At 62.0% G+C, this 53,562-nt stretch carries 58 protein-coding genes, 1 other RNA gene and 2 pseudogenes (2 of these 61 running past the window's edge); 46 read left to right on the top strand and 15 right to left on the bottom strand.

Features of this window, described 5'->3' with window-relative positions; all coding sequences use genetic code 11:
- From ACTYOL_RS23595 to ACTYOL_RS23455, 29 genes are all read left to right on the top strand, one after another.
- Positions 1 to 153, top strand: partial view of a hypothetical protein gene (locus ACTYOL_RS23595; protein WP_444757150.1) — the final stretch only. 177 nt of this gene lie to the left of the window's left edge; only the last 153 of its 330 coding nucleotides appear in the window; its start codon lies beyond the left edge, outside the window; it ends in the stop codon at positions 151 to 153.
- Positions 150 to 347: a hypothetical protein gene (locus ACTYOL_RS23590; protein ID WP_444757149.1), complete on the top strand. Its 198-nt coding sequence runs from the start codon at positions 150 to 152 to the stop codon at positions 345 to 347. The genes ACTYOL_RS23595 and ACTYOL_RS23590 overlap by 4 nt, the downstream gene beginning before the upstream one ends.
- Before the next feature lie 3 nt (positions 348 to 350).
- A complete protein-coding gene (locus ACTYOL_RS23585; RefSeq protein ID WP_444757148.1) occupies positions 351 to 596 on the top strand; it encodes a hypothetical protein in 246 nt (81 codons plus the stop codon).
- Between the two features lie 50 nt (positions 597 to 646).
- Complete coding sequence (locus ACTYOL_RS23580; protein WP_444757147.1) at positions 647 to 826, top strand: hypothetical protein; 180 nt, start codon at positions 647 to 649, stop codon at positions 824 to 826.
- Positions 817 to 1,197 carry an HNH endonuclease gene (locus ACTYOL_RS23575; protein ID WP_444757146.1) on the top strand — a complete coding sequence of 127 codons (381 nt, stop codon included), beginning with the start codon at positions 817 to 819 and terminating at the stop codon, positions 1,195 to 1,197. The genes ACTYOL_RS23580 and ACTYOL_RS23575 overlap by 10 nt, the downstream gene beginning before the upstream one ends.
- Positions 1,198 to 1,344: 147 nt before the next feature.
- Complete coding sequence (locus ACTYOL_RS23570) at positions 1,345 to 1,821, top strand: phage terminase small subunit P27 family (RefSeq protein WP_444757145.1); 477 nt, start codon at positions 1,345 to 1,347, stop codon at positions 1,819 to 1,821.
- A 3-nt stretch (positions 1,822 to 1,824) separates the two neighbouring features.
- Positions 1,825 to 3,546, top strand: coding sequence for a terminase large subunit (locus tag ACTYOL_RS23565; protein WP_444757144.1), 1,722 nt, complete (start codon positions 1,825 to 1,827; stop codon positions 3,544 to 3,546).
- Positions 3,546 to 4,817: a phage portal protein gene (locus ACTYOL_RS23560; RefSeq protein ID WP_444757143.1), complete on the top strand. Its 1,272-nt coding sequence runs from the start codon at positions 3,546 to 3,548 to the stop codon at positions 4,815 to 4,817. Before ACTYOL_RS23565 ends, ACTYOL_RS23560 begins: the two co-directional genes overlap by 1 nt.
- 18 nt (positions 4,818 to 4,835) lie before the next feature.
- Positions 4,836 to 5,495: an HK97 family phage prohead protease gene (locus tag ACTYOL_RS23555; protein ID WP_444757142.1), complete on the top strand. Its 660-nt coding sequence runs from the start codon at positions 4,836 to 4,838 to the stop codon at positions 5,493 to 5,495.
- A gap of 15 nt (positions 5,496 to 5,510) precedes the next feature.
- A complete protein-coding gene (locus tag ACTYOL_RS23550; RefSeq protein WP_444757141.1) occupies positions 5,511 to 6,677 on the top strand; it encodes a phage major capsid protein in 1,167 nt (388 codons plus the stop codon).
- A 41-nt stretch (positions 6,678 to 6,718) separates the two neighbouring features.
- Positions 6,719 to 6,907, top strand: coding sequence for a hypothetical protein (locus ACTYOL_RS23545; protein WP_444757140.1), 189 nt, complete (start codon positions 6,719 to 6,721; stop codon positions 6,905 to 6,907).
- Entirely contained in the window at positions 6,904 to 7,233 is a 330-nt protein-coding gene (locus ACTYOL_RS23540) for a head-tail connector protein (RefSeq protein WP_444757139.1), read from the top strand. The genes ACTYOL_RS23545 and ACTYOL_RS23540 overlap by 4 nt, the downstream gene beginning before the upstream one ends.
- Positions 7,230 to 7,568, top strand: a complete 339-nt coding sequence (locus tag ACTYOL_RS23535) for a phage head closure protein (protein ID WP_444757138.1) — start codon at positions 7,230 to 7,232, stop codon at positions 7,566 to 7,568. The genes ACTYOL_RS23540 and ACTYOL_RS23535 overlap by 4 nt, the downstream gene beginning before the upstream one ends.
- On the top strand, positions 7,561 to 8,046 hold the full coding sequence (locus ACTYOL_RS23530) for an HK97-gp10 family putative phage morphogenesis protein (RefSeq protein WP_065862419.1): 486 nt from the start codon (positions 7,561 to 7,563) through the stop codon (positions 8,044 to 8,046). The genes ACTYOL_RS23535 and ACTYOL_RS23530 overlap by 8 nt, the downstream gene beginning before the upstream one ends.
- Positions 8,043 to 8,411: a DUF3168 domain-containing protein gene (locus ACTYOL_RS23525; protein WP_444757137.1), complete on the top strand. Its 369-nt coding sequence runs from the start codon at positions 8,043 to 8,045 to the stop codon at positions 8,409 to 8,411. Before ACTYOL_RS23530 ends, ACTYOL_RS23525 begins: the two co-directional genes overlap by 4 nt.
- A gap of 64 nt (positions 8,412 to 8,475) precedes the next feature.
- Entirely contained in the window at positions 8,476 to 9,201 is a 726-nt protein-coding gene (locus ACTYOL_RS23520; protein ID WP_444757136.1) for a phage tail tube protein, read from the top strand.
- A gap of 2 nt (positions 9,202 to 9,203) precedes the next feature.
- Positions 9,204 to 9,548: a phage tail assembly chaperone family protein, TAC gene (locus tag ACTYOL_RS23515; protein ID WP_054892274.1), complete on the top strand. Its 345-nt coding sequence runs from the start codon at positions 9,204 to 9,206 to the stop codon at positions 9,546 to 9,548.
- Positions 9,549 to 9,580: 32 nt separating this feature from the next.
- Positions 9,581 to 9,844 carry a phage tail assembly protein T gene (locus tag ACTYOL_RS23510; RefSeq protein ID WP_054892273.1) on the top strand — a complete coding sequence of 88 codons (264 nt, stop codon included), beginning with the start codon at positions 9,581 to 9,583 and terminating at the stop codon, positions 9,842 to 9,844.
- Positions 9,845 to 10,396: 552 nt separating this feature from the next.
- Complete coding sequence (locus ACTYOL_RS23505) at positions 10,397 to 13,456, top strand: phage tail tape measure protein (protein ID WP_444757135.1); 3,060 nt, start codon at positions 10,397 to 10,399, stop codon at positions 13,454 to 13,456.
- A gap of 21 nt (positions 13,457 to 13,477) precedes the next feature.
- Complete coding sequence (locus ACTYOL_RS23500; RefSeq protein ID WP_444757134.1) at positions 13,478 to 14,062, top strand: hypothetical protein; 585 nt, start codon at positions 13,478 to 13,480, stop codon at positions 14,060 to 14,062.
- Positions 14,062 to 14,661: a hypothetical protein gene (locus ACTYOL_RS23495; RefSeq protein WP_444757133.1), complete on the top strand. Its 600-nt coding sequence runs from the start codon at positions 14,062 to 14,064 to the stop codon at positions 14,659 to 14,661. The genes ACTYOL_RS23500 and ACTYOL_RS23495 overlap by 1 nt, the downstream gene beginning before the upstream one ends.
- A gap of 3 nt (positions 14,662 to 14,664) precedes the next feature.
- Complete coding sequence (locus ACTYOL_RS23490; protein WP_444757132.1) at positions 14,665 to 15,063, top strand: DUF6950 family protein; 399 nt, start codon at positions 14,665 to 14,667, stop codon at positions 15,061 to 15,063.
- Positions 15,060 to 18,161, top strand: a complete 3,102-nt coding sequence (locus ACTYOL_RS23485; RefSeq protein ID WP_444757131.1) for a phage tail tip fiber protein — start codon at positions 15,060 to 15,062, stop codon at positions 18,159 to 18,161. Before ACTYOL_RS23490 ends, ACTYOL_RS23485 begins: the two co-directional genes overlap by 4 nt.
- On the top strand, positions 18,161 to 19,231 hold the full coding sequence (locus ACTYOL_RS23480; protein WP_444757130.1) for a hypothetical protein: 1,071 nt from the start codon (positions 18,161 to 18,163) through the stop codon (positions 19,229 to 19,231). The genes ACTYOL_RS23485 and ACTYOL_RS23480 overlap by 1 nt, the downstream gene beginning before the upstream one ends.
- An 11-nt stretch (positions 19,232 to 19,242) precedes the next feature.
- On the top strand, positions 19,243 to 20,151 hold the full coding sequence (locus tag ACTYOL_RS23475; RefSeq protein ID WP_444757129.1) for a phage tail fiber protein: 909 nt from the start codon (positions 19,243 to 19,245) through the stop codon (positions 20,149 to 20,151).
- Between the two features lie 58 nt (positions 20,152 to 20,209).
- Positions 20,210 to 20,836: a glycoside hydrolase family 19 protein gene (locus ACTYOL_RS23470; protein WP_444757128.1), complete on the top strand. Its 627-nt coding sequence runs from the start codon at positions 20,210 to 20,212 to the stop codon at positions 20,834 to 20,836.
- Positions 20,833 to 21,339: a DUF2514 domain-containing protein gene (locus tag ACTYOL_RS23465; RefSeq protein WP_444757127.1), complete on the top strand. Its 507-nt coding sequence runs from the start codon at positions 20,833 to 20,835 to the stop codon at positions 21,337 to 21,339. Before ACTYOL_RS23470 ends, ACTYOL_RS23465 begins: the two co-directional genes overlap by 4 nt.
- Positions 21,340 to 21,343: 4 nt before the next feature.
- Positions 21,344 to 21,553, top strand: coding sequence for a hypothetical protein (locus tag ACTYOL_RS23460; protein WP_444757126.1), 210 nt, complete (start codon positions 21,344 to 21,346; stop codon positions 21,551 to 21,553).
- 17 nt (positions 21,554 to 21,570) lie between these two features.
- Complete coding sequence (locus ACTYOL_RS23455) at positions 21,571 to 21,777, top strand: hypothetical protein (protein WP_200603313.1); 207 nt, start codon at positions 21,571 to 21,573, stop codon at positions 21,775 to 21,777.
- A gap of 171 nt (positions 21,778 to 21,948) precedes the next feature.
- Here ACTYOL_RS23455 and ACTYOL_RS23450 read toward each other — a convergent pair whose 3' ends face one another.
- On the bottom strand, positions 21,949 to 22,143 hold the full coding sequence (locus ACTYOL_RS23450; protein WP_444757125.1) for a helix-turn-helix transcriptional regulator: 195 nt from the start codon (positions 22,141 to 22,143) through the stop codon (positions 21,949 to 21,951).
- Between the two features lie 239 nt (positions 22,144 to 22,382).
- Between ACTYOL_RS23450 and ACTYOL_RS23445 the strand changes: the two genes are divergently transcribed.
- On the top strand, positions 22,383 to 22,682 hold the full coding sequence (locus ACTYOL_RS23445) for a helix-turn-helix domain-containing protein (RefSeq protein ID WP_444757124.1): 300 nt from the start codon (positions 22,383 to 22,385) through the stop codon (positions 22,680 to 22,682).
- A gap of 350 nt (positions 22,683 to 23,032) precedes the next feature.
- Positions 23,033 to 23,137: pseudogene (locus tag ACTYOL_RS23440) on the top strand (hypothetical protein); the annotation flags it as partial.
- A 10-nt stretch (positions 23,138 to 23,147) separates the two neighbouring features.
- Here the strand turns inward: ACTYOL_RS23440 and ACTYOL_RS23435 are convergent.
- The 4 genes from ACTYOL_RS23435 to ACTYOL_RS23420 all read right to left on the bottom strand — a co-directional run bounded on the left by ACTYOL_RS23435 (position 23,148) and on the right by ACTYOL_RS23420 (position 25,062).
- Positions 23,148 to 23,552, bottom strand: a complete 405-nt coding sequence (locus ACTYOL_RS23435) for a hypothetical protein (RefSeq protein WP_444757123.1) — start codon at positions 23,550 to 23,552, stop codon at positions 23,148 to 23,150.
- Complete coding sequence (locus tag ACTYOL_RS23430; RefSeq protein ID WP_444758175.1) at positions 23,515 to 23,934, bottom strand: Panacea domain-containing protein; 420 nt, start codon at positions 23,932 to 23,934, stop codon at positions 23,515 to 23,517. The genes ACTYOL_RS23435 and ACTYOL_RS23430 overlap by 38 nt, the downstream gene beginning before the upstream one ends.
- Before the next feature lie 337 nt (positions 23,935 to 24,271).
- Positions 24,272 to 24,663, bottom strand: a transfer-messenger RNA (tmRNA) gene (gene ssrA / locus ACTYOL_RS23425).
- 105 nt (positions 24,664 to 24,768) lie between these two features.
- A complete protein-coding gene (locus ACTYOL_RS23420) occupies positions 24,769 to 25,062 on the bottom strand; it encodes a hypothetical protein (RefSeq protein WP_444757122.1) in 294 nt (97 codons plus the stop codon).
- A 352-nt stretch (positions 25,063 to 25,414) separates the two neighbouring features.
- Between ACTYOL_RS23420 and ACTYOL_RS23415 the strand changes: the two genes are divergently transcribed.
- From ACTYOL_RS23415 to ACTYOL_RS23405, 3 genes are read left to right on the top strand one after another with little or no spacing between them, the layout of a single operon-like run.
- The gene (locus ACTYOL_RS23415; protein ID WP_372822045.1) at positions 25,415 to 26,854 is read left to right on the top strand and encodes a cytochrome ubiquinol oxidase subunit I; all 1,440 of its coding nucleotides are present in this window, start codon (positions 25,415 to 25,417) and stop codon (positions 26,852 to 26,854) included.
- Between the two features lie 3 nt (positions 26,855 to 26,857).
- Positions 26,858 to 27,865: a cytochrome d ubiquinol oxidase subunit II gene (gene cydB / locus ACTYOL_RS23410; RefSeq protein WP_054894034.1), complete on the top strand. Its 1,008-nt coding sequence runs from the start codon at positions 26,858 to 26,860 to the stop codon at positions 27,863 to 27,865.
- A 13-nt stretch (positions 27,866 to 27,878) separates the two neighbouring features.
- Positions 27,879 to 28,019, top strand: coding sequence for a DUF2474 domain-containing protein (locus tag ACTYOL_RS23405; protein WP_063546145.1), 141 nt, complete (start codon positions 27,879 to 27,881; stop codon positions 28,017 to 28,019).
- A 168-nt stretch (positions 28,020 to 28,187) separates the two neighbouring features.
- On the opposite strand, the gene ACTYOL_RS23400 is transcribed toward ACTYOL_RS23405, so the two are convergent.
- The 3 genes from ACTYOL_RS23400 to ACTYOL_RS23390 all read right to left on the bottom strand — a co-directional run bounded on the left by ACTYOL_RS23400 (position 28,188) and on the right by ACTYOL_RS23390 (position 30,949).
- Positions 28,188 to 28,433 (bottom strand): DUF3077 domain-containing protein, encoded by a 246-nt coding sequence (locus tag ACTYOL_RS23400; RefSeq protein WP_444757121.1) that lies wholly within the window; start codon positions 28,431 to 28,433, stop codon positions 28,188 to 28,190.
- Positions 28,434 to 29,019: 586 nt separating this feature from the next.
- On the bottom strand, positions 29,020 to 30,144 hold the full coding sequence (locus ACTYOL_RS23395; RefSeq protein WP_200603034.1) for a methyltransferase: 1,125 nt from the start codon (positions 30,142 to 30,144) through the stop codon (positions 29,020 to 29,022).
- 91 nt (positions 30,145 to 30,235) lie between these two features.
- A complete protein-coding gene (locus ACTYOL_RS23390) occupies positions 30,236 to 30,949 on the bottom strand; it encodes an autoinducer binding domain-containing protein (RefSeq protein ID WP_444757120.1) in 714 nt (237 codons plus the stop codon).
- A 203-nt stretch (positions 30,950 to 31,152) separates the two neighbouring features.
- On the opposite strand from ACTYOL_RS23390, the gene ACTYOL_RS23385 reads away from it, so the two are divergent.
- Positions 31,153 to 31,929 carry a ferredoxin--NADP reductase gene (locus tag ACTYOL_RS23385; protein WP_444757119.1) on the top strand — a complete coding sequence of 259 codons (777 nt, stop codon included), beginning with the start codon at positions 31,153 to 31,155 and terminating at the stop codon, positions 31,927 to 31,929.
- Positions 31,930 to 31,971: 42 nt separating this feature from the next.
- Here ACTYOL_RS23385 and mscL read toward each other — a convergent pair whose 3' ends face one another.
- The gene (gene mscL, locus ACTYOL_RS23380; RefSeq protein WP_112899179.1) at positions 31,972 to 32,385 is read right to left on the bottom strand and encodes a large-conductance mechanosensitive channel protein MscL; all 414 of its coding nucleotides are present in this window, start codon (positions 32,383 to 32,385) and stop codon (positions 31,972 to 31,974) included.
- Between the two features lie 179 nt (positions 32,386 to 32,564).
- Between mscL and radA the strand changes: the two genes are divergently transcribed.
- The 8 genes from radA (at position 32,565) to ACTYOL_RS23340 (ending at position 43,889) form a co-directional block, all read left to right on the top strand.
- Complete coding sequence (gene radA / locus ACTYOL_RS23375; protein ID WP_054894041.1) at positions 32,565 to 33,932, top strand: DNA repair protein RadA; 1,368 nt, start codon at positions 32,565 to 32,567, stop codon at positions 33,930 to 33,932.
- Positions 33,933 to 34,004: 72 nt separating this feature from the next.
- A complete protein-coding gene (locus tag ACTYOL_RS23370) occupies positions 34,005 to 34,508 on the top strand; it encodes an RNA polymerase sigma factor (RefSeq protein ID WP_197893252.1) in 504 nt (167 codons plus the stop codon).
- A gap of 68 nt (positions 34,509 to 34,576) precedes the next feature.
- Entirely contained in the window at positions 34,577 to 35,566 is a 990-nt protein-coding gene (locus tag ACTYOL_RS23365) for a FecR family protein (protein WP_444757118.1), read from the top strand.
- Positions 35,567 to 35,900: 334 nt separating this feature from the next.
- Entirely contained in the window at positions 35,901 to 38,570 is a 2,670-nt protein-coding gene (locus ACTYOL_RS23360; RefSeq protein ID WP_444758174.1) for a TonB-dependent hemoglobin/transferrin/lactoferrin family receptor, read from the top strand.
- A 78-nt stretch (positions 38,571 to 38,648) separates the two neighbouring features.
- Positions 38,649 to 39,266: a heme acquisition protein HasA gene (locus tag ACTYOL_RS23355; protein WP_153774738.1), complete on the top strand. Its 618-nt coding sequence runs from the start codon at positions 38,649 to 38,651 to the stop codon at positions 39,264 to 39,266.
- 162 nt (positions 39,267 to 39,428) lie between these two features.
- Positions 39,429 to 41,195, top strand: coding sequence for a type I secretion system permease/ATPase (locus tag ACTYOL_RS23350; RefSeq protein WP_197893254.1), 1,767 nt, complete (start codon positions 39,429 to 39,431; stop codon positions 41,193 to 41,195).
- 2 nt (positions 41,196 to 41,197) lie between these two features.
- Positions 41,198 to 42,544, top strand: a complete 1,347-nt coding sequence (locus ACTYOL_RS23345) for an HlyD family type I secretion periplasmic adaptor subunit (protein ID WP_444757117.1) — start codon at positions 41,198 to 41,200, stop codon at positions 42,542 to 42,544.
- 4 nt (positions 42,545 to 42,548) lie between these two features.
- On the top strand, positions 42,549 to 43,889 hold the full coding sequence (locus ACTYOL_RS23340) for a TolC family outer membrane protein (RefSeq protein ID WP_197893256.1): 1,341 nt from the start codon (positions 42,549 to 42,551) through the stop codon (positions 43,887 to 43,889).
- 50 nt (positions 43,890 to 43,939) lie between these two features.
- Here the strand turns inward: ACTYOL_RS23340 and ACTYOL_RS23335 are convergent, their stop codons facing one another.
- From ACTYOL_RS23335 to ACTYOL_RS23325, 3 genes are all read right to left on the bottom strand, one after another.
- Positions 43,940 to 45,457 (bottom strand): nucleobase:cation symporter-2 family protein, encoded by a 1,518-nt coding sequence (locus ACTYOL_RS23335; protein WP_063546135.1) that lies wholly within the window; start codon positions 45,455 to 45,457, stop codon positions 43,940 to 43,942.
- A 260-nt stretch (positions 45,458 to 45,717) separates the two neighbouring features.
- Positions 45,718 to 46,092 carry a PilZ domain-containing protein gene (locus tag ACTYOL_RS23330; protein ID WP_125931417.1) on the bottom strand — a complete coding sequence of 125 codons (375 nt, stop codon included), beginning with the start codon at positions 46,090 to 46,092 and terminating at the stop codon, positions 45,718 to 45,720.
- An 86-nt stretch (positions 46,093 to 46,178) separates the two neighbouring features.
- The gene (locus ACTYOL_RS23325; protein WP_153774733.1) at positions 46,179 to 46,319 is read right to left on the bottom strand and encodes a hypothetical protein; all 141 of its coding nucleotides are present in this window, start codon (positions 46,317 to 46,319) and stop codon (positions 46,179 to 46,181) included.
- A 208-nt stretch (positions 46,320 to 46,527) separates the two neighbouring features.
- Between ACTYOL_RS23325 and ACTYOL_RS23320 the strand changes: the two genes are divergently transcribed.
- The 3 genes from ACTYOL_RS23320 to yjiA all read left to right on the top strand — a co-directional run bounded on the left by ACTYOL_RS23320 (position 46,528) and on the right by yjiA (position 49,869).
- Positions 46,528 to 48,594, top strand: a complete 2,067-nt coding sequence (locus tag ACTYOL_RS23320; RefSeq protein ID WP_063546133.1) for a carbon starvation CstA family protein — start codon at positions 46,528 to 46,530, stop codon at positions 48,592 to 48,594.
- A gap of 13 nt (positions 48,595 to 48,607) precedes the next feature.
- Positions 48,608 to 48,805: a YbdD/YjiX family protein gene (locus tag ACTYOL_RS23315; protein ID WP_054894051.1), complete on the top strand. Its 198-nt coding sequence runs from the start codon at positions 48,608 to 48,610 to the stop codon at positions 48,803 to 48,805.
- Between the two features lie 80 nt (positions 48,806 to 48,885).
- A complete protein-coding gene (gene yjiA / locus ACTYOL_RS23310) occupies positions 48,886 to 49,869 on the top strand; it encodes a GTPase (RefSeq protein ID WP_444757116.1) in 984 nt (327 codons plus the stop codon).
- 38 nt (positions 49,870 to 49,907) lie between these two features.
- Here the strand turns inward: yjiA and ACTYOL_RS23305 are convergent, their stop codons facing one another.
- From ACTYOL_RS23305 to ACTYOL_RS23295, 3 genes and pseudogenes are all read right to left on the bottom strand, one after another.
- Positions 49,908 to 50,501, bottom strand: coding sequence for a hypothetical protein (locus ACTYOL_RS23305; RefSeq protein WP_153774731.1), 594 nt, complete (start codon positions 50,499 to 50,501; stop codon positions 49,908 to 49,910).
- Positions 50,502 to 50,670: 169 nt separating this feature from the next.
- A complete protein-coding gene (glyA, locus tag ACTYOL_RS23300; RefSeq protein ID WP_444757115.1) occupies positions 50,671 to 51,924 on the bottom strand; it encodes a serine hydroxymethyltransferase in 1,254 nt (417 codons plus the stop codon).
- Positions 51,925 to 52,237: 313 nt separating this feature from the next.
- A pseudogene (locus ACTYOL_RS23295) lies at positions 52,238 to 53,562 on the bottom strand (sensor domain-containing protein) (its annotated part continues 1,660 nt past the right edge of the window); the annotation flags it as partial.

The raw sequence follows: 53,562 nt of genomic DNA, 5'->3' as shown, positions 1-53,562 counted from the left end.
GCGACCAAGCAGAGGGATCAGCGCTTGGACGAACTGACACGTCGCACAGACAGTGCCGCGGCCAAGGCTTCCAAGGCAGCCACGACGGCGACCCAGGCGGCAGACAAGGCCGACGAGGCCCTCAACAAAGCGCAGGCGGAGAGCCAACAATGATCAACCTGACTGACAACAAAGGGCGCGATCACTTCGTAGCGCCCAGCGCCATCGCTCGCGTGCAGGAGGCTGGCACCAGCTCCCAGTGGCACGGCGTCTGCGCCATTGTCCATACGTTCGACGGCCAGATGCTGGAGGTGCGTGAGCGTGCTGCCGATATCGCCCGCCAAGTCGGCATGCGCCGAGAGGATTGAGTGATGGATCTGATATTGAAACGGTTGGCCCCCGACCTTGAGGTTACCAGCCTTGCCGACAGCTGCCGCCAGTATGTGCCTGGCTATCGGGACTTGAAGTCGCCTTTCGCACTGCACACAGAGGATGGTCGGGTTCTGCCGAACCAGGTGAGCACCACCTTGCACAGCGAGCCAGGCCAGCCCGTGCGTTTGACTGTGGTCTTCACAGTAGATGGCGACCAATTGAAAGTTGAAGGCGATGGCGTGTAGTGGATGCGCCGCCCGGCGCGAATGGATCAACAAGTGGATGAGGGTAGCCCGTGAGCGAGCAAGCAATCTCTTTGCTCCAGCAGATTCTGGAGCAGGAACAGAAACAGACCGGTCTGCTGGAGACGATCGCAAGCCAGAACCTGGCGCTGATCGAAGCCCTGGCCGACGGTGATGACGCAGACCCTGATGCCCAGCCATTGACCTACCTGGACGGCTCGCCATGCCGTTGAGGCCGCAGCGTCCGTGTCGAGCCCAGGGATGCAGGGCGCTGCACAGGAACGCCAACGGCTACTGCGATGCTCACGCCGAACAGGTGAAGAGCCACGTTCGAGAGAAGCCGCGCGAGAGCTCCACGTCACGGGGATATGGGTACAAGTGGCAGCAGGCCCGCGCTGGATACCTGGCCAAGCATCCGCTGTGTATTCGTTGTCAGGCTCGAGGCCTTGTAGTCGCGGCCACCGATGTAGACCACATCGTGCCGCACAAGGGCGACATGAAGGTGTTCTGGGATCGGTCGAACTGGCAGGCCCTGTGTGCCCCGTGCCACTCAGCCAAGACGGCCGGTGAGGACGGTGGGTTCGGCAACGCTCGCCAGAAATGATCAAAAATCGATCAAATTTGCCGTTGATGAGATTGATTCTCGCGAATGGGGAGGGGGAGGGTCGAAAGTTCAGGCTTTTTCGTTTCTAGACCGCGCCCTCAATCGTTTTTTTACACCCGCGAAATATAAAGTTTAGTGGAGGCGCCGATGCCAGGGGTTGCCGGGCGCTCCGGCCGTCGCCCAAAACCCACGGCCCAGAAGGCGCTGGCCGGAAATCCCGGCAAGCGCAAGCTGAACACGGACGAACCGGACTTCGCTCTGGTGACCAACGTCGATGCGCCGGAGTGGTTGTGCGAACACGCCACCCGGGTTTGGGAAATGCTGGTGCCGGAGCTGCTCCGCGCCAAGGTGCTCGCGCTTACCGACATGCACAATGTCGAGGCTTTCTGCACGGCCTACGGTAACTGGCGACTGGCTCAAGAGTCGGTGCGCGCCCACGGCATCGTGGTCGCGGGAGCCACCGGCGGCCCGGTGAAAAACCCGGCGCTTACAGCGGCGAACGAAGCGATGCGCCAGATGGTCACCTTCGGTTCGATGCTGGGGCTCGATCCCGCGAGCCGCACGCGCATCATCGGCGGCAACAAGCAGAAGACAACGAACCCATTCGCGGGATTGCTCGAGTGACCAATGGCCAGGACCAAGTACACCAACGTCGACAAGGCGATGGCGTGGGCAAGGTCCGTCCTGAAAGGCAAGTTCCCGGCCTGTCGCTACATCCACCAGGCGATCGAGCGTCACTTTGACGACGTAGCCGCCAGTCGCTCCAAGCACTACCCCTACAAGTTCGACCCGGCCAAGGCCGAGAAGAAGCTGCGGTTGATGCAGCTGCTGCCACACACGAAAGGTGAGTGGGCGTTCAAGCGGCAGCTGATCACCCTGGAGCCTTGGCAGCTGTTCGGTCTGGCCTGCACCTTCGGGTGGGTCCGGAAGAAGGGCGGATATCGGCGCTTCCGCGAAAGCTACTGGGAGGTGCCACGTAAGAACGGCAAGTCGGTGATCGCCGCCGGCGTGGGCATCAGCATGTTCACTGCCGACAACGAGTTCGGCGCCGAGGTCTACTCGGGCGCTACAACAGAGAAGCAGGCGTGGGAAGTGTTCCGCCCGGCGCGCCTGATGGTCAATCGCTCACCAATGCTGATCGAGGCAGCAGGCATTGAGGTCAATGCCTCGAACCTGAACATCCCGTCGAACGGCAGCCGCTTCGAGCCGCTGATCGGCAACCCTGGTGATGGTGCGTCGCCGTCCTGCGCGATCATCGACGAATACCACGAGCACGACAGCGCGGCCCAGTACGACACGATGCTCACCGGCATGGGTGCTCGCCGCCAGCCGTTGATGTTCATCATCACCACGGCCGGCGCGAACATCGAGGGGCCGTGCTACGACAAGCGCCGCCAGGTCATCGAGATGCTCAACGGCACCGTGCCGGACGACGAGCTGTTCGGCTACATCTGGACTCTGGACGAGGGCGATGACTGGACCGATCCGAAGAACCTGGCCAAGGCCAACCCTTGCATGGGCGTGTCCGTGTTTCAGGAGTATTTGGAGAGCCAGCTGGCCAGGGCGATCCGCTCGGCACGCTTCACCAACACATTCAAGACCAAGCACCTGAACCTGTGGGTAAGCGCCAAGTCCGGCTTCTTCAACATGGAAAGCTGGAAGGCCTGCGAGGACAAGACGCTCGCACTTGAGCAGTTCGAAGGCCAGGAGTGGATCGCCGGATTCGACTTGGCGCGCAAGCTCGACATGAACTCCAGGGCCAGGCTGTTCTGGCGGGAGATCGACGGGAAGATCCACTACTACAGCGTGGCGCCTGCATTCTGGGTACCGGAAGACACTGCCAACGACGTGGACAACAAGCGCATGACCGAGCGCTTCCAAGCCTGGGTCAACACCGGGCACCTGACGGCCACGCCAGGCGCCGAGGTCGATTACCGCGAAATCCTCGAGGACACGAAGGAAGCCAACAAGCTTGCACCGATCAGGGAGAGCCCGATCGACCCGCACGGCGCTACGGGCCTAAGTCATAACCTGGACGACGAGGGTTTCAATCCGATCACCATCACCCAGAACTACACCAACATGTCCGACGGCATGAAGGAACTGGAGGCCGCAATCGAGGCGGGCAGGTTCCATCACGACGGCAATCCGATCATGACCTGGTGTATTGGCAACGTCATCGGCAAGTACCTGCCGGGCAATGATGACGTAGTGCGCCCGATCAAGCAGGGCGACGACAACAAGATCGATGGCGCCGTGGCGCTGATCATGACGATAGGCCGGGTGCTCGCGAACGCGGATACCCAAGGCTCTGTCGACGACTTCCTTTCCAGACCGATGAGCATGTGATGGCAGATACCGACTACAGCATTGACCTGCGCACCCGCAGCCCTTTCTGGGCGCGCATGGCGAGCTTTTTCGTTGGCGGCCGTCTGGTATCGCCGGAAAAGGGCTCACAAACCGGACCAGTTTCCGCCTCAGGGGTGGTTGGCGACTCGGTTGTTAGCGATGAGCGATCGCTGCAGATCTCCACAGTGTTCGCGTGTGTGCGCTTGATTTCCACGGTCACGGCCGGATTGCCATTGGATGTGTTCGAGACCATCAAGGGTGACCGAATAAAGGTGGGCATTGACAACCCTCTGGCTCGACTCCTGCGCTTTAGCCCAAACCAGTTCATGACTGCGGTGGAATTCCGTGAGGCCATGACCATGCAGCTGTGCTTCTACGGCAATGCATACGCGGTGATCGAGCGCAACAGTGTCGGGGACGTGGTGAGCCTGATGCCGCTGCTTTCGGTCAACATGGATGTGCGGTTGGAAAACAAGCGTGTGATCTACCGCTACCGCCGAGACAACGAGTACGCAGACTTCAAGGCCTCTGAAATCTTCCACCTCAAAGGGTTCGGTTTCAACGGCCTGGTGGGCCTGTCACCTATTGCCTTTGCCGCGAAGACAACCGGCGTAGCTGTAGCGATGGAAGATCAGCAGCGAGACTTCTATGCCAACGGCGCCAAGTCACCTCAGTTACTGATGACAGGAGAAGGCAAGGTTCTCAACAAGGATCAGCGCGCCCAGGTCGAGGAGAACTTCAAGGAGATCTCCGGTGGTCCCGTCAAGAAGCGGCTGTGGATTCTAGAGGGTGGGTTTACCACCCAACCCATCGGCGTCAGCCCCCAGGATGCGGAGACCATGGCGGCTCGAAAGTTTCAGGTCAGCGAACTGTCGCGATTCTTCGGTGTGCCGCCGCACCTAGTGGGAGACGTAGAGAAGTCCACCAGTTGGGGCACAGGAATCGAACAGCAGAACCTCGGGTTTCTGCAGTACACCCTCTCGCCCTACCTCAACCGCTGGGAGTACGCCATCGAGCGGTGGCTGATAAAGCCTGGGGACGTTGGGCAATACCACGCAGAACACAACATTGATGGCCTGCTGCGTGGCGACTCTGCTGCTCGCGCTTCCTTCATGGGAACGTTGGCAGACAAGGGGCTTCGGACCATCAACGAACTGCGGCGGCTTGACAACATGTCGCCGCTGCCTGGCGGAGACGTGGCGACAAGGCAGTCGCAGAACGTGCCCATTACCCAACTCGGCAACCCAGACCCCGCATCCCGCGGGGTTTGATCTTTCTGGAGGCAGCAAATGCCCAGCGTTTGCAAAACCTTGGCCTTCGATCAGGCCGCAATCAAGTTCTCCAACGGCGGCGCCCAGGGCGTCTTCGAGGGCTATGCCAGCGTGTTCGATGTGGTCGATAGCGATGGCGACGTCATGGAGCGTGGCGCCTTCGCGGAGGCAATCAAGAGCCAGACCCGCGCTGTGGCCATGTTCTTCAATCACAGGCGCAACGAAATTCCGGTAGGCAAGTGGCTCGACCTTGCTGAAGACAGCAAAGGCCTACACGTGCGTGGCGAACTGACCCCTGGTAACCCCCAATCCGAGGCCCTGAAGGCGGCCATGATGCACGGCACTGTGGGCGGCATGTCGGTTGGTTGCAGCATCGCCAAGGGCGATATGTCCACGATCGCCACCGGCTTCTCCTTCCGCAAGGTGTCTCGCTTGACTGAAATCAGCGTGTGCACCTTCCCGGCCAACGAATCGGCCACCGTCTCCACGCTCAAGAGCATGGACACCATCGAAAGCATCCGCGACGCGGAGAACTGGCTGAGAGAGTCAGCCGGCCTTTCCAAGTCCGAAGCGCAGGCGTTTATCGCCCGCATCAAGTCCGCAGTTCGGAGCGAGTCCGAAGGCGGCGACGACATCGCCGCGCTCCTGGAGCGCATCAACACCTTCCCCAAACTCTGAACCGAGGATCTACCCATGTCCGAACTGGCCCAAGTCCAGAAGGCGATCGAAACCGCACAGACTCGCATGACCGAGCTGTTCGATGCCCAGAAGAAAGAAATCGAGGCGAACGGCACTGTCAGCAAGCAGCTTCAGGCCGATCTGACCACCGTTCAGGAAGAACTGAAGACCGCAGGCACCCGCCTGTTCGATATCGAGCAGAAGCTCAGCGCCGGCAATCCCGATGACCCCGCCACCAAGAAGAGCTTCGCGGCTCAGACTGCCGAGGATCTGAAGAAGTCCTGGGACGGCAAGTCGTCCGGCAAGGTCGACGTGAAAAGCTTCGATAAGCAGCTGGGCAGCGGTTCGGCCTCGGCTGGCGCTCTGATCCAGCCTCAGGTGAACCCCGGCATCCTGATGCCCGGTCTGCGTCGACTGACCATCCGCGACCTGCTGGCCCAGGGCCGCGTCAGTTCTAACTCGATCGAGTACGTGCGCGAGAACGTTTTCATCAACAGTGCCGCGCCGGTGGCTGAGGGCAACCTCAAGCCTGAGTCGAACCTGACCTTCACCAAGGAAACGGCGACCGTCAAGACCATTGCCCACTGGATCCAGGCCTCGCGCCAGGTCATGGATGATGCGCCGATGCTGGAATCCTACGTTAACAACCGACTGCTGTTCGGCCTGGCGCTGGTCGAGGAAGGCCAGATGCTCAACGGCGACGGCACGGGTGACAACCTGCTGGGCCTGAACCAGGTGGCCACTGCCTACGATGCCAGCCTGAACGCGACCGGCGACACCCGGGCGGACATGATCGCACACGCGATCTTCCAGACCAGCGAGTCGGAGTTCGAGGCGTCCGGCATCATCCTGAACCCGCGCGACTGGCACGCTATTGCGCTGCTCAAGGACGCCGATGGCCGCTACATCTTCGGTGGTCCTGCTGCCTTCGCCGCCAAGGTCATGTGGGGCTTGCCGGTGGTGGCCACCAAGGCCCAGGCGCAGGGCACCTTCACCGTGGGCGGCTTCGACCTGGCCTCCCAGGTATGGGATCGCATGGACGCGACTGTCGAGGTCAGCCGCGAGGATCGCGACAACTTCGTCAAGAACATGCTGACGATCCTCTGTGAAGAGCGTCTGGCGCTGGCGCACTACCGCCCGACCGCCATCATCAAGGGCGCTTTCGCGACCCCAGCTCCTTAACCGACCGTGAGGCCGGGGCAGGCAACTGCCCCGGAGTGACCATGATCAAGATTCGCGCGCTTCGCCAGTTTTCCCACTACCACGGAGGCAACTTCGATCAGCACGAAGAGCGCCAGGTCGAAGACTCTGTCGCCGAGGCTTTGGTGGGAATGGAGTTGGCCGAATATGTCGACGGACAGCCGCCGACCAAGAATGAAGAAACTCCGCCCAAGTCAGGTCGAAGAAAATGACCATACCAGCCCTGGACCTGGTGCCGATCGAAACGGTCAGAAAGCACCTACGGGTGGATGACGACAGTGAGGATGTGCTGATCGAACTCTACGCGGAGTCTGCACTGGCCTGGGCGCTGTGGTACTGCGATAACCCGAAACTGGTTGGCATCGAGGATTTTCCTGCCAGCTTCAAGGCTGCTCTTCTTTTGCTGATCGGCCATTCGTATGCCAACCGCGAAGCGGTGGTCACCGGCACTATCGCTACGGAGTTGCCCTTGGCGGTCGAATCTTTGTTGTGGTCGTGCCGAGACTGGCACGGCCCGCGAGATGAGGTGGTGCGATGAGAGCGGGTGACCTTCGGCATCGAATCGAAATCCAGCACGAGGTCACACCACGTGACCCTGTGACATTAGAGTTCGGTGAGCCAGAGTGGCAGTTGTTTGCCAAGGTGTGGGCGCAGGTTTCCCCGCTGTCGGCACGAGACCTGATTGCCGCCCAGGCCGCACAGTCAGAGGCGACCGCCCGGATTGTCATACGTTACCGCTCAGGCGTGCTGCCCACCATGCGCATCGCCTATCGGGACGAGGTGTACAGCATTGTCGGTCGTCCTTTGGAAGACCCGAACTCTGGCCGTGAATACCTCACAATCCTCGTGGCAAAGGGGGTGAAGGATGGCTGAAACCATCGAGTTCAGCCTGATCGGGCTGGACAGCCTGCTCGGCAAGCTCGATGCAGTCAGCTACGACGTGAAGCGCAAAGGGGGAAGGGCGGCGCTGCGCAAGGCCGCCCAGGTCATCGTCGAAAAAGCCAAGGAAGGTGCCGAGCGGATCGACGACAAGGACACCGGCCGCTCGATCTCCGACAACATCGCTCTGCGCTGGAACGGCCGGTTGTTCCGGGCCTCTGGCGACCTGGGGTTCCGCATCGGTGTTCAGCACGGCGCCCTGCTCAAGGATGGCGGTGATCTCAGCCCAAACGCGCCGACGCCGCACTGGCGCCTGATCGAGTTCGGTACCGAGAAGATGGCGGCCGCGCCGTTCATGCGTCCGGCGCTGGCCGACAACATCAGCCAGGTCACCAACACGTTCATCTCCGAGCACGAGAAAGCTATCGACCGCGCAATCCGGCGCGCTGCGAAGAAGGCTACAACCCCATGACCCCACCTATTGAGCAAGTCTGTGCGGCAGACCCGGCGGTGACCGCGCTGCTCGGTGCTGGCGTGAACTTACGTCTGTACCCGTTTGGCGAGGCTCCGGAGGGCGTGGCCAAGCCATATGCCGTATGGCAGTTGGTACGGGGCAGCCCGGAGAACTACTTGGCGGGCCGCCCTGATGTGGATGGCTTCACGCTGCAGGTGGATGTGTACGGCACCACCAGCGGCTCGGTGCGCAAGGTGCGCGATGCCATCCGTGATGCAATCGAATTGCGGGCGTACGTCACACGATGGGGTGGCGAGACCCGCGACCCGTCAACGAAGAGCTTCCGGACCAATTTCGACGTGGATTGGATCGTGCACCGCTGAACCGCTGCAAATAACCCGGCCCGCCTAGAGCGGGTTTTTTTATGCCCGACATTTGGAGAACGCTATGTCGATCCTTACCCAAGGAACCCAGATCTACGCCCTGGTGCCGCCGCTTTCCGGTACCGGGCCACACACCGTCATGGAGATCGAGTGTGCCACCAGCTTCGAGCCCGGCGGCGCGCCGGCCGAGCAGATCGAGGACACTTGCCTCGTCGCCAAGGAGCGCAGCTACAAGAAAGGCCTGCGCACCCCCGGACAGGCTTCGATGGGCCTGAACGCTGACCCGAACAACCCGAGCCACATCCGACTGCATCAGCTGTCCGAAGATGATGGCGAAAATACCCTGCGCTTTGCGGTGGGGTGGGCCGACGGCACTGCTGCCCCGACCGCTGTCGCTGCTGGCAGCCTGGCGCTGATCACCGTGACCAACGCCGGCAGCGGCTACACCAGCGCACCAACCGTCAACATCACCGGTGGCGGCGGTACCGGTGCCACTGCGACCGCCGTGGTCGATGCCGGCGAGGTCGTGGGCATCAACATCACCAACCCAGGCAGCGGCTACACCAGCGCGCCGAACATCGCCTTCACCGGAGGCGCTGGCACTGGCGCGGCGGGCGCGGCTGAGGTGAGCCAGGAATCGGACTTCGTCCTGCCGCCGTCGCGCACCTGGTTCACCTTCTCCGGCTACGTTGCCGACTTCCCGTTCAACTTCGCACTGAACGCCGTGGTGGCGTCCACTGTCGCGATCCAGCGTTCGGGCGGCTCCGCCTGGATTCGTAAGGTGGCCTGACGATGGAACTGAGTATCTCGAACCTGAAGAAATCCAAGGCCTTCACTGCACGCCCGGTGGCCAAGGAAATCGAGTGGGACGGCAAGAAGTTCACCTGCTACGTGCGGCCGCTGTCCTACCAGACGGCGATTGGCGATATCGCCGCTCATCGCGGTGCCGACCCGCTGGCATGCCGTATCGCCTCGAGCATCTGCGATGCAGAAGGCCGGCCGGTGTTCACCGTGAACGACATCACCGGCGAGGCCGATCCGGAAAAAGGCGCTCTCGATCCGGACCTGACCAACCTGCTGCTGATCGCCATCGGTGAGGTGCAGAACGGCACCGTCGCGGGAAAGAAGAAGCGCTAGAGCCGATTGACGAACTGTGGTGCGAGCTGGTGATGAACGGGATAGGCGGCCGCACCATTGCCGAGGCGCAGGAGAACATGTCCTATCCCGAGTTTCTGACCTGGGTGAAGTTCCGGCAGAAGCGAGGATCGCTTCACCCGGGGATGAGGCTGGAGGTCGCTCTGGCCCAGTTCCAGGCCATCTACTTCAACAGCAAGACCAGCGAGTCGGCGCCGAAGCTGTACCCGCAGGACTTCGCCCCGCACATGGACCCACGGGTCGAGACGCTGGAGGAGGCCATGGAAAGCTGGGTGTGATTTGGGTGGTACTGCATGCGATGGTAGATTTGCACGTTTCTCTAGGAGCGAGGCCAATGAAGACATTGAAGTGCAGGAAGTGCTCTGCAATCTACCCAGCATCAGACAAGAACTGTCCAAGTTGCAATGCGTCCTCACGCGCATTACCGATCTCCTGGATCGTTGGCGCGTTAGTGGCGGTGGCAGCTGGTGTTTATTTTGTATCTGCCCCGGATAGAGAGCCAACAGCCCCTGCTGGGCCTAGAGACTCGGAGGTGCTGTCCCTGGCATTCTCGTCTGTTCGCGCGAACATGAAAGATCCTGACAGCGCAAAATTCGGTCAGGCGAAAAGGTATTCGGCCGGCGATGGTCGTAATGTCGCTTGCGGTTCAGTAAATGCCAAAAACTCATTCGGTGCTTATGCTGGCGAAAAGAGATTCGTATTCACGTACGAATCGGGGTTAGTGATGATCGATGATGGATCATCTGCCTTTTCCACCGCATGGAGCACGCTGTGTAGATAGTTCATAACGCGAACCCGCCACGGCGGGTTTTTTATTGCCTGGAGAATTTATGGCGGGCTCACTTGGCACCTTGACCCTCGATTTGATTGCTCGGATTGGTGGGTTCACCGGGCCTATCGACCAGGCTGGCCGTGCGGCCAAGAAGTCCTCGAAGGAAATTGCAGAGGCGGCCAATCAAGCAAAGGTCGCCTGGAGCGCCCTGGGCGAGGTTGCTGCAGGCGTGGTTGCCGGCCTCTCCGTGGCTAGTATCTTTGGACGGTTCGTTACTGAAACACGAAACGCAGAGCAAGAGCAGTCTCAGCTCAGCGCGGTTCTACGTTCGACTGGAGAGTCGGCCGGATTTAATCGAGACCAGCTGAACGAAATGGCTGCAGCCATGGAGCGTGCCACGACCTTTTCGGGTGGTGACATCAACCAAGCGCAGACCGCATTACTTGCCTTCACCGGGGTGGTTGGCAATCAGTTCAATAGGGCTCTGCAGTCTGCAGCCGATATGGCAGCGCGAACCGGCGTGACGGTAGTGTCTGCTGCAGAAACGATCGGCAGGGCGTTGGATGTACCATCCAAAGGCCTCACCGCACTGAGCAAGCAGGGTTTTCGCTTCACGGAAGACCAGAAGAAAATGGCTATCGCCATGGAGTCGACCGGCAACATTGCAGGCGCTCAAGGCATCATACTGGCTGCGCTTGAGGAGTCCTACTCGGGAGCTGCGGCAGCAGCCAGGGATACCTTCGGTGGTTCTCTGGACGCCCTGCAGAACACCATTTCCGGGCTTCTCACGGGTGAGGGGAGCCTCAATAGCGCGAAGGACGCTGTTAATGCGTTGAACGATGTTCTTTCATCGCCCGGGGCAAAGGACGCGATCGACCTTACTGCTAAGGCAGCCGTCGTTTTGGCTGGGGTGCTAACTGTTCGGCTAGCTGCGGCCGCGGCGAGTAGTGCCGTTTCATTCCTCGCCGCCCAAGTTGAAGCTGCTCGTTATCAGGCAACGCTGGCCAGAATGGCCGGGGTTTCTGCCACTGCCGCGGCTGGAATCACTGCGGTGAGTCTTGCCGCTCGGGCAGCATCTGCCGCGATGGCGCTGCTTGGTGGACCGGCAGGAATCATTATTGCCGCCGGCGCAGCGCTTACCTACTTCGCAACCAAGACGAAGGATGCCAAGCAGTCCTTGGTCGATATCGGCACCCCGCTGGACGAAATTGCCGAGAAGTTCAGGAATCTGGGGCGTGATCAGAAGGCAGCCCAGCTTGCTCAATACACGGCTGATTTCGAAAAGGCCACCCAGGACCAGGCAGACGCCTACAGCACGCTGATGAAGCGGGTGAACCGTGACCTGGGTAGTTCGTTGTTCCCCAGGATCAAGAAAGAGTTCGATGAGGCTTACGCTTCTGGGCAGCCGTTGTCTCTGGTCATTGAGGATCTGTCGCGGCGTTTCCGGCTCAAGCCGGAGGCACTCCAGGCATGGGTGGCGCAGTCTGGCGCTGTCGCCGAGGCTGGTGAGAAGGCGTCCTACGCTGCCAGCTTGGTCAAGCGCCTCACTGATGAGTTCAACGCCAACACCGCTGCAGCAGCGACGAATGCAAACACGGTCCCGGAAAGATCCAAGGTCTACACCGACCTGGCCAAAAAGATCGACGAGCAGATCGCTGTCGCGGGGAAGCGGACTGAAGCCGAGAAGCTTGCAGCAAGGATCAGCGGTGGATTCGTTGAGGGGCTGAAGGATGGCGAGGGTGAACTGCTCGTAGCGAAGCAGAAGAACCTGGACGCGATTGAAAAGGCCGCAGCGGCAACGAAGAAGGCCGAAGAAGACGCCAAGTCGCGTGCGAAATCAGCAGCCGAGGCGCTGAAAAAGCGCGGGGTGGACGCCGAAGAGAGCTACCGCCGGCAGATCGCCTTGATTGACGAGACCACTGGCAAGCAGGGCAAGGCTACCGAGGTGGCCAAGCTCGCTTTCGAGCTGGAGACCGGCAAGCTCAAGGGTGTCAGCGCCGAGCGCCAGAAGGTGCTGGAAGGCCTGGCCGCCGAGCTCGATGCAAAGATCAAGCTGCAGAAGCAGAACCAGGAAGATCTGAAGCTGGCCACCTACGCGGCCAACCTGAAAGACAGCAACACCATCGTTCGCCAGGGCTTCGAGCTGGAGATCGCTGGTGCGGGCCAGGGTGAGAAGCTGCGCTCGCGGATGCGTGAGAATCTGGCGATCGAGCAGGACTTCGCCAAGCAGCGCAACGAGCTCTACAAGCAGTACAAGGAAGCGGACCTGCTGGGCGATCCTGATGCCAAGGCGCGCTACGACAAGGAAACGTCCCTGCTGCGCGATGCCATGGCCGAGCGGATGCAGATCCAGGAGGACTATTACCGCAAGCAGGATGAACTGCAGGGCGACTGGCTGAGCGGCGCCAAGGATGCCTGGCAGGACTATGCCGACAGCGCCATGGACCTCAACTCGCAGATGTACAGCGTCACCAGCAATGCCCTGGGCAGCCTGGAAGAAGAGCTGGTCAACTTCGTGAAGACCGGCAAGTTTAACTTCAACGACTTCGCCGAGGGCATCGCCAACGACCTGCTGCACATGCTTGTGAAGGTGGGCCTGCAGATGGCGGTCAACGCCGCGATCGGTGACACGGCGGCGGCTTCCTCGGCGGCGCTGGCGGCGGCTACTGGTACCGCAATGGCTGCGGCCTACGCTCCAGCGGCTGCCATGGCTTCCCTGGCTTCGTTCGGTGCCAACGCCGCCCCGGCTGCTGCTGCAATCTCCAGCACCACGGCGCTGGCCAGCAGCCTGTCGCTGGTCGGTATGGCGCATGACGGTATCGACAGCGTCCCGCGCGAAGGCACCTGGCTGCTGCAGAAAGGGGAGCGGGTCACCACCGCGAACACCAGCGCGAAGCTTGATCGTACCCTCAACGATATCCAACAGAACAATGGCTCAGGGGGATGGAGCCAGATGCCGCCGATCCAGCAGCACTTCCAAATCCAGGGCTCCGCGGATGAAGCAACGCTGGCGCGGATCAGGGAGGCCGCGACCCAAGGAGCAAACGCTGGATATCAGATGGTCCTCAAGGACTTCAAGAGCAACGGCCCGGCGCGACAGATGCTGCGCAAGGGGTAAATGACCACCAGGAGATACCACATGGCAATCGCATGGCCGGATGGCCTGTGCCCGAATGAAATGACCTGGGGGGTCGTCTACAACAACCGGGCGTTCACCTCGACGCTCTCCAATGCTCAGCAGATCGTCGGCTACCCGGGGGCCTACTGGCAGTGCCAGCTGACCTTTTCGGCGCTGTCGCGCGAGCAGGAGCGTCTGCTGACGGCGTTCATTGGGCGCCTGCAGGGGATGTTCGGTACGTTCAACCTTCCTGCGTTTACGCGCACCCGCGCTGACTTCATCGGCGCACCGGTGGTGGGCACAGCCAATGCGCAGTCGTCGGTGATGCGCATTGGGGGCGTGACCGCCAACGCCAAGGTGTTCTCGATGGGCGACTACATCACCATCGGCGGCGTCATGTTCGAGGTTGTCGACGATGCCGTGTCCGGCGCCAATGGTCAGGTGCAGGTGACAGTGAACAAGCCGATCCGCAAAACGATCACCGCCGGCACGGCCGTTGAGTACAAGGCGCCTTTCGCAGAAATGCGGCTTACCAGCGACAGCCATTCGCTTGCCCGGCGCCCGGTGATCTCGAACCTCACACTTGAACTTCGGGAGGCCTTCTGATGGCGGGTGCATTCCCCTTCAGCCAGCGGGTGGTGGACATCATCGCCCAAGGCAATTTCACCGCGGTGTGGGCCTGCCAGTTGGATTTTCCCGACGGCATGGTTTTCGCGCACACCGGTACCGGGGACCTGGTGATCGATGGCATCACTTACCTGGGTGTCGGCAACTTCGGCGAGATTGGCCAGGCTCAGGAAAGCAGCAGCTCCGGCTCACCCATGAGCGTCGAACTGACACTCAGCGGCCTCGACACCACGATCATCACCGAAACCAGCCTCAAGGGCTGCCGTGGCCGCAACGCCAAGCTGATGTTCGTGGTGTTCAGCCAGACAGGCGAGTACGCCGCCGACATCCTGTTCAGCGGGCGCATGGATGCCGCCCAGTTCGCCTACAGCGGCAACGGTAGCGACGGCAACCACATCAAGGTGCCGATCATCGATCGGATGGCCGAGTGGAGCCGCCTCGGCACCGAGCGCTGGACTGACGAGAATCACCGAGCGCGGTACCAGAACGACCGATTTTTCTACGCCGTCGCCCAAATGGCCGACTGGCCTATCTACTGGGGTGCCAGCAAGGACGCTCCTTCCTTCAGCTACGAGTAGCCCATGCGAAATCGAGACTGGACCACACAACTCGCGAACACGATCAAGGCCGCCACTGAGCGGCCTTTTTCATGGGGCGAATTCGACTGCTGCCTGTTCGCCGCTGACTGCGCGCTGGCGGTGTGCGGTACCGACCCGGCCGAACTGTACCGAGGCCGGTACACGACCGAGACGGGCGCCAAGCGACTGCTGAAGAAACTGCATGGATCGCTTGAGGCTGCCTGGGACACCTGCTTTCAGCGGGTCAATCCGGCCTTCGTCCAGCGCGGGGATGTGGCCATGTACGACGGGCCGAATGGCCGAGGCGTGGCGGTGTTCTGGGCTGGTGAGTTCTGGTCGGTGACAGAGGACGGGGTAGGGCGCATTGCCTGTGACCCGCTGGTGGTGTGGAGGGTTGAATGAGCAAGGCAGTCAGGAAGGTTGCGCTGGTCGCTGCTGGTGCGGCCCTGGGGTTCGTCACCGGCGGTGTTGGCTTCGCGTTGATCGGCGGTGCGGTGGGCTTGTTCGTCGGCAGCCAGCAGGATGCGGCGCTGAAGACTGGCCGTGCGGGAAACAGCGAGCCTTCTGCGCAGACCGTCCGTTCTTCCAAGGCCCCGGCGCGCTTCATCCTGGGCCGCGTCAGCACCGGTGGAGTTCTTGTGTGGGCACAGGAGCAGTCTGGCGACCAGACTGACGGTGAATGGGTGCACCTGGTGTACGTGCTGAGCGAGGGCGCCGTCGATGCGCTCGAGGAGATCTACCTCGGCGAGGAGCTGATCAACACCTTCGGTGAGTTTGCTTCCTACGAGCTAGTGGTCAATCCGACTCAGGTGAACGCTTTCCTGCGTGCCAACTGTCCGGACTGGAAGGACACGCAGATTGGTCGTGGCGTGTCATTCGTGCGCCTGTCGCTGAAACACAACTCGGAGAAATTCCCCTCGGGCATCCCGAATGTCCGGTTCGTGGTGCGTGGCCGAAACGATCTGTACGACCCGCGCACCGGCATGACGGGCTACAGCGAAAACACGGCGCTGCACCTGCTCTGGTTCCTGCGCACCCGCTGCAAGGTTCCAGATGACGAGATTGTCTTCGAGACCTTCGCCAGCGCAGCCAACGTCTGCGACGAGTCGGTTGGCAATCCAGATGGCTCTTCCGGGATTCGCTATCGCACGGGCTGCGTCATTGGCGCCGATGAGCAGCGCACGAACGTCATCCAAAAGCTGGAAGAGTCGTGCGCGGGGCAACTGATCCGCGTCGGTGGGAAATGGATGCTGCAGGCCGGTGCCTACTACGGCCCGTGGGACTTCGAGATCACCGAGGACATGGTGATCGGCACCGTCTCTGGATCGACCGAGGTCGGCAATGATGCGGCAATCAACGTTGTCACCGGCACGTTCGTTGATCCCTCGCAGTCCTGGGCGGAAACGGACTTTCCCGAGGTTCGGGTGCAGGCGTGGGTCGACCAGGACGGCGGCGAGTCTGCTGAGTCGATGTCGCTCGGGTATGTGACCGACGCCTACCAAGGCCAGCGCCTGGCCAACATCAAGTTACGCCGCGCGCGGGCGGCTGGATCGCTGCAGATCCCGATGAACTTTGCAGGATACAACTGCCGGCCTGGCCGCGTGGTTCGCGTGAACCTTCCATCGTTGAACATCGTCGGCGAGTTCATCGTCACCGACTGGAACCTGGCCGCCGATAACGGCTGTACGGTCACGGTGTCGCAGTATGAGGCCGCAATCTTTGATGACGCGGTGGGGCAGCCCTACAACCCGATCGGCTTTATCAGCCTGCCGTCCGGCGGTCTGGGCAGTCCTACCGGCCTGGCGTGGACCGTGGACGATACTGCAGAGGTGACCCAGGGTGTGCTGAGCTGGGACGCTCCCGCTGGCATTGTTTCAGGGTACGCGGTCACGGTTCGCCAGGCCGGTGTGGCCGTGCAGGCCCAGCAGGTACCAGAGACCACGCTTCAGTTGCCCCTGGCCGGCCTGCCGTCTGGCAACTACACGATGAGCGTTGCTGCACTCGGGCCGCAGGCACGGTCGGGCGAGGCAAGCATCACGGTCAACATCGATGGCCCGCCTGTGCCAGAAGGCTGCATCGTGCAGGCCTCGTTGGACACCATAACTCTCACGCCAACCAACGTTCAGCACAAGCTCAATGGCGGGACATACGAGTACTTCTACACCCGCGACGGATCCGCCCCGGTAGGGCAGGCAGAGTATGTCGGGCAGGGCTTGAGCCTGACGCATACTGGCCTGGCGTTCTTCGCCAACTACTTCTACTTCATCCGGGCGCGCAACGCGTACGGGATCAGCGGCTACTTGAAGGTGCCGGCTTCAACCTCGAACGACGTGAGCAACATGCTCGATGCTCTCGATGGTCAGATCAGAGAGGGTCAGTTATATCCCGAGCTCGCTGAGCGTATCGACCTGATCGACGGGAACGGTCCGGGCTCGGTGAATGAACGCATCGGCGAGCTGCGCGATGAGATTGATGACCTCGTGGACGCGCTGGCCTACGACCCGAACAAGGCCTATGCAGACGGCGACAGCGTGCGCCGAGGGCAGCGTCTGTATCAGGCCATCCAGGCCGTTCCTGCGGCTCCAGGTGGGGAGAACGCGCCGCCGAATCCGACCTATTGGCTCGACATTGGCCAGGTTGTCGAAGCAGCAAACGGTCTCGCAGCCCAGGTGGAGCGCAACACTGCGTCGATCGAGGAGCAAGACGGGCGCATCACGGTTAATGCCCAGCGTCTGGCTGCTGTACGCAGTGAGCTTGATGACCCTGTCACAGGGCTCAGTGCTACGGCAAACGGCCTCAGCTCAATGAAGAGCGAGGTCGAGACGATCGACGGCAAGCTCAACGCTACCGCAGAGAGGCTGGACGGTGTGTACGTCCAGGTGAATCCGGCATTGGCGGGCACGACTGATGGCTTTGCGGGTTCTGAGCAAACCCTTGTGGGCGTGTGGTCGGAGCAATCCGCCCGAATTGAGGATGGCATTGCAACTGCGCGCAGGCTCGACGTTGTGCAAGCGCAGCAAGGGGAAACGAACGCTTCAGTGCAGCGTGTAGACCAGGCCGTTGTTGGGCTCAACGGAAAAGTGTCGGCGATGTCGTCTTGGAAGACCGAGACAAACGTCAACGGCAAGCAAGTTGCGACAGGCATCGTGCAGGGCAGCGATGGCCAGGTCGGTGAAATCCTTCTGTCGGCTGACCGAGTCGCGATCATCAATGGCATCAACGGACCCGAGAGCAATCTGTTCGTCTTCCAGAATGGGCAATTGTTCCTGAACCAGGCGTTGATCAACACGGCCTTTATTCGGGAAATCATCCTGGGCATGACGCTGCGGTCTCAAGCAGTTGATGCCTTCGGCCGCCCCCTCATCGAACTGAATATGGTGAACGGTACGTTCTCGTTCCGGGGCGCAGATGGTAATGGCTCGCTGCTGATCAACAACGGCGGCGTCTATGTCTACGACCTCAACTACATCGAGCGTGCGGCGCTGGGGAAACTAACCTGATGGCAGATATCTACGGGCTCAGGACTCGCGATGAGTCCAATCGAGTCACTCTGGACACGAGCGTTATGCCTATACGCTCGTTGAAGATGCTTACTGTCACTGGCGATGGTAACTACAACCAGTATTTCTCAGTGCCAGATATCAAGGCCAATTCGTTCGTTGTTGTTGATTCCCTACTGTGGACAGCAGGGGGCAACTGGAGCCCGCAAGCCTTCTGGACAGATGGGCAATTGCACTTGCGAGGGGCGGGGTCTCGACAATGGCAGGTGCTGATTTTATCTAATGGCACAGAACCGTTCAGCGCGGTAGGTGAGTACGGATTCCGTTCAAGGAATAACGGAATCCTGAATCAGGTAGATTCTGCTAATAGAGTGCTAGGTGTTAGGTACAGCGGTTCATTTGAGTTTGGGGTCTATTGGCGTCCAGGAATGCAGGCGCAGATTTCTCCAGGGTTTTATTACGCGTTCCCGGAGCCGGTTACGACGTTTGAAAGACCCCTGGTTTTTCTGAATGCCGAGGACTACATGATGGTGTCCGGGTTCTATGTGACCGGACAACCGGGGAACTGGACGGGCTGGGGAATAAGCCATGCTGGTATTTATTATCAATACCATGGTCTCCAAGTCTCCGACTACATGAAAATGAAATGGTTTCTCGCCAGCTATCAGACTCGAACAAGCTCTGCTGGTTTATACGGCGTGCTGTTGCGAGACGCATCAGGTAATCGGGTTTTTGCGTCAACTGACAATCTTGCACTCCTGAATAGCCAGCCTTCAAATAACTCGTTTTATAATGACGGTGAGCCAATTGAGGCTGGTGCTACCTATCATTCATCTTCGCGTATGCCATGGACTAGCAGCTTTGGTGATTATGTTTTAGCCAATGCTCTGTTTTCCCATACAAATATTCAGCAAACGCAGAATCCAATAATTATTAATTGGGGCGGTTTTCTACCGGGCAATCGCAGCATAATCAAGATGTATGCTCAGAATTATGCTAACAGCCCGGCAACAGGTATTAGCGCAAACGGAAGAACGCTGTTCGCAGCACGGCCGATGCGGAACTTATAACTGGAGTAAACATGGCACAGCAGATAATCAACCTGGGCACCACACCAACCGGGGCTGGCGGTGACACGCCACGCAGCGCTTTCACGAAGGTGAACTTCAACTTCACAGACCTTTATGCCTTCCTTGCAACGCTCGGATCGGCCTCAACACGCTTTGTCGGTACGAGCGCCGGAAATGTGATGGAAGTGGGTGCGTTCGGCTTGGGTAGCACCAGTGGCGGCCTAAGCATCGCACCAAACAGCGCATTCACGTCAGGTTTCTACAAGTACAGCGCATCCGCAGCGGGTGCTCCGAACGGCAGTCAGGGCTCGCTCATCGTTTCTTCGATGGGTGGCAACTACATTCAGCAGCTTTCAATGTCGCTGCCCGCGTCGCTCTCGAATCCATACCTTGGCTACCGTCACTTCAGCGCCGAGGGTGCCCCTGGGCCATGGTGCAAGATTTATCACACCGGCAACACGACGATTGGCTCAGGTGGCGCCCTGTCGGCAGCATCGCCAGTTGTGCGCATCGCTGATGTCGAAAAGAGCGAGCGCCGTGACCTCCTCGAGCAGGAATTCCAGTTGGCCGGACCGTGGGGGGCAGCAAACGGTGAAGCGAGCGGTGTGACCGTCACACGAGTCGATGCGGGTGTTTATCGGATCGTTGGCGCGCTCGGCCTGGCAGTCGAAGGTTGGCGGATACAGGACCCATGTTCACCTGACGGCGGCCGCACGCTCGGCATCACAGAGAGCGAACAGGACGAGCAGGGCGTCGTGACCGTACGCCTGTTTAAGCAGCGCTGGACACTTGATGAGGAAGGCGAGATGCATCTGGGCAAAGGCGCCCCGCTCGATGTGCCGCTCAACAGCTGGATTGATGTGCGGCTCCAGATGCCGGCGATCCTGCCCGCCGAGCCCCCAGAAACACCAGTCGCCTAAATCTACACATCCGAAGGAAGACCGCCGCTGGCGGTATTTTTTTGCCTGGAGAACCCGAATGCCTATCACTGAGCAGCAGCTGCTGCAGATCCTCCCCAATGCCCGCCCTGTTGCGGGCATTTTTGTGCCCGCACTCAACCGCGCGATGCTGCGCTGGAAGATCGATAGCCGCCTGCGCATCGCGGCCTTCCTGGCCCAGGTCGGTCACGAGTCCGGCCAGCTGCGCAACTTGGTGGAGAACCTCAACTACAGCGCCGAGGCCCTGGTGCGCACCTGGCCAAGTCGTTTCACGGCGCAGAATGCCGGCGCATATGCCAGGCAGCCGGAGAAGATCGCGAACCGCGTATACGGTGGCCGTATGGGCAACGGCCAGGAAACGTCTGGCGACGGCTGGCGGTACCGTGGGCGCGGCCTGATCCAGCTGACCGGTCGCGACAACTACCGCGCCGCTGGCCAGGCCCTGGGCCTACCCCTGCTCGAACAACCTGAACTGCTCGAGCAGCCCGAACACGCAGCCGCTTCAGCCGCCTGGTGGTGGTCACAGCGCGGCCTGAACGAACTGGCCGACGCAGGTCGAATTCAGGATATCGGCAGCATCATCAACACCGGCCAGCCTGGGCGCGTGCCGCATGGCGCTGCTGAGCGGAAAGCGCTGTATGACCTGGCTGTGCGGGTGCTGGCGTGAACGGTTGGGGCCTGCGGGTGATCGCGCTGCTGGCTGTTGTCGGTTCGTACTGGTTTGTGTACGAGCATGGGCGATCAGTGGAGCGCGCCGATGCTGCCGCAGTATCTGCGCAGCGCGACAGCGGCGATCGCCTGGTCGAGGTGCTCGGTGAGCGCGGTGCTCGAGCAGAAGAACAACGACGCGCTGCGGCGCAGGAGCAGGCGAGGGCCGATGCACATGAACAGAGAACGATTGCTGATGCTGGCGCTTCTGGCGCCGATGCTGCTGGTCAGCGGCTGCGCGACGACAGCGCCAATTTCGCCGCCACCGTCAGTTGTCCCGGCACGGATACCGCCGCTATCGCCAGAGGCAAGGCAGCCACCCGCGCCGCAATGGTGCTCTCCGACTTGCTCGCACGGGCTGATGCTCGAGCGGGAGAACTGGCGGCAGCTTATGACAAAACCCGAATAGCCGGCTTGGCCTGTGAAGCGTCCTATAATGGCCTGACAAAGCCATCGGGGTAGGTCAGTGAAGCGAACGCTTGAAGGAATGGTCGCCGCCGGTGAAGAGTTGCTTCGCCAGGCGCTCGACGCCAATCGACGCCTACAGCAGGCCGTGGCTGATGGTGAGCCCCCCGAGGAGGTCGAGCGGCATCGAGTATTGGCCGATCGGCTTTACCGCCAGGTGACCGAGCATCAGCTCATCGCCGCCGGCGAGGCACCTCATATCATCCACTGATCGCCATGGAGGCGAGCATGAAGGACAAGCGCGAAGTCGTGATGCCAGACCATCAGGTCTACAAGGATGTTGAGGAGGCTATGAGGCGCCATCTTGAGGCACAAGAGGCCGGCCTGCCTGCGGATGAGGTGGAGCGCTTGCGGCTGATTTTGGAATCACAGATCAAGGCGGCCCATCAGTACCATTCCAATGCCATGGGGCGAGCGCCGCTGAATCGTCACTGATCTGGACTGATCAGCTCAGGCCCTTGGCGATCCCTAACCTGTCATACCCGTTGCCGGCGGCCTAAATGAGGCACAAAAGTCGGGGCGCCCATCTCGTCGGCAGATATAGCAGGTCTGCCTCCTCGGTCCGCTGTCATCTACGTGCTCAAACTATTGGCCGAGTTCAACGGCTCACCCATCAGACCTCAATGCGTTCATCCAAGCGGAGATGTCAGATTGAAACCATGCCACGGATTTAGGTCCGATTTTCACTTGCTTCGGAAATTTCCCCTCGCGGATTCGAGTGTAGATGGTATTCCTGCCCATTCCTGTAACGTGGATGACCTCTTTGAGGCGTAGGAAGCGATCATGCTCAGCTGAAATCATAGTAACCCTCCTCGTACCCGCGATGACTTGTCCTCAGTCTAGACCTGATGTGTCAGTAAGGAGTGGTTCTGAGCACCGGTTCATGGCAGACCTTTTTCGTCCAGGCATGGGGTGCGGTCGAGGCGAAGCTGGTGCTGTAACTCACGCCGCCAACCTCAATACGCTAGAAGCTTTAGGAGATACACCTGGATGCTACGCTGTACGGCAATTCCCTGAGATGCCTGGAGGCTCCTACGACCATGCTGATATCGATTTCCCAAGAGGCTGAAATCCTAGGGGTGAGTAGGTCAACCGCCTACCGTCTCGCAAAGCTCGGTAGGCTGCCATGCGTGAGAAGCTTCGGACCAGTGAGGATTCATCGGCAAATGCTTCTGGATCAGATTGCAGCGGAAGCGGAAAGCAGTACCGACCTAGAGCCTTCTGGCCCAGGAGAGAGTATGGCGGTTCGGCGTGCGAAGACAGAGCCATACCGGACTTCCAGGCAGCTCGAGCAAGAGATGGAGCGCCTGCTATCACTCAAACCTTCGAGAACAAAATGAGACCCCGTAAGGCATGCATTCGAAGACCGCTGCGGTGGTCAGTCGATTGCGGGCGGCATGAGCAAAAATCGACCCAGCAGCGATCCTCGGTCAGGGTAGACCAATTTACACAAGGTAGAACACTTTGCGGAATCACGAGAGTGTCGTACCCACGTCGCGCACGCTTGAAGGAATGGCCCTGGCCGATGAGTCGCTCATGCAGCAAGCGGTGGACGTGATGCGGCAGTATCACGACGCCCGGCTTGCCGATGCACCAGCAGCGGAGGTAGAGCCACTGAGGCTGCCTATGGCCGACTATCAGCTCAGGGAAGTTGCTGCGGAATCGAGGCGCCTCCGCTTGATTGATCGGCAAGGCCGACAGCGTGGAGGTGAATGTAAGGGCGCTGCTGGCTGAGCGTCGGCAGCGGATCGAGTGCGAGCGCTTGTTGGAGGCGGCCATAAGCGCGTGCAGATGACGCGATGAAGCTAGCTCATGTGCTTGGCTTGGTCGGTAAATACCTTAGATGCCAACGCCGCCCCTATGATTGTTTTGATGGTATCCAGTTGCTTCTGGTCTAAAAAACACCACGGGGTAATCCAGTGGAAAACCAACGCTGCGGTCATGAGCATGAAGCTAACGATCAGAAACCAAAAAATGGTCTTTCGTGCTCTGGAAGCATGGTTCCTAAAGTCTTCATCCCGTTTGTGCCTATTTTTTGCGGCGTCCTGCTCAAGCGTTCCTGCTGCCAGCGACTGTGCTTCGGCAGAAGACTTTTCATCGCTTGGCTTCTCCGATGGCTGAATCTCAGGCCCTGGGATTTGAAGGATGCCAAGCTGCTCTTCAATCGGCGAATCAGTTGGTCCTTGCGCCAATTCCGTGAGTCCTTTCATGGTAAAGCCGCTGATAATGATCCCGAATCACTTCGTCAGAAATGACCAATCCTAAATGGTCAGGTCGGAACGTCATTGACCAAGGTGTAGCCTGAGCGTGGGTGATCTGCGAAAGCTGCAGTCCCGACAAATGGCCATACCGCGCAAGCGTCTGATCAATGATTGCAGATTCGAATTGATCCATTGGCGCGTCGGCATGAGACCCCCACCAAGTGTTTATCTTGGATGTGACTGGGCTATCCCGATACGACTTGATCTGGTGATAGAGGTCCGGGATCACTGGGCCATACTTCCAGGCCTCAACATTGTCTTTAATAAGAGGCCTGCCGTAGAGTCCCAGCATCCAACCGTGACACAGATACACCAGCTTCAGCAGCTGCATCGGCGTGAAATAGCGAGGCGGCACGGAGCGCTGGCCCCGCTCAATGATCTCATTCGCTATCTGTATTGACGTATGCATTAGTGTCTCCAATGGGCCGTTTCCGTGACCCAGCTGGCACCCTTCGTGGATGCTAACAGCCAGCAACATCGCTGGCGGTCGATAACAGTACCATAGCTAATATTTGGTGTGAAACCAAAAAGTCAATACTGTTTATGTGTACAGCTTGGCATGCCTTTCATGCTGTCATTAAGCTGGCATACCCTAGCCAAATCAGCCCATTAGGGCACAAAAAAGGCACTTGAGCGATCCGCTAAGTGCCTGATTTGTAAGGATTGTTTGGTGGAGCCGGGGGGATTTGAACCCCCGTCCGCCAGTACTCCGCTGTCGGTACTACATGCTTAGCCGTGTCTACTGAGTTAATCCGCAGCCGCCCGACGGGCAGGGTGCTTTGGACGAGTTGGGTAAGTTTTAGTCGCTTTGCCCCCAACGTGCTACACGACGATCCTGTTCTGTATGACAATCACTTCGGGTTTACAGGCATCCCCTGGTGATTGCTGGAGCCGAAGCTACCAGGAGAGCGGGCTCAGCTGCTTACGCAGCGAGAGCGTAGCCCTCGTAGTTTTCGTCATTGGCAACTATAGAAAGTTGCAACAGTGGATTTACGAGTTCTGTTACCAACTCGGCATGCACCTAGAGTTTCGCTACCGGCGTCGAATCCTAATCGGCCCCACACTCAGCTCTAGCTGACGTATCTCTCGACACGTGCCGCCGAGTATACGCCTTTGCACGGGCGGCGTCGACTGCTGGTGCCGCCGCCCGTTGCAACAGAGCGGCTCAGGCGCCGCTTCCGCCGGCCGAGCCGCTGCCTTTCTCGGTCTTTTCCAGGCGCTCCAGCACCTTGCTGGTGATGGCGATGCACTCTTTGGTGTCACCTTTGGCCTGGGCGGCCTTGGCTTTGTCGACATGCTCGGTGAGTGCCTTGTCCAGGCCTTCGGACGTGGCGCCGGCGGTGGTCATGCTGTCGTCGATCTTCTGCAGGTTGATCGTGCACAGGTCATCGGCAGCGAATACAGGCGAGGCCAGCAGGGTGGCGGCCGCGAAGAGGGCGGAAAGCGCTGTACCTTTCATGGGTGTCTCCTGGTGAAGGCCTCTGGAAGGTGGGCCTGAAGGGTGGACTGTGGCCATTGGCCAAGGGTTCCATCGGGTTGATCGGGCGATCCACCAAACCCGTCGCGAGTAAAGAGGGTGAGGCAACGGGTCACGCGGCAAACAACCACACAGCCTGCCCTGGCATTCGGGACTATGCTTCCCAACAGCCGTTGATCTGGATCAATCGTTCCAGATGAAACGAGTTGGCCGCCTGGCCAGAATCCCTGCGATCGAACAGAACAATTCGACAACAGCGCACTCGATTACCGTGGGGGCAGTGAGCGCGAGGGTCACGAGCCCGAACGCCCGGATTACCTGAAGAGGAAGCACTATGTTCGGTTTAGAGGCCTTGGAGCTCGCCCGAATCCAGTTTGCGTTTACCGTATCCTTCCACATCCTGTTCCCGGCCATCACCATTGGCCTGGCGAGCTACCTGGCGGTCCTCGAAGGCCTCTGGCTGAAGACCCACGACAATGTCTACCGCGACCTCTACCACTTCTGGTCGAAGATCTTTGCCGTCAACTTCGGCATGGGGGTGGTCTCGGGGTTGGTCATGGCCTATCAGTTCGGCACCAACTGGAGCCGTTTCTCTGATTTTGCCGGTGCCGTTACCGGGCCTTTGCTGACTTACGAAGTGCTCACTGCCTTCTTCCTCGAAGCGGGTTTCCTGGGGGTCATGCTGTTCGGCTGGAACCGCGTGGGGCGGGGGCTGCACTTCTTCGCCACGGTGATGGTGGCGCTCGGCACGCTGGTGTCGACCTTCTGGATCCTTGCCTCCAACAGCTGGATGCAGACGCCCCAGGGCCACGAGATCATCGATGGCCGGGTGGTGCCGGTCGACTGGCTGATGGTCATCTTCAACCCTTCGTTCCCCTACCGCCTGATGCACATGGCCACCGCTGCGTTCGTGGCCACGGCGTTCTTCGTCGGTGCGTCGGCGGCCTGGCATCTGCTGCGCGGGCGGGATAATCCCGCGGTGCGCAAGATGCTGTCGATGGCCATGTGGATGGCGCTGATCGTCGCGCCGATCCAGGCGGTGATCGGCGACTTCCATGGCCTGAACACGCTCAAGCATCAGCCGGTGAAGATCGCCGCCATCGAGGGTCACTGGGAGAACAAGCCCGGCGAGCCGACGCCGCTGATCCTGTTCGGCATCCCCGATATGAAAGCCGAGACCACGCGCTTCAAGGTGGAGATTCCAGCGTTGGGCAGCCTGATCCTGACCCACAGCCTGGACAAGCAAGTGCCGGCGATGAAGGAGTTCCCGCCTGAAGACCGGCCGAATTCGACCATCGTGTTCTGGTCGTTCCGGGTCATGGTCGGGCTGGGCTTCCTGATGATCTTCGTCGGCCTGTGGAGCCTTTGGCTGCGCAAGCGCGGCACGCTCTATACCTCGCGGCCGTTCCTCCACCTCACGTTGTGGATGGGGCCGTCGGGGTTGATTGCGATTCTTGCGGGCTGGTTCACCACCGAGATCGGTCGTCAGCCGTGGGTGGTGTATGGGCTGATGCGCACGGCGGACGGGGTATCGAACCACAGCTACGGGCAGCTCGGCTTCACCCTGGTGATGTTCGTGGTGGTGTACTTCGCGCTGTTCGGTACCGGTCTGGGCTACATGATGCGCCTAGTGCGCAAAGGGCCGCACACCGGGGAGGGCGACGCACAGCCGCCGGGCGGTCCGGGGCAGAAACGCACGCCAGCGCGGCCGTTGTCGGCTGCCGACGACGGTGGCGCGGACCACGATACTGCCAGCCTGAACAAGGGGAACTGAGCCATGGGTATCGATCTTCCGCTGATCTGGGCCGTGATCATCATCTTCGGGGTGATGATGTATGTGGTCATGGATGGCTTCGACCTGGGAATCGGCATGCTCTTCCCCTTCGTCAAGGGCGAGCGTGACCGTGATGTGATGATGAACACCGTCGCCCCGGTGTGGGACGGCAACGAGACCTGGCTGGTGCTGGGCGGGGCGGGGCTGTTCGGGGCTTTCCCGATGGCCTATTCGGTGGTGCTCGAGGCGCTGTACCTGCCGCTGATCCTGATGTTGGTGGGCCTGATCTTCCGTGGCGTGGCCTTCGAGTTCCGCTTCAAGGCCAAGGACGACAAGCGTCACCTGTGGGACAAGGCGTTCATCTGGGGTTCGCTGGTGGCCACGTTCTTCCAGGGCGTGGCGCTGGGGGCCTTCATCGAGGGCTTCAAGGTGGTAGACCGCCACTACGCTGGTGGCGCATTTGACTGGCTGACGCCGTTCAGCATCTACAGCGGCCTGGGGCTGATCGTGGCGTACACGCTGTTGGGTTGCACCTGGCTGATCATGAAGACCGAAGGGCCGCTGCAGAAGCAGATGCATGACCTGGCGCGGCCGCTGGCGCTGGTGCTGCTGGTGGTGATCGGCATCGTCAGCCTGTGGACGCCGCTGGCTTATCCGCAGATCGCCGATCGTTGGTTCAGCATGCCCAACCTGATCTGGTTCATGCCGGTACCGGTGTTGGTGCTGGTGACCTTCTATGGGTTGCTCAAGGCGGTGGCGCGCAACGCCAACTACACACCGTTCCTGCTGACCCTGGTGCTGATCTTCCTGGGCTATAGCGGCTTGGGCATCAGCCTGTGGCCGAACATCATCCCGCCGTCGATCTCGATCTGGGATGCCGCTGCGCCAGCGCAGAGTCAGGGCTTCATGCTGGTGGGGACGCTGTTCATCCTGCCGTTCATCCTGGGGTACACCTTCTGGAGCTACTACGTGTTCCGCGGCAAGGTGACCCACGACGATGGCTACCACTAGGGAGGGCCGGGCGATGGATATCGAGGAGAAGAAACCGCTGTGGCAGCGCCTGGGTTGGCTGGTGCTGATCTGGGCGCTGAGTGTCGCGGCGCTGGGGATCGTGGCCTATGGCATGCGCATGTTCATGAGTGCGGCGGGATTGAGTACGCATTGAGCCGGGTAGGAGCACCTTCCTGGTTCAAAATCTAAAGGCCAGCCCAGTCCTTGTGGGAGCGGGCTGGTCCCGCGATCACCGGCGCAGCCGGTGCCAGACACCGCACTGCCCTTTTCGCGGGACCAGTCGGGACGCCGAACCGCCGCTCTCACAGAGGTCACGTCCGGTTTAATGGACGCTGTTGCGGGCGATTTCCAGATCATTCAGCAGGCCTTTGGCCAGTGCGCTGAGGTAATGCAGTGCTGTGATGGAGGCCGGGGCGGCCTGTTCCTGGTCGCTCAGGTCGCGGATACAGCCCACTAATACCGAGACTTCCTCCAGCACCCGCTCCGGTGACAGGCCGGGTTGCACGCGGAACATGTCCAGGAAGCTTGCGACGCCTGCGGTGGTGTAGTCGTTGGGGTAATCACTCATGGTCGAGCCCTCGCATCTACGGGGCTGGGGATGAAGCGGGGTGGGTCGGGGACGATCTTTTTCATGGCGAATATCCAGTATCGATAGATGAAACCGCCGTTCATCCTTCTCACCAGATGAGGGTGGCAGCCGCGTATGGGGTGAGAAAACCGAGGATACTGGAACCCGGCCAGACCGAAGTCTGCCCATACACGGCCGCCATGACTGCAAGCCTGGGTCAATATCGTTCGGGTTTCTCACGCCCGGTCGCCAACTCGACGACCCAGCGACGGTATCCCTGAGACATTTCCCCGACAATCAAGACGCTTCCGCAAAATGCGTAGGATAGTTCCCAGGAAGATTTGCTTGAAGCTGGCAGGCTGCAGATTCAGAAACGTCCTATCCGGCGCCTGAATTTTTTGTGGGAGCGGGCTTGCCCGCGAAAAGGACACTGCGGTGGATGGCACCGGCTTCGCCGGTGATCGCGGGACAAGCCCGCTCCCACAGAAGACTGGGTCCCACAGAAGACTGGCTGGTTTCAAACCCTAAGCCTTGGCCCGGCATTGGGCTGGCCTTTGGATTATTTACAAGACAGTTGGCCCTACGATCACTTGCGCGCCTTGAGCACCACGAACTTCGGCGTCGCCGCGACCTGCTCCACACCGCGGAACAACCGCGACAGCTTGCTGTGATAGCCCAGGTGGCGATTGCCGACGATGTATAGCGCGCCGCCGACCACCAGCGCCTCCCGGGCCTGCTGGAACATGCGCCAGGCGAGGAAGTCGCCAACCACCTGCTGCTGGTGGAATGGCGGGTTGCACAGCACCACATCCAGCGACTGCTTCTGCTGCCCGGCCAGACCATCATCAGCATGGATGTCCGCCGCGCGATCACCCAGTGCCGCCCGCCAGTTTTCCCGCGCCGATTGCACGGCCATGTACGACTCGTCCACCAGGGTGTAGTGCGCATCCGGGTTGACCTGTGCACTGGCGATGGCCAGCACGCCATTGCCGCATCCCAGGTCGGCGACGCGGGCGCTGCCGAGGTTGCGCGGCAGGTGCGGGAGGAAAGCGCGGGTGCCGATGTCCAGGCCTTCGCGGCAGAACACGTTGGCATGGTTGACCAGCTCCAGCGCTGGGCTGTCCAGGCGGTAGCGGGTGGGGTAGGGCGAGGTGGCGACAGGTCGCTCGCCGACCGTGGCGATCAACAGGCGTGCCTTTTTCTGCGCAAGCGACGCCTGGACCGGGCCGATGTACTGCTCCATCAGGTCGCCGGCGGCGCGGGGCAGGTGCTTGATCATCGCCCCGGCGATCACCTCGGCGCCGGGCGCCAGCTTGCCTTGCAGGCGGATCAATTGTTCCTCGAGCAATGCGAGGGTCTTGGGCACGCGAATCAGCACACGGTCGAACGGCCCTTGCCAATGCTCGCTGGAGGGTATGAAGGGCACGGCGTCGTAGGGTTTGCCATTGCGCGCGAGGTTTTTTTCCAGGGCCAGGTGGGCCAGGTGGGAGTCGCCGCTGCTGGTCACCTGCACATGGCCGGTGAGACTAGCCGCCAGGGCGCCGAAGCTGTCGTTGAGGATCAGCACGCGACACGTGGTTTGCGGTGCCTGGGCTGCCAAGTGGCTCAGCAGGTACTCGTCGGCAGCGTCGAAGGCTTGCAGGGGGTCGTTGTTCTGCTCCGGTTGACGGATCAGGTCGAGTTCGGCGAATGGGCTGGTCAGCAGGGGCATGGGGGAACGGGCTCGATGCGGCTTTGCCTGCGGTGGATGATCGCAAGCGTCAAAGCGTTCGATTCTACAGGGCTTTGCCGGTAGCGGGCAGTTACTTCCAGATCAGGCCGCGGGCGGCGGCAACGGCGGCGGCAGCGGTCTTGTTGGACACGCCGAGCTTGGTGATCACACTGCGGATATGGAAGTTCACGGTACTCTGCGACAACGAGAGAATGCAGGCGATGTCGGACGCGGTCTTGCCGTCAGCGGTCCACTTGGTGACTTCCAGCTCACGGTCGGTCAGGGCAGGGGCTGGGTCCATCAGTGTGCGGTGATGTTCGCAGATCAGTTCATGCAGTACGTTGTGCAGCCAGAGCAATTGTGCGCTCTTGGTCAGGAATTCGAGCGTCGAGACCTTGTGCTCGGGGCGGGCCACGCTGAGCTGGCTGGCGTGGTTGATGTGGTCGTAGAGCGCCTGCGTCCACCCATGACGCAGGCCATGGCTGCAAGCGAGGCTGCGGTATTCGGGGGCTTCGTCGTAGAGCTTGTCTTCCCAGAGCACCGGGACCGTGGAGCGGCGGCTGAGGGCTATGATGGGGTCTTGCTCGATGAAGTTGCGATCCGCCTGGTAGTGGGCATTCCATTCTTTTGGAAAATTGTTGTACAGAATTACATGGGCACGTTGCGCGGGAACATGCAGGTGCAGGGCAAGCCCCAGGTACTCCATGTCCATCTCCTGAACGAGTGCGATGGCGTGGTCGAACATACGTTCGGGGTGCCTTTCGCCCAGTAATATCTGGAGATTTTCCGGCTTCCAATGCGACATGTTGTTGCTCCAAGTGGATCCACATTTTGGCGACATCCATCCGAGTGTAGGAAAAGCCCACCAAAGCGCTGGAAATTTTTCGCTATAGCGCATGTTCAAAAGTGGATTTTGTTGTACCGAATCTATACGAGACCCTACAGCTCCTCGGTGTTCCTGGGCGCCACTTTGCGCCACACTTGGCGCATTCACCTCGGGAGTCCGTCATGACCGCCAGTGCCGACAAATTCACTTCACAAACCCTGCTCGATGTCCAACCCCTGACGCCGAACCTTTTCAGCCTGCGTGTAACCCGTGATGCGGGGTTCCGTTTCCGTGCCGGGCAGTTCGCGCGCCTTGGGGTGGCCAAGGCCGACGGCAGTGTGGTGTGGCGGGCCTACTCGATGGTCAGCGCGCCCCATGACGAGTTTCTTGATTTCTTTTCCATCGTGGTGCCGGGCGGTGAGTTCACCAGTGAGCTGAGCCGGCTGGGAAAGGGTGACACCCTGCTGATCGACCGCCAGGCCTTCGGCTACCTGACCCTGGACCGCTTCGTCGGTGGCCGCGACTTGTGGCTGCTGGCCACAGGCACGGGTATCGCCCCCTTCGTGTCGATCCTCCAGGACTTCGAGGCCTGGGAACGCTTCGACAACATCAAGCTGGTGTATTCGGTGCGTGAAGCCAAGGAGTTGGCGTACGTGGATCTGATCGCCGGGCTTGAACAGCGCGACTACCTGGCCGAGTTCGCCGGCAAGCTGCAGTTCATTCCGGTGGTCACGCGTGAGGTGCACCCTGGCGCACTGAATGCGCGGATCACCACGCTGATCGAGAACGGCGAGCTGGAGCGGGCTGCGGGGCTTGAATTTTCGCCGGAGCATTCGAGGATCATGCTGTGCGGCAACCCTGAAATGATCGACGAGACACGCAAGGTGCTGAAGGCGCGCGACCTGCAACTGAGCCTGAGCAAGCGGCCGGGGGAGGTGGCGGTGGAGAACTACTGGTAGGAACGCTATCCGGGGCCGTATCGCGGCCCCGGAACGTTTTGGTCAGGGCTGGCGGTTCTGCGCCTTGAGCAGGTCGCGGATCTCGGTCAGCAGGGTTTCCTGCGGCGTCGGCACCGGCGGGGTGGTGGGCGCCACGGCCTCTTCGCGCTTGAGGCGGTTGATCGCCTTCACGCCCATGAAGATGGCGAAGGCCACGATCACGAAGTCGATGACGGTCTGGATGAACTTGCCGTAAGCCAGCACCACTGCCGGGATATCACCCTGCGCAGCCTTGAGCGTGATCGCCAGGTCACTGAAGTCCACCCCGCCGATCAGCAGGCCCAGTGGCGGCATGATCACGTCGCCCACGAACGACGAGACGATCTTGCCGAAGGCCGCGCCGATGATGATACCAACCGCCATGTCGACGACATTTCCCTTGACCGCGAAGGCCTTGAACTCGCTGAGCACGCCCATGTTTTATTCCTTTGTAACAAATGGTGAGGTAAACGCAGTGTAAGCCACTAAAACGCTTCATGCGCTGCATTCAGGGCTACAGACTGCCATTAGAACGAATAGTTTTGTCGCACGCAGCCGCGCCCGAGGCACATCGGGCTTGGGCTATCATGGCAGTCTTTGCCCAGGAGACTGACCCGATGGCCAAGGCCAAGCGCTTGTATGGCTGCACCGAGTGCGGCGCGACCTTTCCCAAATGGGCCGGCCAGTGTGGCGAATGCGGCGCCTGGAACACCCTGGTCGAGACCATGATCGAAAGCGGCGGCGCTGCAGCGCCTGCCGGGCGTGCGGGCTGGACCGGGCAGCAGGCGCAGATCAAGACCCTGGCCGAGGTGAGTGTCGAGGAGATCCCGCGCTTCACCACCAGCAGCACCGAACTCGACCGTGTGCTCGGCGGCGGCCTGGTCGATGGTTCGGTGGTGCTGATTGGCGGTGACCCGGGTATCGGCAAGTCCACCATCCTGCTGCAGACCCTGTGCAACATCGCCACGCAGATGCCTGCGCTGTACGTCACCGGCGAGGAGTCGCAGCAGCAGGTGGCCATGCGTTCGCGGCGCCTGGGCCTGCCCCAGGACCAGCTCAAGGTGATGACCGAAACCTGCATCGAAACCATCATCGCCACGGCGCGGGTTGAAAAACCGCGGGTGATGGTGATCGACTCGATTCAGACCATCTTCACCGAGCAGCTGCAATCGGCTCCCGGTGGCGTGGCCCAGGTGCGCGAGAGCACGGCGCTGCTGGTGCGTTATGCCAAGCAGAGCGGCACGGCGATCTTCCTGGTTGGCCACGTGACCAAGGAAGGCTCGCTGGCAGGCCCGCGGGTGCTCGAGCACATGGTCGACACCGTGCTGTATTTCGAGGGCGAATCGGACGGACGCCTGCGCCTGCTGCGAGCGGTGAAGAACCGTTTCGGCGCGGTCAACGAGCTGGGTGTGTTCGGCATGACCGACCGTGGCCTGAAGGAGGTGTCCAACCCTTCGGCGATCTTCCTCAACCGCACCCAGGAAGAGGTGCCGGGCAGCGTGGTGATGGCCACCTGGGAGGGCACCCGGCCGATGCTGGTCGAGGTTCAGGCGCTGGTCGACGACAGCCACCTGGCCAACCCGCGACGGGTCACCCTGGGCCTGGACCAGAACCGCCTGGCGATGTTGCTGGCGGTGTTGCACCGCCACGGCGGCATTCCCACCCATGACCAGGACGTGTTCCTCAACGTGGTCGGCGGGGTCAAGGTGCTCGAGACCGCCTCTGACCTGGCGCTGCTGGCAGCGGTAATGTCGAGCCTGCGCAACCGCCCGTTGGCCCATGGCCTGCTGGTGTTCGGCGAGATCGGTCTTTCTGGCGAGGTGCGCCCGGTGCCCAGCGGCCAGGAGCGCCTGAAGGAGGCGGCCAAGCATGGCTTTAAACGCGCCATCGTGCCCAAGGGCAACGCCCCCAAGGAACCGCCGGCAGGCTTGCAGGTGATTGCGGTGACGCGTCTGGAGCAGGCCCTGGACGCACTGTTCGAGTGATCGCACTTCTTGCAAGTGATTCTCAGTAGCGAGTAGCATTCCGCCACCTTGCGACCACCAGCTGGAGTGCGTGTGGCGGAGTCCGACCTCAAGCGCTTGTTCATCAAGCATGCGAAAACCCTGCAGGGGCTGCTGACGCGCAAGGTGCGTGATCCGCAGCTCGCTGCCGATCTGGTGCAGGAAAGTTTCCTGCGCCTGGCCGAACAGCAGCGCCAGGAAACCATCGAAAACACGCCGGGCTACCTGTACCGCACGGCGCACAACCTGATGATCGACCACCTGCGCCAGCAACAGCGGCGCAAGACCGACCCGGTGCCCCACGAGGCTCTCGAAGGCATCCTCGAAGAACGCCCGGGGCTTGAGGAGCAGGCGGCGCGCGAGCAGCATCTGCGGCGCCTGCAAGCCATGCTCGAAGAGCTTCCCGAGCGCACCCAGCAGGTGTTTCGTCTCAACCGCCTGGAAGGCATGACCCACGCCGAGGTCGCCCGCCACCTGGGGATTTCCGACAGCTCCGTGCAGAAGCATCTGGCCAAGGCCCTGGCCTATGTGATGCAGTGCCTGCAGGACGGTGGATGACGAGCGGTTTACTGACAATTGCCCCTTCAGACGTCAGCCCAGACATAACCAGATCGCGAGAGAACCGTGTGAGCAGCGAGAACCAGCCCGAGCAAGCGATTCGCGAGCAGGCCGCCGAGTGGGCGGTGCGCGACAGTGCCGGCCCCTTGAGCGATGAGCAGCAGCGGGCGCTGGAGCAGTGGTGCGCCGCCGATCCGCGGCATGCCCAGGCCTATGAGTTCGCCCGCACGACCTGGGCCGACCTGGGATCCTTGGCGCAGATCGCGCCGCCTGTGCGCCGCGCATCGCCCTCCACGCTGGCCCGGCCAGTGCCTCGCCGTTCGCGCCTGCGCCGGGCGATGACCGGCGTGGCTGCACTGCTGGTGCTGGCCTTTGGTGTCGCGCAGGCGCCGCAGTTGCTGCTGGACTGGCGTGCGGACTACATCACCGCGGCCGGCGAAGTTCGCCGCGTGACGTTGCCTGATGGCAGCCAGGTCGACCTGGACAGCCGCAGCGCCATCACCCTGGCCTTCGACGACCGCGAGCGGCGTGTGCGCCTGCTGGCGGGGGAGGCGGTGTTCAGCGCCGCGCCGGTGTCGGCGCAGGAGCGCAGACCCTTCGTGGTCGAGTATGCCGGGGCGACCACTCGCGCGCTGGGCACGCGCTTCGTGGTGGGGCAGGCGGGCGAGGGCGGTTGGGTCGGGATGCTCGAACACCGCGTGGCCGTCGATCTGCTGACACCGCCAGCGCGTGGCCGTACCGATCAGGTGGTCGAGCAGGGGCAGAGCGTGCGTTATGACCACGCCAGTGGTGTGAGGCCCTGGCCGGAGCAGAATCTGCAGCGCGCCACCGACTGGGAGCGTGGGGTGCTGGTGTTCGAGCGTCAGCCGCTGGCCGAGGTGGTGGCGCGGCTCAACCGCTATCGTCCGGGGCGCTTGATGGTGGTGGATTCGCAGTTGGCGCAGCGCGAGGTAAGCGGAGTGTTTCGCCTTGACCAGCTGGCGGCGGTTGGCGGGGTGTTGAGCGATGAGCTGCAGGCGCAGCGGCTCGAGCTGCCTGGGTTGACCTTGATCTACTGATCTTTGCTCGGTGGTGACTTTTTTCGCGGGCAAGCCCGCTCCTACAGGTACTCCACTGATTTCTGTAGGAGCGGGCTTGCCCGCGAAAAGAACACCACGGTGGACGGCACCAGCCATGCCAGTGAGCGCGCCCCCTTCAGCCCCCGCAAAATCTTTTTTCATTTCCCCTTACTGACTTTTCCACCCCCGCACGTCTGATTGTTGAGATTGATTTTCATTACTAGAAAACGCCAACAACAGACGAGCCTCCGCAGTGACCACGCCACGACAACAGACCCTTCGACCTTTCGGTCGCCTCGCCCTGGCCAGCAGCCTGGTCCTGGGCACCTGTGCCATGCCGATGGGGATCGGCATGGCGCACGCCGCGTCAGCGACCAATGCCGCCAGCCGCCAGATGATCCAGTTCGACATCCCGGCCCAGGCCCTCGACAGTGCCGTACTGGCCTACGCCGAGCAGTCGGGCGTGCAGGTGTTCTTCGACAGCCGCAAGCTGGCCGGGCTCAACAGCGCCGGCCTGCACGGCGCGCATGCCGCTGAAGACGGCCTGCGCCAACTGCTGCAGGGCACCCCGGTGCGCTATCGCTTCAGTGCGGCCGGCCAGGTAGGACTGGAGCGGGTGGAGGCCGATGGCCAGGCGCTGGAGCTGGGGGCTACGCATGTCGAGTCGACCCGTGACGGCGACTGGGTCTACATGACCCCGCGCTCGGTCAGCGTCGTCACGCGCAAGCAGATCGACCAGCGCCCGCCGCGCCACGCCGCCGACATGCTCGAGCAGACCGCCGGGGTATACACCGCGGTCAACCAGCGCGACCCCGGGCTCTCGGTGAACATTCGCGGTGTGCAGGACTACGGCCGGGTCAACATGAACATCGACGGCATGCGCCAGAACTTCAGCGTCAATGGCCACCAGCAGCGCAACGGCGTGATGTTCATCGACCCCGAGTTCGTGCAGAACGTCGAGATCGACAAGGGCACCTCCGCCGGTATGGGCGGCGCCGGGGTGATCGGCGGGATCGCCAGCTTCGCCACCATCGACGCCCGCGACCTGCTTGCCCCTGGCAAGGAAATCGGCGGCCGCCTGCGCGCCGGGCACGGTATCGGCGAGCTGGGCAACGGCACCTACTTCAACGGCAGTGCGCTGTTCGCCGTGGGCAACGACGTCGGCGACATCCTGGTCGGCCACAGCGAACGGCATTTTGGCGACTACCGCAGCGGCACGCAGAACGCCGGCAACCTCGGCACCCAGATGCGCGGCAAGCTCGAAGACCGTCAGGCCTGGAAGAGCTGGCTCAACGGCGAGGTCGGCGGCATGGACAGCGTGACCCGCTCGCAGATCTTCAAGCTCGGCCTGAACCTGCCCGATGAGCAGCGTCTGCAGTTCAGCTACTTCGAGACCGACACCGACAGCAAGGACGCCTGGACGGTAAAGGACTCCGGCAGCCACGACTACTACTACCGCGTCACTGGCACCAACGACATCAACGCCAGGAACGCGGCCCTGGACTACAGCTTCAATCCCAACGAGCTGATCGACTTCAAGGCCAAGCTTTACTACGTCACCACCCGCCAGGATCGCTGGAACGCCAACAACGCCTCGTCCGAGAACAGCGGCAACCGTGTCGAGGACTACACCGATCGCTACCAGACTGACACCTGGGGCCTGCAGTTGCAGAACACCTCGCGCTGGCACCTGTTCCAGGCCGACAGCCTCACGTTCAACTATGGCAGCGAGGCTTTCCAGGACACCTTCCGCCCCAGCACCAACCGTATCGCGGCGGTCAACGAGACCGAGTCGCTGCCGTACGTGCAGGGCGCGAACCCCAAGGGCAAGCGGGTCATGGCCAGCCTGTTCGGCAACCTCAGCTACGAGCATGACGACTGGCTGGTGGTCGATGCCGGGCTGCGCTATGACCGCTATCGCCTGACCGGCAAGACCGGCGTCACGACCTGGATGTACCCCGAGGGTGTCACCGAGACCAACCTTCGCCGTCAGCGCACCGACCTGTTGTTCGAGGAAGATCGCGAGGAAGGCCGCTTCTCGCCGACCGTCGGTATCGCCGTGAAGCCGGGGCTGGACTGGCTGCAGGTCTATACCCGCTGGGGCCGTGGCTGGCGTCCGCCGGCGGTGACCGAGGCGTACATGAGCGGCCGCCCGCATGGCGGGGGCAACGAGATGGTCTATCCCAACCCCTTCCTCAAGGCCGAGGAATCGCACAACTGGGAGCTGGGGCTGAACATCTTCAAGGAGTCGCTGCTGCGCAGTGGCGACCGCTTCGCCGCCAAGATCGCCTACTTCGACACCCGTATCGACAACTTCTCGTTTCTCGACACCAACGCCAGCCTGCCGGGCTCCAGCGTATCGGGCATCGCCCTGGGCCGCTCGGTGTACCAGAACAACCTTGAGACCACACAGTTTCGTGGCGTGGAATACAGCCTGGACTATGACGCCGGCGATTACTACGGCCAGCTCAGCTACACCCACATGATCGGCAGCAACGACTTCTGCTCCAACCAGTTCTACCTCGGCGGCGCCCAGCAACTGGTCAGCGCCGGTACCGTGCTGCGCCCGGTGCAGGTCGGCAGCCGCATCATCATGCTGCCGGTGCGGGTCTCGCGCGCCGAGGCCAATGCCACCGAGAACAACCGCGTCAGCTGCGGCGACATCATGGGCAACGCCTCCTATATGCCGGCCGACCGTGGCTCGCTGACCCTGGGCATGCGTTTTCTCGACAAGACCCTGGATGTCGGCATGCGCCTGCGCTACAGCGAGGGCAACGGCAAGAACCTCGACACCCACGGCTACAGCCAGATCGACCAGGCCATGTGGCCCAAATACAAGGTCTACGACCTGTACGCCAGCTACTGGATGACCCCCAGCCTGAACCTTGCGCTGTCGTTGGAGAACGCCACCGACGAGGCCTATTTCGTCGCCATGGGCGACGTCAACAACCTGTCCCTGGCCCGCGGCCGGACCTTGAGCGGCATGCTCGAATACCGATTCTGAAACACCCGCGTTCGCCCACTCCGGGCAACACGAGGGCAAGACGCCTTCGTTCAAACCAAGCAGCACAGAGGAACCGTCATGACTATTTCCGTCACCTACGATCCAGCATTCGGCAGCGCCACCGTCGACGACTACCTGGCCTTCTGGAGCGCAGGTTTCGTCACTGCCGGTCACGGCTACAGCAACACCGGCGGCTTCAGCAACGGCAGCCGTGATGGCGACCAGTACGCCACCCACGGCGCCAACGGTTCGGACTACGCCTTCATCGCCGACTCCGACACCTCCAACGGCCTGCACTACGTCTTCGATCCGCTGAAGGCGCCGGGCGACAACCTGAACCACTACCTGTGGGGTTCGCTGGACAACGTCAGCCTGGGCGAAGTGCTCGGCGGTGGCGGCGGCAGCGATTTCAGCCTGAGCAACTACGTGGTCAGCTTCAACGGCCTGGACCTGGATGCCGCGCTGGGTGCCGGTCGTGCCGGCAACGAAGTACAGGGCGTGATCTACGGCCTGATGCAGGGCAACACCTCGGCGCTGGAAGGCGTGCTGGACAACCTGCTGGCCAGCTACGGCGTTTCGACCGACAGCACCTTCGACGCCATTGCCGCGGCACTGAGTGGCGGTGCTTCGAGTGTTGCGGCTGCCGAAGCCGTGGGTATCCAGGCGCTGCCTGAAGACCTGGCCCTGGCTGCCTGACGCCAGGCATGAAAAAGGCCAATGGCAGATCGCTCCGTCATTGGCCCTGTTGCATGCACCCTGGCCCGTGTCTTGTCGGGCCCAGGCCGGGGTGCCGCGAAATTCTGCGAGGTGGCGGCTGCCAGGTCAATGGCGACGCCGCCTCGCCTTTCGAGGTCAGCGATGAGTACACCGCGCAACGCCGCCGCCGATGAACTGTGGCAGGCCCTCAAGTCCTGCCGGGGTGGGCTGGGCAACATCGCCCTGTTCACCGCCGTGGCCAACGTGCTGATGCTGGCGCCGGCGCTGTACATGCTGCAGGTCTACGACCGCGTGCTGTCGTCGGGCAACGAGATGACCTTGCTGATGCTCAGCCTGATGGTGCTGGGCCTGTTCGCCTTCATGGGCGTGCTGGAATGGCTGCGCAGCCTGGTAGTGATCCGCCTGGGCACGCGCATGGACCTGCAACTCAACCCTCGGGTGTTCGATGCCGCATACCAGGCTAGCCTCGACGGGCACAAAGGTAGCGCCCAGCAGGCCCTGGGCGACCTGACCCAGTTGCGCCAGTTCGCCACCGGCCAGGCGTTGTTCGCCTTCTTCGATGCACCGTGGTTTCCGCTGTACCTGCTGGTGATCTTCCTGTTCAGCCCGTGGCTGGGCCTGCTGGCGGTGGTCGGTACGCTGCTGCTGGCCGGGCTTGCCTGGCTCAACGAGCGCCTCACCCATGGCGAGTTCATCGAGGCCGGGCGGCTGTCGCAGCAGGCGATGCAGCAGGCGTCGGGCAACTTGGGCAATGCCGAGGCGATCGCTGCCATGGGCATGCTCGGTGCCGTACGCCAGCGTTGGAGCCTGCTGCACCATGGCTTCCTGGCCCGGCAGAACCTGGGCAGCGAGCGCAGCGCGGCGATCACCGCGGTGTCCAAGAGCGTACGCCTGGCATTGCAGTCGCTGGTGTTGGGGCTGGGGGCCTGGCTGGCCCTGGAGCACCTGATCAGCCCGGGGATGATGATCGCCGGTTCCATCCTCATGGCGCGGGTGCTGGCGCCGATCGATCAGTTGATTGGCGTGTGGCGCCAGTGGGGTTCAGCACGCCAGAGCGCCGAGCGCCTGGGCTTGCTGTTGCGCCGTTATCCACCGTTGGCCAGTGCGATGCCGCTGCCTGCGCCACAGGGGCGGCTGCGGGTCGAGCAGTTGCATGCCCGGGTGCCTGGCGGGCAGCGGGTCTGCCTGAGTGGTATCGATTTCGAACTGGCGGCCGGTGAGTCGCTGGGGCTGATCGGTGCCTCGGGGTCTGGAAAATCGACCCTGGCCCGCCTGTTGGTAGGGGCTGCGAACCCTGAGTCGGGCAAGGTCTGCCTCGACGGAGCGGCGCTGGCCCAGTGGGATCGCCAGGCGCTCGGCGAGCACATCGGCTACCTGCCGCAGGACGTGCAACTGTTTGCCGGCAGCATTGCCGACAACATCGCCCGGCTTGGCCCGGTGGACGCCTCGGAGGTGGTTGCAGCGGCGCAGTTGGCCGGTGTGCACGAGCTGATCCTGCAACTGCCGCAGGGCTACGACACGCTGCTGGGCGAAGGTGGCGCGGGGTTGTCCGGTGGGCAGCGGCAAAGGATCGGCCTGGCCCGGGCGCTGTATCGCTTGCCTGCGCTGGTGGTGCTCGACGAACCCAACGCCAGCCTCGACGAGGCCGGCGAGCGCGCCTTGCTGGCGGCACTCGCCGAGCTCAAGGCGCGCGGGCGCACGCTGGTGATGATCAGTCACAAGTCGAGCCTGCTGCTGGGGCTGGACAAGCTGCTGGTGCTGCACGGCGGCGTGATCCAGCAGTTCGGCCCGACCGCACGGGTACTTCAGGCTGCGGCCCGTCCTGCAGCTGCCAGTGTCGCACCACCACCAACAGCGGCGCGTAGCGGCGTGACCTACAGCTTCAACCAGGGCGGCCAGAGATCTTGAGCATGAGTGTGCACCCGATGTTTACCCCCGCGTCTGGCGCTGCGTCTGACAAGGTTCATCACCTGCGCGACGATGCCCGAGGCCCGGCGAAGGCCGGGCGCTGGCTGGTGCTGGCAGGCTTTGGCGGCTTCCTGTTGTGGGCCGCGCTGGCGCCGCTGGACAAGGGCGTGCCGGTCAGCGGCAATGTGGTGGTGGCTGGCAGTCGGCAAGCGGTCCAGCATCCCACCGGAGGGGTGATCGGGCAGCTTGCGGTGCGCGACGGCGATCAGGTCCAGGCAGGCCAGGTGCTGCTCAGCCTCGACCCCACCCAGGCCCTGGCCCAGCGCGGCTCGTTGCAGGTGCAGTACGTGAATGCGCGAGCCATGGAGGCACGGCTGCTGGCCGAGCGCGATTCAGCGCCCGGCGTGACCTTTGCCGCCGATCTGCTCGAGGAGGCCGCCACGCCCTGGGTGGCGACTGTGCTGGAGACCCAGCGACAACTGCGCAGCAGCCGCGCCCAGGCGCTGGAGCTGGAATTGGCGGGTTTGAGCGAGAGTATCGCCGGGGCCGAGGCGTCGCTCAGTGGCCTGCAAGGCTCGCTGAGCAGCAAGCAGGCTCAGCGCGAGGCGCTGGACGAGCAACTGCGCGGCCTGCGCGAGCTGGCCCGTGACGGCTACATTCCGCGCAACCGTCTGCTCGACAGCGAGCGCCTGCTGGCGCAGGTCAACGGCTCGATTGCCGAAGACCTTGGCAATATCGGTCGCACCCGGCGCCAGGTCCAGGAGCTGAAACTGCGTGCCAGCCAGCGCCGTCAGGAATTCCAGAACGAGGTGCGCCAGCAGTTGAGCGAGTCCCAGGCCAGCGCCGAGGACCTGGGCAATCGCCTGCGCAGCGCCGAGTTCGACCTGGCCCACACCCAGGTGCGTGCGCCGGTCGCCGGTACCGTGGTGGGCTTGAGTGTGTTCACCAACGGCGGGGTGATCGCGCGCGGTCAGCAGTTGATGGAAATCGTCCCCAGCGATGCGCCGTTGCTGGTCGATGCTCGGGCGCCGGTGGAGCTGGTCGATCGCTTGCGACCGGGCTTGCCGGTGGAATTGCTGTTCGTCGCTTTCAACCAGAGCACCACGCCACGGGTGGCAGGTGAGGTAAGCCTGGTCTCGGCGGACCGCCTGCTCGATGAAAAGACCCAGCAGCCGTACTACCAGGTGCGCATCAAGGTCAGCGACGAGGGCGCGCGGCAGCTCGCCGGGCTGGATATTCGCCCCGGTATGCCGGTGGAAGCTTTCGTGCGCAGTGGCGAGCGCTCGCTGCTCAGCTACCTGTTCAAGCCGTTGGCCGACCGGGTGCATATCGCCCTGAGCGAGGAGTGAGCCGATGCGCCTGTTGTTGCCCACTGTATTGTCGGGCGTGTTGTCGGGCCTGGTATTGCCAGCGCAAGCCCTGGACCTGAGCGATGCCTATGCCCTGGCCCTGCGCAACGATCCGACTCTGCGCGCGGCAATCGCCGAGCGCGACGCGGGTGTCGAGAACCTCGCCATCGGTCGCGCGGGGCTGTTGCCGAATCTTTCCTACCGCTACAACCGTGCCCGCAACGACTCGGAGGTGACCCAGCGCAGCCAGCTCGGTGATGTCACCAGCCAGCGCGATTACCGTAGCTACAGCTCGACCCTGACCTTGCAGCAGCCGTTGTTCGATTACGCCGTGTGGAGCGACTATCGCCGAGGCGTGGCCCAGGCTGCGCTGGCCGACGAGCGCCTGCGCGGTCGCGGCCAGGAAATGATGGTGCGGGTGTTCTCGGCCTACAGCGAAGCATTGTTCGCCGACGAGCAGATTGCCCTGGCCCAGGCCCAGCGGCGCACCTACGCCGAACAACTGCAGCTCAACGAGCGCCTGCTCAAGAATGGCGAGGGCACCCGCACCGACGTGCTGGAGACCCGTGCCCGCTACGAATTGGCCCAGGCCCAGGAAATCGAGGCCGGCGACAACCTCGACGCGGCGCTGCGCAGCCTGCAGGCGATCACCGGCGAGGCGATGAGCGCCGAAGACCTTGCGCCGATGTTGCCGTCACTCGCCGTGCAGCCGCTGATACCGGCGCGCTTCGAGCCCTGGCGCGACCTGGCCGTGGCGCATAACGCCGAGCTGGCCAGCCAGCGGCATGCCCTGGATGTCGCTGACCAAGGTGTGGAGCGTCAGCGTGCGGGGCACCTGCCGAGCTTGAGTGCCTACGTGAGCAAGGGCATTTCCAGTTCGAGCTCGGAAAGCACCTACAACCAGCGCTATGACACTGACAGTGTCGGGATTCAGTTGAGTGTGCCGCTGTTCGCCGGTGGCGGTGTATCGGCGCGGGTGCGCCAGGCACAGGCGGAGCGAGATGGCTTGCAGTTCCAGGTCGATGCGCAGGTCAGCGACACGCTCAATCAGTTGCGTCGCCAGTTCAACCTGTGCGCCAGCAGCACCGCGAAGATCCGCGCCTACGGGATGGCGGTGAATGCTGCCAGTGCGTTGGTCGAGGCGACTCGGCGCAGCGTGCAGGGGGGAGAGCGGGTCAACCTCGATGTGCTCGATGCCGAGCAGCAACTGTACGGGGCGCGGCGTGATCTGGCCCAGGCCCGGCATGAGTACCTGCGGGCCTGGGTGCAGTTGCGCTACTTGGCGGGGGTACTGGATGCCAAGGATGTGGAGGTATTGAACGGGTACTTCGTGGCGCGCGGTTGAAAGCGGTGCCGCCTGATGGCTGCACCGCTTCTACAGGCTTTGCATCCTGGTCAGTGCTCCGCCACCGCCTTGCGTCTGAGCACCTGTTCGCCATGTTCATCGATGTCCATCACCGGCACTTCATTGCCATCGGCATCGAACAGCTTGCCATCCTTGAAGTAGTCGCCATCGCGCAGCACCGAGATGTCCGAATACTGGATGGTACGCTCGTACCCCGCGGCAAACACCGACTGCTGGTCCGAATTGCCGGCCTTGAAGTGGTTGAAGATCAGGTTCAGCAGGATCGCCATGATCGCCGCCGAGCTGATGCCCGAGTGGAAGATGGTCTCGAACCAGTTGGGGAACTGATGGTAGAAGCTCGGCGCGGCGATGGGGATCATGCCGAAGCCCAGCGAGGCCGCCACGATGATCAGGTTGACGTTGTTCTTGTAGTTCACCTTCGACAGGGTTCGGATGCCGCTCGCCGCCACGGTGCCGAACAGCACGATGCCTGCGCCGCCCAGGACCGGGGTGGGTACTGCGGCGATGATCCGGCCCATGATCGGCAGCAGGCCAAGCACCACCAGGATCACCCCGCCCGTGGCCACCACGTAGCGGCTCTTCACCCCGGTCACGGCCACCAGGCCGACGTTCTGGGCGAACGCGCTCTGGGTGAAGGAGCCGAAGATCGGCGCCAGGATGCTCGATGCCATGTCGGCGCGCAGGCCGTCGCCCAGGCGCTTGGAGTCGACCTTGGTGTCGATGATCTCACCGACCGCGAGGATATCCGCCGAGGTCTCCACCAGGGTCACCATGATCACGATGCACATCGACAGGATCGCCGCGATGTGGAACGTCGGCATGCCGAAATGGAACGGGGTAGGGAAGGCGAACACCGGGCCTTCGCCGACCTTGCTGAAATCGGCCATGCCCAGTGCCCAGGCGATCAGCGTGCCGGCAACCATGGCCAGGAGGATCGACAGGCGCGAGATGCTGGCGCTGCCCAGCTTGCTCAGCAGCAGGACAATGGCGAAGGTCAGCGCCGCCAGGCCGATGTTGGCCATGCTGCCGAACTCCGGCGAGGCGCTGTTGCCACCCATCACCCAGCGTGCGGCCACCGGCATCAAGGTCAGGCCGATGGTGGTGATGACGATGCCGGTCACCAGCGGCGGGAAGAACTTGGTGATCCGCGAGAACACCGGAGTGATCAGAAAGCCGATCAGCGATGCTGCCATGACTGCGCCCAGCACCGCCGGCAGGCCCCCGCCGCCCTGGCTGCCGAGAATCGCGCCCATGGTGGCCACGCCAGCGAACGACACGCCCTGCACCAGTGGCAACTGGCAGCCGAAGAAGGGTAGTCCGAGGGTCTGCAACAGGGTGGCCAGTCCGCCAGCAAACAACGATGCGGCAATCAGCAGGCCGATCTCCGCCGGGGCCAGGCCGGCGGCCTGACCCAGGATCAGTGGCACGGCGACGATCCCTCCGTACATGGTCAGGACATGCTGCAGGCCATAAGCCAGGTTGGCACCAAGCCCGAGGTTTTCGTCCTCGGGGCGCTTGGCAGGAGACGTGCTGGTGGACGTAGTCATTGGAGCAGGCTCTCTGTTTATTGTTGTGCCGATACTGTAGACAGCTCCGACAAAATATTGCCAGGAAAATTGTATACAATATTTTGATCTGGGCAGCCGCAGATCCGGCAGGGCGGTGTCTCTGACCGCAATGCAGATAGCGTTCCAACATGGGAAAGGCGGTTTAGAAGGGTGTGTACAAAAAGCTCGGCAGCCCGTGAAAAGCTGTCTAGGTAGGCAGGAAATGCGGGTCGGTCATGTTCTTAGCAAGCTAAAAGATTTCAATCTTCGATAAGTTCGCGCAGCTCGCGCATCATTTCGGTGCTGTCGGCCAGGTTCAGTTCCACAAGACGGTGCAGATGGGTCATCGAGTCAACGTCTATATAGAGGCAGACGAAACCCAGCCGAGTGGGTTCTTCGTGGCGTAATTCCACCTGCATGTGGACCGTGACCTCTTTGTCGAGGTGGATGAGCGCATCGAAATCCTGCGTAAGGTCGGCATCCCAGGGCGCTGGCCGTTCGATCAGCAGGCCTTTGAGCGACAGGTCGAGCAGTTTCACTGGCCACTGTCGGTCGCCCTGGCGCAGTTCGGTGGGGGCGTCGAAGTCGATGCGCTGGAAGCGTCTGCGCTCGTCAGTTCCAGAGGGATGTGTCATGGCGGATCCTCGTCAGTTGATCTGACTATAGACCAGCCACGCTTGTTGCGGCCTGGCGGCGACTGATGCGATTCAGCCTGCGTGCCCTACCGGGTGCTGGGTTGTTCTGCGTGCTGGCGCGGCGTGGGGGTGACCAGCGGCTCCTTGCGGGCTTGCAGCGCGAACAGAATCCCTGCCGCCAACAGCACAAGCAAGCCGATTTGTATGGCCCGGATACGGTTCTTCATTGCGACATCTCTGTCTGATCAGCGATGTCGAAATATTCGGGCGGCCTGGGCTACGGCACAACTGGTAGAAATATCAGGTCGCTTTACGCACCCTGCCCGCGCCGCTCTAGGGCGGCGCGGGCAGGGTGCAATTCGATATGGTAAAGCTGGCAAGCAGGCCCTAGACTCAGTGAGCTGTCTATTCCAACCACTTAGCTGGAAGCATGCCATGAATAACAATAACAGCCTGCTACGTCACATTCCGTGGCTGGCGCTGGCAGTCATAGGAGCCTGTGCGCTGGGTGTGGTCGCCCTGCGTCGCGGTGAAGCCATCAACGCCTTGTGGATCGTGGTTGCGGCTGTGGCCATCTACCTGGTCGCCTACCGCTACTACAGCCTGTTCATCGCCACCAAGGTGATGCAACTCGATCCGCGCCGGGCTACCCCGGCGGTACTCAACAACGATGGCCTGGACTATGTCCCGACCAACAAGCACATCCTCTTCGGTCACCATTTCGCCGCCATCGCTGGCGCCGGCCCGCTGGTCGGTCCGGTGCTCGCCGCGCAGATGGGCTACCTGCCCGGTACGCTCTGGCTGATTGCCGGCGTTGTACTGGCAGGGGCCGTGCAGGACTTCATGGTCCTGTTCCTCTCCACCCGCCGTAACGGCCGTTCGCTGGGCGACATGGTGCGTGAGGAAATGGGCCGCATTCCGGGCACCATCGCCCTGTTTGGCTGCTTCCTGATCATGATCATCATCCTCGCGGTGCTGGCGCTGATCGTGGTCAAGGCCCTGGCCGAGAGCCCGTGGGGCATGTTCACGGTGATGGCGACCATCCCGATCGCCATGTTCATGGGCATCTACATGCGCTTCATCCGCCCGGGTCGCATTGGCGAGATTTCGCTGATCGGCGTGGTGCTGCTGCTGGCATCGATCTGGCTGGGTGGCGTGATCGCGGCCGATCCGGTGTGGGGCCCGGCGTTCACCTTCACCGGCGTGCAGATTACCTGGATGCTGGTCGGCTATGGCTTCGTCGCCGCCGTGTTGCCGGTGTGGCTGGTGCTGGCACCGCGTGACTACCTCTCGACCTTCCTCAAGATCGGCACCATCATCGGCCTGGCCATCGGTATCCTGATCATTGCGCCTGAGCTGAAGATGCCGGCCCTGACCCAGTTCACCGACGGTACGGGGCCTGTGTGGAAGGGCACCCTGTTCCCGTTCCTGTTCATCACCATCGCCTGCGGCGCGGTGTCCGGCTTCCATGCCCTGATCAGCTCGGGCACCACGCCCAAGCTGCTGGACAACGAAACCAACGCCCGCTACATCGGCTACGGCGGCATGCTGATGGAGTCGTTCGTCGCCATCATGGCCATGGTCGCTGCTTCGGTGATCGAGCCGGGTGTGTACTTCGCCATGAACAGCCCGGCCGCCGTGGTCGGTGCCGACGTCGTGTCGGTGGCGCAGACCGTCAGCAGTTGGGGCTTCACCATCACCCCCGAGCAGCTCGAGGCTACTGCCCGTGACATCGGCGAGCACACCATCCTGGCGCGTGCCGGTGGTGCACCGACGCTGGCGGTGGGGATCGCGCAGATCCTCCACCAGGTACTGCCGGGTGAGAACACCATGGCCTTCTGGTACCACTTCGCGATTCTGTTCGAGGCGTTGTTCATCCTGACCGCCGTGGATGCCGGTACCCGTGCCGGGCGCTTCATGCTGCAGGACCTGCTGGGCAGCTTCGTGCCAGCGCTCAAGCGCACCGAGTCGTGGACGGCCAACCTGATCGGCACCGCCGGTTGCGTGGCGCTGTGGGGCTACCTGCTGTACCAGGGTGTGATCGACCCGTTGGGCGGTATCAACACCTTGTGGCCGCTGTTCGGTATCTCCAACCAGATGCTGGCCGGTATCGCGCTGATGCTCGGCACCGTGGTATTGATCAAGATGAAGCGCGAGCGCTATATCTGGGTCACCTTGCTGCCGGCGCTGTGGCTGCTGATCTGCACCACCACCGCAGGCCTGATCAAGCTGTTCGACCCGAACCCTGCGGTCGGCTTCCTGGCCCTGGCCAAGAAGTACAGCGCCGCGCTGGATGCCGGTCAGGTCCTGGCACCGGCCAAGGACATCGGCCAGATGCAGCACGTGATCTTCAACGCCTACACCAACGCCGGTCTCACGGTGCTGTTCCTGGTGGTGGTGTTCAGCGTACTGTTCTTCGCCATCAAGGTCGGCATCGCCGCCTTGGGTCGCAAGGAGCGCAGCGACAAGGAAACCCCGTTCCAGGCCCTGCCTGACGCTTGAGAGGATTGCAGCGATGTTCAACGACCTGGGTCGGCTGGGTAAGTATCTGGGGCAGGCTGCCCGACTGATGGTTGGTATGCCCGACTACGACACCTATGTCGAGCACATGCAGAACAAGCATCCGGACAAGCCGGTGATGAGCTACGAGGACTTCTTCAAGGAGCGCCAGGAAGCTCGTTATGGCGGCAAAGCCGGCCCCAAGTGCTGTTGAACCTGCACCCTGCTTGAACCTGTGGGAGCCCGCGCAATCGGGCTCCCACAGTCATTTTCGGCTTCAATGGAGGCAAACGCGTGCATACCCCCATTCCCGTCACCGTGCTCACTGGCTTTCTCGGTGCTGGCAAGACCACCCTGCTCAAGCACATGCTCAAGGCCGAGCATGGCCTGAAGATCGCCGTGATCGAGAACGAATTCAGCGAGGCGGGCATCGACAGCCAGCTGCTGGGCGACGAACCGGTACAGGTGATGACCCTGGCCAACGGTTGTGTGTGCTGCAGCATCCATGGCGACCTCACCCGTGCCCTGTACCTGCTGCTCGAACGCCTGGATGCCGGTGAAATCGCCTTCGATCGTCTGGTAATCGAGTGCACCGGCCTCGCCGACCCGGCGCCGGTGGCGCAGACCTTCTTCATCGACGAGGAGCTGCGCGAGCGCTATATCCTCGACGGCATCATCACCCTGGTGGACGCCAAGCATGCCGAGTTCCACCTGACCCAGACCATCGCCCAGGCCCAGGTCGGGTTTGCCGATCGCCTGCTGCTTAGCAAGACGGACCTGGTCGAAGCAGACGTGGTCGACGCGCTGCGCGAGCGTTTGGCACGGATCAATGGCCGTGCACAGATTCGCGTGGTCGAGCATGGCCGTATCGACCTGGCCGAGCTGCTCGATGTGCGCGGTTTCAATCTCAACCCGGACTTGGGACTGAGCCCGAGGCCGACCCTGCGCCCGGTGCTCAAGCCCGAGACCCCGGACCGTATCTCCACCCTTGTGCTGCGCACGGAAAAGCCGCTGGATATCGATCGGCTCAGCGACTTCATGAACGAGCTGCTGGAAGAGCACGGCAAGCAATTGCTGCGCTACAAGGGAGTACTGAACATCGCAGGCGAGGACCGCCGGCTGGTGTTCCAGGGCGTGCTCAAGCTGTATGGCTTTGACTGGGATGCCGAGTGGAAGGAGGGCGAGGCGCGCGAAAGCGTGATGGTGTTCATTGCTCATGAACTGCCAGAAGAGACGATCCGGGCGGGTTTCGGGACGTTGGCCGGTCAGGCTGAGTAAGGCGGACCAGGCCTGGTGCCCGGTCCGGATTGCGGGTATCAGCGCCTTGACCAGTCGACGCCGCGTCGCAGAATGTTCAGTCGTAGTTTGGCTTTGGGGCTGGAGCGGCGAGTGGCCAGGTAGGCACCTTCGCCTTGCGCGATCAGCTCGTTCGCTAGACAAATGCCGGTGTGCGGACATGCCAGATTGATGATGGCGAAGCTAGTCGCCAGGTCCTCCAGGGTAATTTGCTTGCCAGTGTGGTCATGGTGTATGAGCCAGGCTGAAGGGGCGCCGTCTGTTTCAGAATGCGCCATCGCTACGCCGTACTTACTCTTGCGGATGTGTTGGCCCGCATGGCTGCCATCACGCACGTACATGTAATAGCCTTCGCTGCCATGACGGAAGTAGAACTCGGTCGCGGTGGTTTCGCCTGTTACATGGAAGTCGACGAGTTTTTCCTCGCGGGCGTTATCCCATGCATCGTCCGGTGTACTTAACACGCCAAGGCTGCTGGAGACATCCAGGGTACCCAGGCTGGAGTCAGGATGGGGCACTAGAATGGGCTGGTCGGTGGCCTGTCGCAGGATGATAAGTGGAAAGCCATTCACCAGGAGTGTGGCAGTGAAGGAGAGGGAGACATCGTCGGTCATGGGGGGGTCTCGATTGGGAGCGAAGGCGTCACCTTGCCTAGACCAGTGCTCCGTACAAAGTCGGAAAAACTTACCCAGTGTGCCTGAGTGCAAGCATGTTCAGGCAAGCTAGTGGCCCATGAAAAAGCCCGGCACAAGGCCGGGCTTTTTCACATCAGGCGATTGCCAATCAGTTGCCGTACACCGGCAGCTTCTTGCAGATGGCCTTGACCTTCTCGCGAACGGCGTCGATCACCGCTTCGTTGTTCAGGTCGGCGAGGATGTCGCAGATCCAGCCGGCCAGCTCGCGGCACTCGGCTTCCTTGAAACCACGGGTGGTGACGGCTGGGGTGCCGAAGCGCAGGCCCGAGGTGACGAACGGCGAACGTGGGTCGTTCGGGACCGAGTTCTTGTTCACGGTGATGAAGGCTTTGCCCAGTGCGGCGTCAGCGTCCTTGCCCGAGATTTCCTGCTTGATCAGCGACAGCAGGAACAGGTGGTTTTGGGTGCCGCCGGAAACGACGTCGAAACCACGCTCGATGAACACGCTGGCCATGGCCTGGGCGTTCTTCACCACTTGCTGCTGGTAGGCCTTGAACTCAGGCTGCAGCGCTTCCTTGAAGCAGATCGCCTTGGCGGCGATGACGTGCTCCAGCGGACCACCCTGGGCGCCCGGGAAGACTGCGGAGTTCAGCTTCTTCTCGATGTCGGCGTTGGCGCGGGCCAGGATCAGGCCACCACGTGGACCACGCAGGGTCTTGTGGGTGGTGGTGGTGACCACGTCGGCGAATGGTACTGGGTTCGGGTAGACGCCAGCGGCGACCAGGCCAGCGACGTGGGCCATGTCGACGAACAGGTAGGCACCGACTTTGTCGGCGATTTCGCGGAAGCGGGCGAAGTCCAGGACCTGCGAGTAGGCGGAGAAGCCGGCGACGATCATCTTTGGCTTGTGCTCGACAGCCAGGCGCTCGACTTCGTCGTAGTCGATCAGGCCGTTGCCGTCGATGCCGTACTGGACGGCGTTGTACAGCTTGCCCGAGGAGCTGACGCTGGCGCCGTGGGTCAGGTGACCGCCGTGGGCCAGGCTCATGCCCAGGATGGTATCACCGGCCGACAGCAGGGCCAGGTAGACAGCAGCGTTGGCTTGCGAGCCAGCGTGCGGCTGGACGTTGGCGTAGTCGGCGCCGAACAGCTCCTTGGCGCGGTCGATGGCCAGCTGCTCGACGACGTCGACGTACTCGCAACCGCCGTAGTAGCGCTTGCCTGGGTAGCCTTCGGCGTATTTGTTGGTCAGAACCGAGCCCTGGGCCTCCATGACCGCTGGGCTGGTGTAGTTTTCCGAAGCGATCAGCTCGATATGCTCTTCCTGGCGCAGAGCTTCTTGCTGCATGGCTTCGAAGAGCTCGGCGTCGTACTTGGCAATGGTCAAATCACGGCTGAACATGGCGGTCCTCAAGGATCGGGGCTGAATTGGGATGGCATTCTAACCGATTGGGTCGGGGCTGGCATATGAAGTGGCATCAAGTCGCGGACCAATGGGCTTCATGTTGCAGGCCGCGCCGTGACTGGGCTGAGACGGGGCGCTAGTTGACCCCGAAGTCCGTTTTTTCGATGCCTGGTGGAGGCTGGATTGGTGTCCAGCTTCTTGGGGGCGGTCCACCCTGTAGGAGCGGGTTTACCCGCGAACACGGGCGTAGCCCGTGCCAGGCGGCGCGGTGTCCTTTTCGCGGGCATACAGGGACTGCGTGGCGGCACGATCACTGGAACATGAACAAGGTTTCGTTGCTGAACTGCGCCTCGAACTGGTTGGCCGGCATCGGACGGCCGAACAGGTAGCCCTGGACTTCGTCGCAGCCATGCTCACGCAGGAACTCCAGCTGTTCATGCGTCTCCACGCCTTCGGCGATCACCGCCAGGTTGAGGCTGTGGGCCATGGCGATGATCGCCCGTGCGATCTGCGCATCCTGCTCGCCTTCGGGCAGGCCGTCGACGAAGGTACGGTCGATCTTCAGCACGTCGATGGGGAACTGCTTGAGGTAGTTGAGCGATGAATAGCCCGTGCCGAAGTCGTCCACCGCGATGCTCAGCCCCAGGTTCTTTAGGCTGTCGAGGATCTGCATGGCCTCGTTGACCTCGCGCATCAGGATACTCTCGGTCAGTTCCAGCTCCAGGCACGCCGGCGGCAGGCCGGTCTCCTCGAGAATAGTGGCGATCCGCTTGCCCAGCTGGCCGTCGGAGAATTGCCGGGCCGAGATGTTCACCGACACCTTCGGCACCCGCACCTTGGCCTTGTGCCAGGCCTTGAGCTGGCGGCTGGCCTCGCGCAACACCCAGTCGCCGACGTCGACTACCAGGCCCAGTTCCTCGATCACCGGGATGAAGTCGCCCGGCGGCACCAGGCCGCGGCGTGGATGGCGCCAGCGCAGCAGCGCCTCGGCGCCGGTCAGGCGCTTGCCGTCGCCGCTGAACTGCGGCTGGTAGTAAAGAATGAACTCGTTCTGCTCCAGGGCGTGACGCAGGTCGCTTTCCAGCTCCAGGCGTTCCAGGGCGCTGGCGTTCATGTCGGCCTGGTAGAACTGGAAGTTGTTCTTGCCGCGCTCCTTGGCGTGGTACATCGCCGTGTCGGCGTTCTTCATCAGCTGGCTCAGCTCGTTACCGTCCTGCGGGCTGAGGGCGATGCCGATACTGGCGGTGACGAAGAACTCGCGACTCTCCAGCACGAATGGCCGCACCAGGCTGGCGAGGATATTCTCGGCCACGTGAATGGCGCGGTTCAGCGCCATTTCACGGCTGGTACGCGACTGCAGCAGCAGGGTGAACTCGTCGCCGCCCATGCGCGCCACGGTGTCGTCTTCATCGACACAGGCCAGCAGGCGCTCGGCCATGTCCTTGAGCATGCGGTCGCCGGCGGCGTGGCCGAGGGAGTCGTTGATCGGCTTGAAACGGTCGAGGTCGAGGAACATCAGCACCACCCACGACTTGTGCCGCTCGGCCTGCTGCAATGCCGTGTGCAGACGGTCCTGGAACAGGGTGCGGTTGGGCAGGTGGGTGAGGGCGTCGTAATACGCGAGGCGGTGGATGC

This window comes from Pseudomonas sp. A014, from assembly GCF_052378495.1.
GTDB lineage: Bacteria > Pseudomonadota > Gammaproteobacteria > Pseudomonadales > Pseudomonadaceae > Aquipseudomonas > Aquipseudomonas machongensis.
The sequence above is the reverse complement of the archived record's forward strand: the minus strand, read 5'-3'. Positions and strand labels throughout refer to the sequence as shown.

Excerpts from the sequence above, each read along its gene's own strand:
- ACTYOL_RS23590 (WP_444757149.1), top strand. The coding sequence starts at position 150 with ATGATCAACCTGACTGACAACAAAGGGCGCGATCACTTCGTAGCGCCC.
- ACTYOL_RS23585 (WP_444757148.1), top strand. The coding sequence starts at position 351 with ATGGATCTGATATTGAAACGGTTGGCCCCCGACCTTGAGGTTACCAGC.
- ACTYOL_RS23575 (WP_444757146.1), top strand. The coding sequence starts at position 817 with ATGCCGTTGAGGCCGCAGCGTCCGTGTCGAGCCCAGGGATGCAGGGCG.
- ACTYOL_RS23570 (WP_444757145.1), top strand. The coding sequence starts at position 1,345 with ATGCCAGGGGTTGCCGGGCGCTCCGGCCGTCGCCCAAAACCCACGGCC.
- ACTYOL_RS23565 (WP_444757144.1), top strand. The coding sequence starts at position 1,825 with ATGGCCAGGACCAAGTACACCAACGTCGACAAGGCGATGGCGTGGGCA.
- ACTYOL_RS23560 (WP_444757143.1), top strand. The coding sequence starts at position 3,546 with ATGGCAGATACCGACTACAGCATTGACCTGCGCACCCGCAGCCCTTTC.
- ACTYOL_RS23555 (WP_444757142.1), top strand. The coding sequence starts at position 4,836 with ATGCCCAGCGTTTGCAAAACCTTGGCCTTCGATCAGGCCGCAATCAAG.
- ACTYOL_RS23550 (WP_444757141.1), top strand. The coding sequence starts at position 5,511 with ATGTCCGAACTGGCCCAAGTCCAGAAGGCGATCGAAACCGCACAGACT.
- ACTYOL_RS23545 (WP_444757140.1), top strand. The coding sequence starts at position 6,719 with ATGATCAAGATTCGCGCGCTTCGCCAGTTTTCCCACTACCACGGAGGC.
- ACTYOL_RS23540 (WP_444757139.1), top strand. The coding sequence starts at position 6,904 with ATGACCATACCAGCCCTGGACCTGGTGCCGATCGAAACGGTCAGAAAG.
- ACTYOL_RS23535 (WP_444757138.1), top strand. The coding sequence starts at position 7,230 with ATGAGAGCGGGTGACCTTCGGCATCGAATCGAAATCCAGCACGAGGTC.
- ACTYOL_RS23530 (WP_065862419.1), top strand. The coding sequence starts at position 7,561 with ATGGCTGAAACCATCGAGTTCAGCCTGATCGGGCTGGACAGCCTGCTC.
- ACTYOL_RS23525 (WP_444757137.1), top strand. The coding sequence starts at position 8,043 with ATGACCCCACCTATTGAGCAAGTCTGTGCGGCAGACCCGGCGGTGACC.
- ACTYOL_RS23520 (WP_444757136.1), top strand. The coding sequence starts at position 8,476 with ATGTCGATCCTTACCCAAGGAACCCAGATCTACGCCCTGGTGCCGCCG.
- ACTYOL_RS23515 (WP_054892274.1), top strand. The coding sequence starts at position 9,204 with ATGGAACTGAGTATCTCGAACCTGAAGAAATCCAAGGCCTTCACTGCA.
- ACTYOL_RS23510 (WP_054892273.1), top strand. The coding sequence starts at position 9,581 with ATGAACGGGATAGGCGGCCGCACCATTGCCGAGGCGCAGGAGAACATG.
- ACTYOL_RS23505 (WP_444757135.1), top strand. The coding sequence starts at position 10,397 with ATGGCGGGCTCACTTGGCACCTTGACCCTCGATTTGATTGCTCGGATT.
- ACTYOL_RS23500 (WP_444757134.1), top strand. The coding sequence starts at position 13,478 with ATGGCAATCGCATGGCCGGATGGCCTGTGCCCGAATGAAATGACCTGG.
- ACTYOL_RS23495 (WP_444757133.1), top strand. The coding sequence starts at position 14,062 with ATGGCGGGTGCATTCCCCTTCAGCCAGCGGGTGGTGGACATCATCGCC.
- ACTYOL_RS23490 (WP_444757132.1), top strand. The coding sequence starts at position 14,665 with ATGCGAAATCGAGACTGGACCACACAACTCGCGAACACGATCAAGGCC.
- ACTYOL_RS23485 (WP_444757131.1), top strand. The coding sequence starts at position 15,060 with ATGAGCAAGGCAGTCAGGAAGGTTGCGCTGGTCGCTGCTGGTGCGGCC.
- ACTYOL_RS23480 (WP_444757130.1), top strand. The coding sequence starts at position 18,161 with ATGGCAGATATCTACGGGCTCAGGACTCGCGATGAGTCCAATCGAGTC.
- ACTYOL_RS23475 (WP_444757129.1), top strand. The coding sequence starts at position 19,243 with ATGGCACAGCAGATAATCAACCTGGGCACCACACCAACCGGGGCTGGC.
- ACTYOL_RS23470 (WP_444757128.1), top strand. The coding sequence starts at position 20,210 with ATGCCTATCACTGAGCAGCAGCTGCTGCAGATCCTCCCCAATGCCCGC.
- ACTYOL_RS23455 (WP_200603313.1), top strand. The coding sequence starts at position 21,571 with ATGAAGGACAAGCGCGAAGTCGTGATGCCAGACCATCAGGTCTACAAG.
- ACTYOL_RS23450 (WP_444757125.1), bottom strand. The coding sequence starts at position 22,143 with ATGATTTCAGCTGAGCATGATCGCTTCCTACGCCTCAAAGAGGTCATC.
- ACTYOL_RS23445 (WP_444757124.1), top strand. The coding sequence starts at position 22,383 with ATGCTGATATCGATTTCCCAAGAGGCTGAAATCCTAGGGGTGAGTAGG.
- ACTYOL_RS23435 (WP_444757123.1), bottom strand. The coding sequence starts at position 23,552 with ATGAAAGGACTCACGGAATTGGCGCAAGGACCAACTGATTCGCCGATT.
- ACTYOL_RS23430 (WP_444758175.1), bottom strand. The coding sequence starts at position 23,934 with ATGCAGCTGCTGAAGCTGGTGTATCTGTGTCACGGTTGGATGCTGGGA.
- ACTYOL_RS23420 (WP_444757122.1), bottom strand. The coding sequence starts at position 25,062 with ATGAAAGGTACAGCGCTTTCCGCCCTCTTCGCGGCCGCCACCCTGCTG.
- ACTYOL_RS23415 (WP_372822045.1), top strand. The coding sequence starts at position 25,415 with ATGTTCGGTTTAGAGGCCTTGGAGCTCGCCCGAATCCAGTTTGCGTTT.
- cydB (WP_054894034.1), top strand. The coding sequence starts at position 26,858 with ATGGGTATCGATCTTCCGCTGATCTGGGCCGTGATCATCATCTTCGGG.
- ACTYOL_RS23405 (WP_063546145.1), top strand. The coding sequence starts at position 27,879 with ATGGATATCGAGGAGAAGAAACCGCTGTGGCAGCGCCTGGGTTGGCTG.
- ACTYOL_RS23400 (WP_444757121.1), bottom strand. The coding sequence starts at position 28,433 with ATGAGTGATTACCCCAACGACTACACCACCGCAGGCGTCGCAAGCTTC.
- ACTYOL_RS23395 (WP_200603034.1), bottom strand. The coding sequence starts at position 30,144 with ATGCCCCTGCTGACCAGCCCATTCGCCGAACTCGACCTGATCCGTCAA.
- ACTYOL_RS23390 (WP_444757120.1), bottom strand. The coding sequence starts at position 30,949 with ATGTCGCATTGGAAGCCGGAAAATCTCCAGATATTACTGGGCGAAAGG.
- ACTYOL_RS23385 (WP_444757119.1), top strand. The coding sequence starts at position 31,153 with ATGACCGCCAGTGCCGACAAATTCACTTCACAAACCCTGCTCGATGTC.
- mscL (WP_112899179.1), bottom strand. The coding sequence starts at position 32,385 with ATGGGCGTGCTCAGCGAGTTCAAGGCCTTCGCGGTCAAGGGAAATGTC.
- radA (WP_054894041.1), top strand. The coding sequence starts at position 32,565 with ATGGCCAAGGCCAAGCGCTTGTATGGCTGCACCGAGTGCGGCGCGACC.
- ACTYOL_RS23360 (WP_444758174.1), top strand. The coding sequence starts at position 35,901 with ATGCCGATGGGGATCGGCATGGCGCACGCCGCGTCAGCGACCAATGCC.
- ACTYOL_RS23355 (WP_153774738.1), top strand. The coding sequence starts at position 38,649 with ATGACTATTTCCGTCACCTACGATCCAGCATTCGGCAGCGCCACCGTC.
- ACTYOL_RS23350 (WP_197893254.1), top strand. The coding sequence starts at position 39,429 with ATGAGTACACCGCGCAACGCCGCCGCCGATGAACTGTGGCAGGCCCTC.
- ACTYOL_RS23345 (WP_444757117.1), top strand. The coding sequence starts at position 41,198 with ATGAGTGTGCACCCGATGTTTACCCCCGCGTCTGGCGCTGCGTCTGAC.
- ACTYOL_RS23340 (WP_197893256.1), top strand. The coding sequence starts at position 42,549 with ATGCGCCTGTTGTTGCCCACTGTATTGTCGGGCGTGTTGTCGGGCCTG.
- ACTYOL_RS23335 (WP_063546135.1), bottom strand. The coding sequence starts at position 45,457 with ATGACTACGTCCACCAGCACGTCTCCTGCCAAGCGCCCCGAGGACGAA.
- ACTYOL_RS23330 (WP_125931417.1), bottom strand. The coding sequence starts at position 46,092 with ATGACACATCCCTCTGGAACTGACGAGCGCAGACGCTTCCAGCGCATC.
- ACTYOL_RS23325 (WP_153774733.1), bottom strand. The coding sequence starts at position 46,319 with ATGAAGAACCGTATCCGGGCCATACAAATCGGCTTGCTTGTGCTGTTG.
- ACTYOL_RS23320 (WP_063546133.1), top strand. The coding sequence starts at position 46,528 with ATGAATAACAATAACAGCCTGCTACGTCACATTCCGTGGCTGGCGCTG.
- ACTYOL_RS23315 (WP_054894051.1), top strand. The coding sequence starts at position 48,608 with ATGTTCAACGACCTGGGTCGGCTGGGTAAGTATCTGGGGCAGGCTGCC.
- ACTYOL_RS23305 (WP_153774731.1), bottom strand. The coding sequence starts at position 50,501 with ATGACCGACGATGTCTCCCTCTCCTTCACTGCCACACTCCTGGTGAAT.
- glyA (WP_444757115.1), bottom strand. The coding sequence starts at position 51,924 with ATGTTCAGCCGTGATTTGACCATTGCCAAGTACGACGCCGAGCTCTTC.